The following is a 57671-nucleotide window of genomic DNA, read 5'->3' on the forward strand; positions in this document are numbered from 1 at the left end:
CTTACTTTTAGTAAGGTTACTTAGATTATGATAGCGCCCTAGTTTAAATAATAAGAAAGTTAGTGAACCTTTCGTTTTAGAAAATAAAAAAGGAATTAAAAAAAGGAGTATAAATAATCGTATTCGAGTATTTAATTTAAATTTACATTATAATTGCTTTAAAATGATATTAAACACTATGAACTTTTTTTGTAAAACATTTATGCTTATAAGTTTTACATGTTTATTTTTCGCCTGTAGTTTTGAGAAAAGAAAAAAAAACACAGAGATAACTTCAGATACTCTTAAACTTCAGAAAGTTGATGATTTTTTTTTAAATGAAAACAAATCTGTAAATGGAATAAAGTTTAAAGTAGACAATGTATTAAAGAATGACACCCTTCTTGAAACATTTCCAGCTAAAAAAGTTGTAGCAAATTTTATAAGAAAACAAATTACTTATTTCCCAGATAGTAATGATACTCAATTAAAGTTGGTTCCAATAAGTGGTAATGGGCTTATTAACACTATAAATATATGTTATGGACAGCATAGACCGTTAGTATTATCTCCAGATGTTATATGGATGACAATAGCTCAAGGGGTTTCAACACATATAAATAAAGAATTTAAACAATTAGATGTTAAATTATTTAAGAAAAATAAGCCTAAGGTTATAAAAGTTAGAAACGACTCTTTAGAGTATGGAGTAAAACATTGGAAAAGTTTAATAACTAGCTTAACAAATTCTACAAGAAAATACACAAAAGAAGATATGTTTTCTTTTTTAGCTCCCAAATTTTCTACCACAACAGAAAATATTCATATAGCTTATCAAGCTAATATTTTATATGGATATAAAAAGGCTTTTACATACTTAGGTGAAGGAGGTTGCGGCATTCCTTATATAACCCTAACGGGAACTAAATCTGATTGGATAAAAATAAAAGAAAGTTTATCAAACTTAGATGATTTAGAATTAGGTTTTTGGCGTAAAGAACTAGAACTTATTCTAGATGAGTTTATAGCAGTCTATACTAATACTATGAACGAAAAATTTTGGAGAAATATTTATAAAGAATATTTAGATTATGGTGAGTTCTCTATTTCTGGATGGATCATTAAACTTTATCCTTATATAGAAGTTTTAGGAGCAGGTGTTTACGATAAGGAATTAGGAATGATGAAGGTTGAACATAGGTTTTTAAAAAATGAATACGTAGTTGGTGATAAATACTTATACTCAAAATTAAATATTGATGTTTTTCCAAATTATAAAAGTGAAGCGAATATTATTTGGGAAAATCACCTAAAAAATGAAAGAACTAAACTATTTCTTTATTCTGGAATTATGGGAGCAAAGCAATATGTAGATGGTTCATTAATGCCATGGGTTACTTGGGCTATTTCTAAAGAAAATGAAAAAGAACCTGCCTTATTAAGGTCACAAAGTAATGAAGTCATTCATAGAGACCCTAAATGGATACCACATATATATGAGAATGATTCTACAGTTATTCAAAAAGCAATATATCCTATAAAAAAAGATTTTCAGTTTGAAGAGGGACTCACTCATTTTAGGAAACAAGTATCAAAAATAGTTTATCCTAATTATAGTCAGAAAGGTGACACATTAACTTTTTATATATTATCAAATGGAAAACCAATTATTATAACGGATAATAAAAAATTAGAGTTAAAAGTACAAACTTGGTTAAATGAAAAAGGTGTTAAGTGGAATCCGGAAAAGGTGAAGCTATCTGAGGCAGTTATGTTTAAAGAAGAAGTAGACTCAACTAAATTAGTTAGCGTAAATAGTAAAATTAAAATAGTAATAGAGAAAAATTGAAAATTTTCCAATAGTATATTAAAAATGAATTCAAAAACATCCATATTACTATCTATTTTTAAAGGTATAAATTTTTCTGTTGATGAAATAAGCACTGTTGAACGTAAATTTGAAAAAATCATTATAAAAAAGGGAGACAGACTTTTAAATTCTGGAAAAACAGTAGGTAATCAATATTATATTTATAGCGGTTGTTTAAGAGCTTATTTTATAGGTAAAGATGGTAAAGAGCATACTATACAATTCGCTATTCAAGACTGGTGGATAAGTGATTATACAGCTTTTTTTACAACTTCAAAAGCAATTATGACTATTGATTGCATCCAGGATGCAGTTGTATATAAGATATCTAAAGAGTCAATGGAAAGTTTATATACAGTTATACCAAAATTAGAAACTTTTTTTAGAAGGAAAATGGAAGGAGCTTTTTCTAGTTTTCAAAAAAGAATACTTGGTGCTTTATCTCAAACAGCAAAAGAAAGGTATATTACTTTTGTTAAAACATACCCAAATATAGAAATAAGTGTAAAAAATTACCACATAGCTTCCTATTTAGGAATAACAACAGAAAGTTTAAGTAGAATTAGAAAAGAAATTGCTGAAAAATAGTTTTCTTACCATACATCAATTATTTTAAGTCTTAAGTATTATAGTTTTGTTTAAGTATCAACTTGAGTATATATAAATATTCTCCTGCGATACAATGATCATTAAATAAAATAATTTACTCAGACAAAAAGTAGAAAAAATGAAAAAAGTATTATTTGTATTAACTAGTCATGATGAACTTGGGACTACTGGTGAAAAAACTGGATTTTGGATAGAAGAGTTTGCAGCTCCCTATTATTTTTTTAAAGATAATAATGTTGAGGTTATTTTGGCATCACCTAAAGGAGGGCAACCACCAATAGATCCAAAAAGTGAATTACCAGATTTTCAAACTGCATCCACAATTAGGTTTTATAAAGATGAAGAAACAAAAGAGATTGTATCAAAAACAATAAAATTAAACACAGTTGATCAAGCAGATTATGATGCTGTATTTTATCCAGGAGGGCATGGTCCTTTATGGGATTTAGCAGAAGACAAAGATTCAATTTTACTAATTGAATCATTCATAAAAAATAATAAACCGGTAAGTGCTGTTTGTCATGCACCAGCTATTTTTAAACATACAAAAAATGAAGAGGGAACTCTGTTAGTAAAAGGGAAAAAGGTTACTGGATTTTCTAATACTGAAGAGGAAGCTGTGCAATTAACTGATGTAGTACCTTTTTTGGTAGAAAATATGCTAAAAGGAAATGGAGCAATATTTTCTAAAGGTGATGATTGGGTACCTTATGTTTTAGAAGATGAATTATTAATTACTGGTCAAAATCCAGCATCTTCTGAATTAGTGGCTGAAATTTTATTAAAAAAACTGAAATAAAACTACATAAAACATGATAAGAGCGATTTGAATTTTTATTCAGGTCGCTTTTTTATTAGTATGCTTTTTATAAATAAAAAAGAAAAGAAGTAACCCTTCAAAATTACTCCTTCTCTCAAACTAATTTAAACTTACTAAAAATGAAATTATTTAAAACTTCTACATAAAAGTAATTTAAAGAAAGAGTTTTGTTGAATTAAATTAGTTGAATAGAATGTATCTATAGATAAACGGTATTTGAGATTTTATAGTAAACAACTAAAATAAGTTTTATAAAAAAAAGAAAGAAGTATTCTTGCGAAGACTTCTTTCCTAACTAACCAAACATTTTCCAAAAAATGAAAAATCAAATTTTAAACTACACTGTAAATATAATTTAAGAACTAAGTAAATTATCTGATTATTAGTTGAATAGGCGTTATGTTTCGATAAGTAGTATTAAAACACCATTGAATTGAAAAAAATAGAAAAAGAAACTTTAAGTTAGGATATCAAAAAATAAAGGAACTCATACTATGAGTTCCTTTTTATTTAAGTGATAGTAAATTAACCCTTCAAAAATTAAAATCTATCCTTTCAATTCTAGTATGCTTAGTCGTTAGTTAATAGCAATCATTACAAATAAAAAAAAATATTTTTTAAGCTATAAACTTTTTTTATTTTTCATTATTAAATATTTCTTTAACAGCTACTTGATATTTTTTTTGATTCCCTGCTTTTTTTATTTTCTTGTAAGTTTTTTTTGGGTCAGAAAAAGATTTAGAAAAGTATTCCCAAAAACCGAGCATTTTCATTTTAATAGGAGTAGGACCAGACAATGCCTCGTCGTATTGTTGATAAATTTCATTATGAAAAGCTTCAAAACGTTGCCATCTATCATTAGGATACTCTGTAGTGTTATCTTTTATCATTTGTGGTAAAAATGGATCAGCAATTAAACCTCGTCCAATCATAAAATGAGTAATGCTAGGAAAACGTTCTGTCATTAACTTGAATCCTTCTACAGAAGTAATATCGCCATTATAGTATAATTGATGTTTTGAAGTATCAATACATTTTTGAAAAGCGTCTAAATCAACTCCACCTTTATATAATTGCTTTCCTATTCGTGCATGAATGGCTACATTTTTAAGAGGATATTTATCTAAAGTAGGGAATGCGTGTAGAATTTCTTCGCTATTTTCATATCCCATTCGCATTTTCATAGAAACTAAAATATCAGTTTCATTATGTGCTTTAGATAAAACTTCATCAATTCTTGCGGGGTTACAAATTAAACCAGATCCCATACCAGATTTTGTGACCATTGGATAAGGGCAACCCAAATTCCAATTTAATTCTTTGTAACCAAGACTTTGTACGTATTTAGCTACAAATAAAAATTCATCAGGATCATTTGTTATTACCTGTGGTATAACCTTTAAAGTTCTGTTATTTTCAGGTTGTAAATCACGTTGATAACTTGATTTTATTTTAAATTTCCCATTTAAACGAATATAAGGGGCATAAAAAGTATCAATACCACCAAAATATTTGTTTTGTGCATTTCTAAAACGGAAATCTGTAAAACCTTGTAAAGGTGATGAAAGTAAGGTAAAACTCATAGTAAATTTAAAGCTGCAAATATAGCAGACTTATCTGTGATATTTTAACTATAAACTTTATACTTTTGATATGTATAAATTGTAAAAGAAAAGTGGTGTTAGTTTTTTTTAAAAAACATAAAATAAAAATAATTAGTAGTGCTATTTTATTAGTTCTATATTATTTCTGTTTACCCGAAAAACTATTTGAAGATCCTACTTCAACAGTTGTTATTGCAAAAAATAAAGAATTGCTAGGTGCAGTTATAGCTGATGATGGACAATGGAGGTTTCCAGAGTTAGATTCTATTCCTAAAAAATTTGAACAATGTATTTTACAATTTGAGGATGCTCATTTTTATAAACACTTTGGTTTCAATCCAGTTTCTCTTGTAAAGGCATTAAAAGAGAATATTAAAGCTAAAAGAGTTGTTAGAGGAGGAAGTACTATTACTCAACAAGTAATTCGTTTGTCGCGTAAAAATAAAAGACGATCTTATATTGAAAAATTAAAGGAATTAATTTATGCAACTCGTTTAGAGTTTAGAATTTCAAAAAAAGAAATATTAAAGTTATATGCGTCACATGCACCTTTTGGAGGAAATGTTGTAGGCTTAGAAATGGCTTCTTGGCGTTATTTTGGGTTACAACCTAACCAACTGTCTTGGGCTGAAAGTGCTACTTTAGCAGTGTTGCCTAATGCACCATCATTGATATATCCAGGTAAAAACCAATTAAAATTAAAAAAGAAACGAAACAGGCTATTAAATAAACTTTACAAAGAAAAAATAATAGATAAAACTACTTATGAATTAGCTTTAGAAGAAGAGTTACCTCAAAAACCTTTTCCTCTTCCTTCTATTGCTCCTCATTTTGTTCAAGAAGTAGGAAAGGAACTCAAAGGAAAACATATAAAAAGTACCATAGATTTTCATTTACAAAAACGTGTAAATTATTTAGTAAAACAACATTACGAACGACAAAAGCAGAATGAAGTTTTTAATATTGCTGTACTAGTATTAGACGTTGAAACTAGAAAAGTATTGAGCTACATAGGGAATTCTCCAACTAATAAAAAACATCAAAAAGATGTAAATAATGTGATTTCTCCAAGAAGTACAGGTAGTACTTTAAAGCCTTTTTTATATGCGCAAATGCTTCAATCAGGAAATTTACTTCCTACTCAATTAATACCTGATGTTCCAACAGAAATTGCAGGCTATACACCAAAAAACTTTGACCTGACTTTTGATGGTGCAGTTCCAGCCAACGAAGCATTAACTCGTTCGCTGAATATTCCTGCCGTACGTATGTTACAGTCGTATGGATTGGAAAAATTCAGAGAAGATTTAAAAGAGTATCAGATAAAGCATATTAATAAATCAGCCGATTATTATGGGTTATCTTTAATTTTAGGTGGAGCAGAGGCTAGCTTATGGGATTTGTGTAAAACCTTTGCAAGTTATTCAGGTATTGTTAATCATTATGAAAAATTGGGACATAAATATTATGAAAATGAATTTATAGAGCCTATTTTTATAGAGTTGAATGAGGTTAATTTTGGAGCTACAACTGAGAAATACAATAAAATAGATGCAGGCACCGCTTTTTTAACACTAAATACCTTAACTGAAGTAAATAGACCATTTACAGATCAAGCATGGAAATATTTTGATTCTTCTCAAAAAATAGGATGGAAAACTGGTACTAGTTTTGGTAATAAAGATGCATGGGCTATAGGAACTAATTCAAAGTATGTTGTAGGTGTTTGGGTAGGTAATTCTGATGGGGAAGGAAGGCCAGATTTAACAGGTGTAGGTAGTGCTGCTCCATTAATGTTTGATGTTTTTGATGTTTTACCAAAGTCAAATTGGTTTTTAGCCCCTTATGAAAACTTGGTTGAAGAAAGTATTTGTGAAAAAAGTGGTTATTTAGCATTACCAATATGTAATTCAATTATTAAAAGAGTCCAAAAAAATGGAGTACGAGCTAAATCATGCCCATATCATAAGCAAATAAGTATTGATCAAACTGAAAAATTTAGAGTAAATTCAAATTGCGAATCTGTTACTAATATAAAAAATAAAACATGGTTCATATTGCCTCCATTAATGGCACATTATTACCAGCAAAAAAATGCTAATTATAGAGTATTACCAAGTTATAGAAGTGATTGTGTTATTTTAGATTCCAATACAATGGACTTTGTTTTTCCAACAAAACAATATTCAAAAATCTCATTAACAAAATCTGAGGATACTAAAACAAACCCACTAATACTTAAATTAACTCACGCAAATGCAGAAGCTAAAGTTTATTGGTATTTAAATAATGTGTTCATAGGAGAAACAAAAGAATACCACGAGCAAGCTATAAACCCTAAAGAAAAAGGAGTCTATAAAATTACTGTAATAGACGATTTAGGAAATGAAAGAAAGAGAACTATAGAACTGATATAGGCTCTTCCTTATGAATAACATCTTTTAAACGAATTCCAAAATTAGCTAGTTGTTTAATTTCTTTAACACCAGCCAAACGTTCTTTACCGATAATTAGTAGTCCATTTTTACTACCTTCAATATGATAATAATTATTACTTTCAAAAAATAAAATTAATTCATCAGTGAAAAAACTTCTTATGTCAAATTGGTTTTTTCCTGATAAATAAAAACGCCTAGAAAAATCAGGGTGGTCTTCAATATCAATATCTTTAAAGCCTGCAAAATGATAGATGTATTCGAAAATTCCTTCTCTATCTAAAGTAAACTCAGGAACTTTTTCATCTATACTAATATAAAACATTGTTGCCTTAATAATTTGCTTAGCGATTAATTCTCCTTCAGAAAATTCAACATCAAATAAAGCACAATTTTCATTTGATAAAATGTTAGATACTTTATTAATTTGGCGTGTTTTAAAATATCCAAATTCTGGGATTTCAGTAACTTCTTTTGGAGTGGTTTTATAACTCCAACCTAACTCTTTACTAATTTTAGAAACTGATTTTTGGCGTTTTGTTAAAACAGTTTTTTTCGATTTATCAATTAAATTTGTTGGTATGTTTTTACGTAAAGCAAATGGATGTTCACTTCCAGTTTTGTAACCATCTAAACCAATAATTTCAAAGTATCCGCCTTTTCGTTTAAAAGTCTCAATGTAGTTGTTCATATTTTCCATAATTGAATGGTCAACAAAATCACATAAAGAGAAATCTACAATAGCATCTTCATGTTCAGGTATTTGGTTTAGCTTAGATTTTAAACGAGTATAGTTTAAAAAGCTTGAGAAATTTTCAACTGAAACGTAATATTTACCATCTTCAGTAAACATTAAAACATTTGGCTTTAATAAGTTTCTAATGAAAAACATGAAACTTTTATTAATAATTACATGAATAATAAAGGTAGAAAATATACCAACAAGGATTCCTGTAATTAAATTGGTAGTAATAGTGGTAAATAATGTAATTAAGAATATAATTAATTGCTCTTTTCCTATTTTAAATACTTTTTTAATATTTTCAGGTGAGGCTAATTTGTAACCTGTATAAACTAAAATAGCTGCAAGAGCAGGTAATGGTATTTTACGTAACTCTGAAGCAAATAGTAAAATAAAAGCAACTAAAAAAGATGCATGAAAAAAGTTAGCAGAACGATTACTCCCTTTGTTGTTAACATTTACTGAGCTACGAGCAATAACTGTAACCACATTTAAACCACCTAGAAAACCACTGATTACCGTAGCTAATCCTAAAGCTCTAATATCTTTATTTACATTTGAACGTCTTTTTAAAGGGTCTAGTTTATCAACTGCTTTTATACTTAATAAACTTTCAATACTAGCAATTAAAGTAATTGCAATAACAGCATTAATAAATTCAAAATCGTATACTTTTCCAAAATCAGGGAAAGCAAAGCTAGAAAGTACATTATCAGGTAAGTTTATTAATAAACTTTTATCTATTGGATATGTTGAAGGTGATACCATATCAAAGTAATAATACATACCAACACTTAAAACAACAATCCACATAGGAGCAGGGATTAATTGAAAGTATTTATTACGTATTTTACTATAAAATATCATTATAAGTAAACTTATAACACCAACCATTCCAGCATAAAAAACACTTTGACTATCTGTTTTTGTAAAATTAACAATGCCTTCAGGTACTTGAAGTAACAAGTCAATAATACTACCCTTAGCATCCAGGTTACCAAACATAACATGTATTTGTTTGGCGAATATTCCTATACCAATTGCAGCTAACATTCCTTGGATGGCGGACGAAGGAAAAAAGTCTCCTAAAGAACCAAGTCTAAGGAAACCAAGGATAATCATGATAACTCCAGAAACTACAATAGCAGCTAATGTATATAAGAATCCTTGCTGCATATCACCAGCACCTAATGTTGTAATAGCAGCTAAAATAACAACAACTAAACCATTACCAGGACCAGTTATAGTAACATTAGATCCACCTAAAATAGCAACTACAGATCCACCAACTATTGCGGCTATAATTCCTGACATTGGTGGAGCACCAGAAGCTAAAGCTAATCCAAACCCCAAAGGAAGGGCTATTAATGAAACAACAAAACCTGCAAATATATTTTGAGGTAACTCTCCTAAAAATGTTTTAATATTATTCTTTCTTCCCATCTATATTATTTAACTATTAAAACATCGGTTGGTAATTCTGATAAGATATATTCTATATCATGAGGGAAAATTCTATGTAAAATCCCTGTTTTTTTTGGAGCATTCATTATAAGTAAATCAGCTCTTTTAACTTTAGCATAATGCCCAATAGAATATCCTCTTCTACCGAAAATACTTTGCGTTTTTACATTTATATCTTTAATATCTATAGTTTTAAGTATGTTTTTTACACGTAAATCTTCTCTGTTTTTTAACTGTTCTTTTACTTCAGTTGCTTTAAGAAGTGTTTTATCATCACTTACTGTTACGTTTAATTCGTTTTGACTAATTTCTTCTACAATGGTAACTCTTTTACAATCTAAATTTTTTGAAATAGTAAAAGCTGTTTTAATAGTTTCTTCTGTATCTTCATCTTGTAAACCATTAACAACAATATGTTTACAAGGAACACGTTCAGTAGAAGGTTTTATTAAAAGTAAAACAGAACAAGGAGATTTTCTTGTTAGTTTTCGAGCGATAGATCCTACATAATATTTATAGATATTTTCTTTTTGTAAGGCTCCTAAAATAAGTAAATCTGCTTGCTGTTGAGTTGTGGTACTCAAAATAACATCTACTGGCTCTCCTTCTTGCCAAATAGTTGTAAATCCTTTTAGTAGCTTTGGTGCTTCAAAAAGCAATTTTTTTAATCGATTTTCTTTTTGAACTGATTTTTCACCAACATGAACACCTATCAATTCTGCTTTAAACATGTTCGCTAATCTGATAGCCTCTAGTAAATTGGCTTTTAAATTAGGAGAAAATGCAATACCTATAATAATTTTGTTAATCAAAATTGTAAATTTTAGACTTCGAATATAAAATTTTATTGTAGTTTTAGGAAACAAAACTATGAAACTTAAATTTAAACTATGATTGAATTAGCTGGGATTATAATTTTAGGGATTTTAGCACAATGGGTTGCATGGAAGTTTAAGATTCCTGCTATTTTACCTTTAATATTAATTGGATTGATTGTAGGGCCTATTGCGGCTCAGTTTTTTAATGAAGATGGTAGTAAATGGATTGAGCCAGTTTGGAATGGAGAAAAAGGATTATTTCCTGGAGATGGGCTGTATTATTTTGTTTCATTGGCTATTAGTATTATTCTTTTTGAAGGAGGATTAACGTTAAGAAGAGGGGAAATAAAGAATATTGGACCTGTTATTAGTAAGTTAATAACGCTAGGATCGGCAATTACATTTTTCGGAGCAGGGATTACTGCTCATTACATATTCAATTTAAATTGGAAACTTTCATTTTTGTTTTCAGGTTTAATTATTGTTACAGGACCAACGGTAATTACTCCTATTTTAAGAAATATACCTTTAAAGAAGGATGTTTCTGCTGTACTAAAATGGGAGGGAATATTAATTGATCCTATTGGAGCATTAGTTGCCGTATTGGTATTTGAGTTTATTAGTGTTGGAGGAGGAGCTGGATTTACTTTAACAGCTTTATTGGAGTTTTTAAAAATTTTATTATTTGGAACAACATTCGGATTTACATTTGCGCACGCTTTAATTTTCATAATTGATAAAAAATGGGTTCCACATTACTTGTTAAATGTAGTTTCATTATCAACTGTATTGTTAGTTTTTGTAGAGTCTGAATTGTTTGCGCATGAATCAGGCTTATTAGCTGTGGTAGTTATGGGAATGGTACTAGGAAATAGCAAGTTAAAAGATTTAAAAGAAATATTATATTTTAAAGAATCTCTTAGTGTATTATTAATTTCTATATTATTTATTTTATTAGCTGCGAATATGGATTATAAAGAGCTAATGCTATTGTACGAGTGGAAAACATTATTACTTTTTGCATTAATAGTTTTTATAATAAGACCTTTAGCAGTGTTTTTAAGTACGCATAAATCTAATTTAAAAACAAATGAAAAGCTTTTTATTAGTTGGGTAGGACCAAGAGGTATAGTTGCAGCAGGTATTGCTTCTTTATTTGGATCTAAGTTAATGAAGCAAGGAGTAGATGGAGCTGAGTATATAACTCCGCTTGTTTTTATGGTTGTTTTAGGTACTGTATTGTTAAATGCAACCACTGCAAGATTGTTTGCTAAATTAGTAGGTGTGTTTTTAAAACGATCAAATGCAATAATGATAATAGGAGCATCTGAAGTAGCTAGATTAATAGCAAAGTATTTGCAAGAGAATGATAGAAGGGTAGTGATTATTGATTCTAACAGAGATAATATAGAAAAGGCTAATAATGAAGGATTAGAATCCTATGAAATTAATGTATATGACAATGAGCTTACTGATAACATAGAGTTAAATGACGTAGGTTATATGATAGCAATGACAGGAAGTGACTCAATAAATGAATATGCAATGTCAAATTTCTCGTCTATTTTTGGAGAGCAAGGTTCTTACCGTTTAGCTAACTCTAAAGAAGTAAATACAAAAGAATATGAAGATGAGGAAAAGTTATTTACCAAAGAAGATGATTATTTTAGTTTACTAGAGACTATCAGAGAATTTCCTGAAGTTCATGAAACTCTTATTAAATCTAAGGAAGAGTATAAAACTGTACTAGGGAAAATCAATGAAGAACTGAAATCTATTCCTATTTTGGTAAAAAATAAATCAAATGAAATCTTATTAATTTCAGAGTTTGAAAAAAAGATTACATCTATGGAAAACTGGAGTTTAGTTTATGTAGGTAAAAAGTTAGAATTCTAATTAAAAACTGATGTTTTAAATACCAAAATACTTTTAAAAATCTATATGTTTTTTATTCATTCAAAATACTTACTTTTATCTTTCAGAAAGTTTAGAATTTGCTTACACATTTAAAAATACATAATTACGCTTTAATCAATCAATTATCGATTGATTTCACCAAAGGGCTATCTATAATAACTGGTGAAACTGGAGCGGGGAAATCGATTTTATTAGGAGCTTTAGGTTTAGTAATGGGAAATCGAGCTGATTTGTCATCACTAAAAAATGCAGAAAAAAAATGTATTATTGAAGCTCAGTTCTTATTAGATGGATACAATTTAGAATCCGTTTTTGAGGAATTAGATGTAGATTATGAAGAGGAAACAATTATAAGAAGAGAGATTTTACCATCTGGTAAATCTAGAGCTTTTGTAAATGATACTCCTGTAAATCTATCAGTTTTAACAGCTTTAAAAATAAAATTGATAGATATACACTCTCAGCATCAAACTTTACAGTTATCTGATATTAACTTTCAATTTTCAATTCTTGATGCTCTAGCTAAAAATCAGGCTAAAATAGCTTCTTATAAAAGAGGTTTACGTAAGTATAATGGATTAAAAAAAGAATTAAAAGAGTTAAAAGATCAGGCTCAAAAGTCAACTGAACAATACGAATATAATCTTCATTTATTTAATGAACTAGAAGAAGCAAACCTTAAAGTAGGAGAACAAAAAACTTTAGAAGAGAAGATTGAAAAACTTAATAATATTGAAGATATTAAGTTAAACTTATCTGAAGGTTTACAAATAACTGTTAATGAAGATTTAGGTATACAAACTCAATTACATTCTTTAGAAAGTAAGTTACAGAAAATAAGTTCTTTTTCAGCTGAATATGAAGAATTAACTTCTAGAGTTTCAAGTATAAAAATTGAATTAGATGATATTGTAACTGAATTAGAATCTGCCAATGAACAAGTAGATTTTAATCCGAATGAAATAGAAGAACTAAACGATAGACTACAACTTATATATAACTTAGAAAAGAAACATGGTGTGGCTACGATTGAAGAATTACAAAAAATTCATGAATCATTATCAGAAAAAGTAGCACAAGTTGAAGGAGCGAGTGAAAATATAACTAAGAAGGAATCTGAAATTAAAGCTGTAGCTGTTAAATTAGATGAAGTAGCTAGTTTAATTACTAAAGGAAGAAATAAAGGAATACCTAAGTTACAAAAAGAGTTAAAGTATTTATTAACTGAGTTAGGTATGCCAAATGCACAGTTTTTAATAGAAGTAAAACCAAGTGAAATTTATACAGTAAATGGTAAAGACGAATTAGTGTTTTTATTTTCAGCAAATAAAGGTGGTAATTTCGGTGAACTAAAAAAAGTAGCTTCTGGTGGTGAACTTTCCAGAATAATGCTTTCCATTAAAAAAACACTTTCAAGTAATATTCAATTGCCAACCATTATTTTTGATGAAATAGATACAGGTGTTTCTGGAGAAGTTTCAAATAAAATAGCAAAAATAATGAATGATATGGGTGAGAATATGCAAGTAATAACTATTACACATTTACCGCAAATAGCTTCACAAGGACAGCAACATTATAAAGTTTTTAAGGGAGAAGAAAAAGGGGTAACTACTTCAAATTTAAAACGCTTAAACTATGATGAAAGAGTTGCTGAAATAGCAGAAATGTTAAGCGGAAAAGATTTTTCTGAAAGTGCATTAACACATGCTAAAGAATTATTAGGATAACAATAATAAAAGTTTTTCATTGATTAGGTAAACTACTAATTTAAAGAAGAAATACTCAAATAACTAAAGAAAAGACTATAACAACACTATGTATAATTTATTAAAAGGTAAAAAAGGAATTATTTTTGGAGCTTTAAATGAACATTCAATAGCATGGAAAGTAGCAGAGAGAGCACATGAAGAAGGAGCTGAATTTGTTTTAACAAATGCTCCTATAGCAATGAGAATGGGAGAATTAAATACGTTGGCTGAAAAAACAGGATCACAAATTGTTCCAGCTGATGCAACTTCTATGGATGATTTAAATAATTTAGTAGAAAAATCTATGGAAATTTTAGGGGGTAAAATTGATTTTGTTTTACACTCTATAGGTATGTCGGTAAATGTGCGTAAAGGTCGCCATTATACTGATTCAAAATACGATTTTACAATGAAAGGGTTTGATGTTTCGGCATTATCTTTTCATAAAACAATGAATGTTTTGTACAACAAAAAAGCAATGAATGAATGGGGTAGTATTGTGGCTTTAACATATATGGCTGCTCAAAGAGTGTTCCCTGATTATAATGATATGGCTGATAATAAAGCATATTTAGAATCGATAGCTCGTAGTTTTGGGTATTTCTTTGGACGTGATCATAAAGTTAGAGTAAATACTGTATCACAATCTCCAACTCCAACTACAGCAGGAAGTGGTGTAAAAGGATTTGATGGGTTTATTTCTTATGCTGAAAAAATGTCACCATTAGGAAATGCAACAGCATTAGAATGTGCAGATTATACAATTTCATTATTTTCAGACTTAACAAAGAAAGTTACATTACAAAACTTATACCATGATGGAGGGTTTTCTAATATGGGAGTTAGTGATGCCGTAATGGATAAATTTGTTACAGAATAAAAGAATTTTTTTAAGAATTCATAAAAAAACATAAAATGCAAATCGTTAGATTTGCATTTTTTATTGAAACTAAAAGAGTATGGATTGTATTTTATTAATAGAGAAAGAGTTAGAAGGGTTAAGGTTAGAGTTAAGAGAGCATGAATTATATGCATCATTAAATACAATTGATGATGTAAAAGTATTTATGGAAGAACATGTTTTTGCTGTTTGGGATTTTATGTCATTATTGAAAGCCTTACAACAACAGCTAACTTGTACAAACTTACCTTGGATACCAGTTATTAATTCGACTGCAGCTCGTTTTATTAATGAAATAGTTTTAGAAGAGGAGACCGATTTAAATGAATTAGGAGAACCTAGAAGCCATTTTGAAATGTATATAGATGCAATGCAACAAGTAAAAGCTAATACATTGCAAATTTCAACTTTTATTTCTGAATTAATAGAAGGAAAAAGTATTGAAAATATTATAGGTAAGTTATCAATAAATGAAGAAACAAAAGAGTTTTTATTATTTACTTTTGAAGTAATTAATACAAAAGAACCTCACATAATTGCATCTAGTTTTACTTTTGGAAGAGAAGATGTAATACCAGATATGTTTATTGAGATTGTTAAAAAAACAGAAGAAAAGGAGAATACAGATTATAGTAAATTACTTTTTTATTTAAACAGACATATTGAGTTAGATGGAGGAGAACATGGCCCGTTAGCTTTGCAAATGATTGAAGAGTTATGTGGAAATGACGAACAAAAGTGGAATGATGTGCTTTATTACGCAAAAGCTTCATTAGAAAAAAGAATAGCACTTTGGAATGGAATTGCGAAAAAAAATAAGAAATTAACACTTGTTTAATGGAGTTATATTTTTCTATAATAATACCTGTGTATAATCGTCCTGATGAAGTTGATGAATTATTAGAGAGTATCACAAAACAAGATTATCAAGATGAATTTGAGGTTATTATTATTGAAGATGGTTCTGATCAGTCATCTGTTAGTATAGTAGAAAAGTATAATGCTAAATTAAATATAAAATATTTTTATAAAGAAAATACTGGAGCAGGTTTAAGTAGGAACTATGGAATGAAAAAGGCCTCAGGAAATTATTTTATTATACTAGATTCAGATGTAATTGTACCCCAAAAATATTTGTCAATAGTTAAAAACGAATTAACTAAAAATTTCACGGATGCTTTTGGAGGGCCTGATGCGGCTCATCATAGTTTTACTGCCATTCAAAAAGCAATTAACTATTCTATGACTTCTACTATAACTACAGGAGGCATTAGAGGAAAAAAGAAAAGTGTAGGTAAATTTCAACCAAGAAGTTTTAATTTCGGGTTATCTAAAAAAGCTTTTGAAAAAACAAAAGGCTTTTCTAAATTAAAGGCTGGAGAGGATATTGATTTAAGTTTCCGTTTATTAGAAAGTGGGTTTAATACTCAATTACTGGAAAAAGCATTTGTGTACCATAAGCGGAGAACTACTATTAAACAGTTTTTTAAACAAACTTTTGCTTTTGGTACTGCAAGACCTAAATTAAATAGAAAATACCCTGAAACAGCTAAAATTACTTATTGGTTTCCAAGTTTATTTATTATTGGAATAGATATCACTATCATTTTATTATTATTTGGTAGTTGGATACCTATTCTTTTTTATGCATTTTATTTTGTAATACTTTTTTTAAATTCATTATTTGAAAACAAAAGCTTTAAAGTTGCTTTTTTGAGTATAATTACAACATTAACTCAATTCTATGGGTATGGATTAGGGTTCTTACAATCTAAGTTTATAGAAAAATAAAAGTCCTCAATTAAATTGAGGACTTTGTATATTATTAATTTATTGAGTGTCTTATTTTTCAGGGTTTAAAACTCCTAAAATATAGCCATTAGTTAAATATTTTTTAGCTACGTTTTGAATATCTTTTTTAGTTAAAGCATTAATTCTATTTTCAAAATCACTTGGATCAGAAGCCTCGTTCTTTTGATAATCAATGTTTTTAATAGTTCTTAACCAAAAACGATTCTTTTTAAGGTCATCTCTATAATCTGAAATCATTCCCTTTTTGGCCTTCATTACGTCTTCTTCAGTTGGTCCATCTTTAATAACAGAAGCAACATGGTTAACAGAAATGTTTTTAAGTTTCTCAACATTTTCAGGTGCACAAGGGTAAGAAATACTAAAGTTAAACCAACCGTAAGGCATTTTTGATATTCTACCACGTGTTCTTGATGAATATACACCACCTTCTTGTTCACGAAGTTTTTCAGTTAACTTAATAGCAACTACATCTCCTAAAATAGAAAAAGCTAAAGCTTCTTTTTTATTGTATTTAGCTTTCCCTTGATATGTTATTCTAACATTACTTTTTGGTGCTTTTCCTTTCTGAATTGTTTTTGTATGGTTTCCAGATTTTGGACGAAAGTTATGTACTTTATAGTTTTCCTTCGAATTCTTGTTAGGTAAACCAGCAATATATTTCATTGCATATTCAGCTAATTTTTTTTCATCAATATTACCAACAAAATAAAAATTAAAATCACCAGCATCAGCAAAACGTTCTTGATATTTTTTGTAAGCTAAGTTATAGTCAGCTTTATCATATGCCTCTGGAGATGGGAATCCTGAATAACGAGGATTACCAGCATTCATAAAATCACCCATTTCTTTTTGAAAGAAAAAGTTTGGACTAGCTAATAAATTACCTAAGAAACTCTTTTGTTTATTTACAAATGATTTAAAAGCCTTTTCATCTTTATTTAAAGAGGTGAAATATAAATGAACCATTTGAAACATATCTTCTAAGTTTTTAGGAGAAGCAGAACCTCTAAAGCCTTCACTATATGTACCTATATATGGAGTTACACGAGCAATTTTACCCGACATCATTTTTGATAAATCAGTTTTTGAATATCCATTAACTCCAGCTTGAGATAATGCTCCGTTGGCAAAAGTAGTAGCTTTTAAATCACTATCACTATATAATGAGGTACCACCAAAACTGAAAGCATCAAATAAAATTTCATCATTTTTAAAATCAGTTTTTTTGTAAGTAATTTTAGCACCATTACTTAAAACTAAAGTAACTGTTCCTAATTTATCATTTTTAGAAGTACTAATAATTGTACCAGACTTAGGAGCTTTTGTAATTAATGAAGTAGCAACTACTTTATCTTCATATGGTTTTAATTCTTTTGTTTTAACTTCTTTTAAAGCTTGGGTAACTTGCGATTCTGTAACTACTTTTTTAGGGCCAGTTATAACAACCACTCGATTATCATCATGTAAAAAGTTTTTAATAATACTGTTTACTTCTTCTAATTTAATAGAAGGTAATAATCCCATATGAGCTTTATACTCCCAACTAATTCCAGGAATAGCTTCTTGTTCTAAAAAGTTATTTACGTACTGCCCAACTATTCTTCTAGACTCTCTTTTGTCTTTATCTTTAAAAGCTTTTTCAATACGAGCAATTACATTTTTCTTAGCTCTATCAAGCTCACCGGCTTGGAAACCATATCGTTTAACTCTTTCATTTTCATTTAATAAAGCCTTTAACCCATTTAATTGGCCATCAGCACTTGTTCCTGCTGTTGATTGGTATGCATTTTTACCTCTAGCCCAAGTTCCTCCATGATAACTAAAACCATAAACAAATGGAGGTTTTTCACTTTCTCTTAATTCACTTAATCTGTTATTTAACATTTGAGAAAATAATGACTTAACTAAAGAATTTCTGTAATCATTGATAGTTACATCTGCTTTAGCTTCATCATAGTCTTTATACATTAATTGTACTCTTGAAAAAGCAGCTTCTTTATCAGCTTCAATTGCGATAAATGTTTCTTTGTGGTTTTTTAAAGTTGAAACTTTTCTTTTTCTTGGGTTTTTTACTGCTGGAATCCTTTCGAAATGAGCTTTTATTTTTTGTTCTAAAGTAGCAACATCAACATCACCAACAGCAATAACAGCCATTAAGTCTGGACGGTACCAGTCTTTATGAAAACGACGAATACTTTCATGTTTAAAAGTTTCAATACTTTCTTTGGTTCCTATAGGTAATCTTTTAGCATATTTAGAGCCATGCATAACTTTAGGTAAGTATTTTTCTAGCATACGGCTATCTGCACCTCTTCTAGAGCGATATTCTTCTAAAACAACACCACGCTCTTCATCTATATCTTTACCATTTAAAAGAGCTCCATGCGCCCAATCTTCAATAATTTGAAAACCTTTTTCAAGTTTTTTATCATCATCACTTGGTATAGGTAAAATATAAACAGTTTGATCAAAACCAGTATAAGCATTTAAATGAGCTCCAAACTTAACACCAATAGATTGTAAATAATCAATTAGCTCGTTTTTCTTAAAGTTTTTGGTTCCATTAAAATTCATGTGCTCCATAAAATGAGCAACTCCTAATTGATCATCATCTTCTAAAATAGAACCTGCATTGATTGCTAAACGCAATTCTACTTTATTAGCTGGTTTAGGGTTTTGTTTAATATAATAGGTAATACCATTTGAAAGTTTTCCAATTTTAACAGAAGGGTCGGTTGGAATTGGCATTGACTTAATACTTTCTTTTCCTTTTGGTGCTTTTTTTAAAGCCTGACTATACCCGGGTAGTGTCATCAGTAAAGCGAAAGAAATTGAATAAAGAATTTTTTTCATAGTGAATAAGTATTTGATTAAGTAGCTAATATACATCAATTACTTTACAAACTAAGTTTTTAGTTGTTAATTAGTGTTAAAAAGAAAGCTCCCAATTACTTGAGAGCTTTATATTATAAAATTGTAGTGATATTTTCTGGTGGGCGACCTATAACCGCTTTTGAGCCATTTATTACAATAGGGCGTTCTATTAACTTTGGGTAATGAATCATTGCTTCAATTATTTGATCGTCTGTTAATTCTTTTCCTTTAAAATTCTCTTTCCAAATCTTTTCGTTTTTACGAACTAATTGCAAAGGTTCTATGCCTAATAATGTAATAATTTCTTTTAACTCTTCTTTTGAAGGAACCGTATCTAAATACTTAACTATTTCAAATTCTTTTCCAGAATTTTCAAGTATCTCCAAACCGCAACGAGATTTACTACATCTATTATTATGGTATATTTTTATCATTTTATGTTTTTGTATTAAAAAGTTTTATCTGTTTCTTTTTGCCCCATCATCATTAAATAAGACTTTAAAAAAGGATTTATGTTTCCATCCATAACAGCATCTACATTTCCAGTTTCATGAGCTGTTCTAACATCTTTTACTAATTTATAAGGGTGCATTACATAATTACGAATTTGGCTACCCCATTCAGTCTTTAACTTTCCAGCTTCAATATTCTCTCTAGTTGCTAATCGTTTTTGTAATTCAATTTCATACAATTGAGATTTTAACATTTTTAAAGCTGTAGCTCTATTATCATGTTGTGACCTAGAATTTGAACATTGAATTTGTATACCAGTTGGTTTATGAGTTAATTGAACTTTAGTTTCAACCTTATTTACATTTTGACCTCCAGCACCGCTAGAACGAGCAGTAGTTATTTCAATATCTGCTGGGTTTATTTCTATTTCAATTGTATCATCTGCTACAGGAAAAATATATACAGAACCAAAAGTAGTATGCCTTTTATTATTACTATCAAATGGTGAAATTCTAACTAAACGATGTACACCATTTTCTCCTTTTAACCATCCAAAGGCATAATCACCATCAATTTCGATGGTTACTGTTTTTACACCAGCGATATCACCTGCTTGATAGTTAAGTGTCTTTAGTTTGTATCCTTGTTTTTCTGCCCACATGGTATACATACGCATTAACATTTCTACCCAGTCGCAACTTTCTGTTCCTCCTGCACCAGCTGTAATTTGTATGGTAGCACTTAAACTATCACCTTCTTCAGATAGCATATTTTTAAACTCAATATCTTCTAAAAGAGTACTTGTTTTTTCATATTGTTCAATAACTTCAGATTCTTCAACATCACCTTCTTTATAAAAATCGTATAAAACAATAAGATCTTCACTTAAAGTAACAATAGAGTTATAATCATTAACCCATTTTTTCTTAAAACGAAGTTCTTTCATTAAAGCTTCAGCTTCTTTTGGGTTATTCCAAAAATCAGGATTGGCAGTTTTTTCTTCTTCGTTATTTATTTCAATTAATTTTTTATCAATATCTAAATACGATTTTAGTTTAACTACTCGCTCTGAGATATTTTTTAACTGTTCTTGTGTTATCATAATCATCACAAAAATAAGTTAAAATTTAAGATTGACAGAAGTGTTTTTAAATAACCAATAGTATTTTTCTATTTTTATAGAAATATTTAACATAATGAAAAAACTAACTACATTTATTTTATTTTTTTGTGTAACATTTTCTGGATTTTCACAATTTTTTGAAGGAAATAAAGAAGTTACTAAGTATAAAGGATATTTTACTTTTTATTATGATGAAAGTAATGATAAAATATTTTTAGAAGTAACTAAATTAAATAATGAGTTTTTATATGTTAATTCATTATCAGAAGGACTTGGATCAAATGATATTGGTTTAGATAGAGGGCAATTAGGAAATAGTGTTGTGGTTAAGTTTTTAAAAGCAGGAAATAAATTATTATTAATTCAACCTAATCAAGACTACAGAGCTATAACTAGTAATAAAGAAGAAAAAGAATCTGTAAAAGAAGCTTTTGCTAAATCAGTTTTATACGGATTTAAGATTAAAGAATCTAAAAAGAATAAATATTTGGTTGATGCAACAGGTTTTTTTATGAGAGATGCTCATGGTGTAACTAATACACTCGCTAGAAATAAGGAAGGAAGTTATCGATTAGATAAGAGTAAGAGTGCATTTAATTTGGGAAGAACTAAAGCATTTCCTAAAAATGTAGAATTTGATATTATGCTTACTTTTTCTGGAAAACCAAAAGGCTATAATGTTAGAAGTGTAGCCCCTAATGCTTCCTTAATAACAGTGCATCAACATCATTCTTTTGTGGAGTTACCAGATAATAATTATACTCCTAGAAAGTATGATCCTAGATGTGGTTCTTGGCAAATGACTTATATGGATTATGCTACCCCTGTTAATGAACCAATAAAGAAAAGATTTATTACAAGACATCGTTTAGAAAAGAAAAATCCATCAGCGGCAATTAGTGAAGCAAAAGAACCAATTATTTATTATTTAGACAGAGGAACACCTGAACCAGTTCGCTCAGCTTTATTAGAAGGAGGAAGTTGGTGGAATCAAGCTTTTGAAGCAGCAGGTTATAAAAATGCATTTCAAATAAAAATGTTGCCTGAAGGAGTAGATCCATTAGATGTTCGTTATAATATGGTTCAGTGGGTCCATAGATCAACTAGAGGTTGGAGTTATGGAGGAAGTATTACAGATCCAAGAACTGGAGAAATAATAAAAGGTCATGTTAGTTTGGGATCTTTACGTATACGTCAAGATTTTTTAATTGCCCAAGCTTTACAAGCTCCTTATAAAAATAATACTGCAAATGATTCTTTTGCTTTAGATATGGCTTTAGCAAGAATTCGTCAACTATCAGCCCATGAAATTGGTCATACTTTAGGTTTTGCTCATAATTTTGCAGCAAGTACAAATGGAAGGTCTTCAGTAATGGATTATCCACACCCTAAATTATCATTAAAAAATGGTGCAATAGATTTTTCAGAAGCATATGATACTAAAATAGGTATATGGGATAAAGTTACCGTAGCTTATGCTTATCAAGATTTTGAAAGTAATGAAGAAAGTAACTTAAATAAAATTTTAGAGAATGCTTTTGCACAAGGATTACGATTTATAACTGATTCAGATTCTCGTTCTAAAGGGAGTGCACATGCGTATGCACATTTATGGGATAATGGAGAAAGCGCAAGTGATGAATTAGATACTATTTTAGAAATAAGAGCACATGCCATCCAAAGTTTTTCTATTGACAATATTAAAAGTAAACAACCATACTCTGTGTTGGAAGATGTATTTGTACCTCTTTACTATTTTCATAGATACCAAGTTGATGCGACTTCAAAAACTATAGGAGGTTTAGATTATACCTATGCAGTTAAAGGACAAAAAGAAAAAGTTGTTGAAAGAGTTAGTGGTAAAGCAGAGCGTAAAGCGTTAAAAAGTTTATTAAAAACAATTGATGTAGAAAAAATAGGAATTCCTAAAAAAATATTAACTTTATTTCCTCCACGTGCATATGGATATTATAGAACTAGAGAAAGCTTTAAAAGTAAAACAGGAGTTGCTTTTGATCCATATGGAGCAATGCAAACTGCTACTGAATTTACATTAAGCTTTTTACTGCACCCAGAAAGGATAAATAGGTTAATTCAACATAAAAATTTAGATGAAAGTCAACTAGGGTTAAGCGAAGTTTTAGACAAGTTAATAACTAAAACGTTTAAAAGATCGTTTAATGATAGTTATTATAAGGGATTAAATGAAATGGTTAAAGAAGAAGTGTTGAAAGGAATGTTTTCAATAATTGTAGATAAGAATATATATTCTCAAGCTAAGGCAATAACAAATAATGAAATAAATAAGTTAGTAAATTATCTTACAAAGAAGAATAAGAATTTAATGGATATTCAATATTTGGAAATGATTCAAGATTTTAAAAAGAATCCTTTAAAGTACAAAAAACAAAGAGCACCTAAAATGCCTGATGGTTCACCGATAGGAACGAGATATTAATATTAAAAGAAGAATAAAAGTATTTATGGAAATCAATTTAATAAGTGATACAGTTACCAAACCAACAAAAAAAATGTTAGAGGTAATGATGAATGCTGAAGTAGGAGATGATGTATTTAAAGCTGATCCAACAGTAAATAAGTTACAAGAAAAAGTAGCCGCTATGTTTGGTATGGAAGATGCATTATTTTTTCCATCTGGAACAATGGCAAATCAAACAGCTATAAAAATTCATACTCAACCAGGAGATAGAATGTTTTGTGATAAATGGGCACATGTGTACAATTATGAAGGTGGAGGAGCAGCATTTAATGCAGGAGTAACTTCTTGTTTAATAGATGGAGATAGAGGTATGTTTACTGCTGAACAACTAGAAGGGTTAGTAGCTGGAAGAAATGATATTCATACGCCATATAATAGATTAATTTGTGTGGAAAACACAACAAATAAAGGTGGAGGAGCTTGTTGGGATTTTGAAGAATTAAAAAAAATACAAAGAGTAGCTAAATCTAATGATTTAGCATATCATTTAGATGGAGCAAGATTGTTTAATGCATTAGTAGCAAAGAATGAAAGCCCAAAGCAATACGGTGAATTGTTCGATACAATCTCTATTTGTTTGTCTAAAGGATTAGGAGCACCAGTTGGATCTGTTTTAATAGGAACTAAAAAACAGATGGAAGAAGCTCTAAGGGTTCGAAAATTATTTGGAGGAGGTATGCGACAAGCTGGTTTTTTAGCTGAAGCAGCTATTTATGCATTAGATAATCATGTAGATAGATTAAAGGAAGACCATCAAAAGGCGAAACAAATTGGAGATGTACTAACATCTTGTAGTTATGTGAAAAAAGTAGAACCAATTGAAACGAATATTATTATTTTTTATGTGAATGACTCTATAAACCCTGATGAATTTATGGAAAGAATGAAAGAAAAAGGAATTTTACTAATTTCGATGGGGGAAGGAAAAATAAGAATAGTAACGCATTTGGATTTTACAGACAATATGCTATCAATTTTATTAAAAGAATTAAAAGAATATTAAAATAAAAAAGAGAAGCTTTTAAGCTTCTCTTTTTTTAGTTTGGACTATCTAATTTAGCCAGTTCTTTATAATTTTTATTCAATTTTCGTAATAAGATACCGTATAATAGTTGGTATATTAACCAGATACAGCCTATTAAAAGTATACCAAATGCTATAGATACTAAGGATGTTATAATTATTTCTTTAGTGCCTAAATTGTTAAATTGAGTTTTTATAGTTGCGAACACTACTACAATTAAAGTGATAAAAGCATACCCTAAGTTTAAAAATATATAATTACGTACAGTTTTTCTGGTTTTTAGTATTTTTTGCATTAACTCTTTAGTGGTATCAGTTGTATAAATGTTTTTATAGTTTTTATAAAACAAAAACAAGAAAACAAGAACAACAGGATATAATATAATTTGAGAATAAAATGCATAATTAGCTAAACCAAGTTTAGCATAGGTATCATCTAATTTGTCTAAATCAAAAAATAGATACATGGATAGTGGTATAATAAGTTCCAATAATCCGATAATAAATATCCATTTAACAATAGACGATGATTTTGATTGTGCCATTTTGTATATATCAACCTTAGAAACCTTATTGGTTTCTTTAGGTTGATTATCCCAAGCTTTTTTGTATTTATCTAATGCATCCATATAATACGTTAGGGTGTCAGTATTTTTTTTAATTTATCTTTTGCTCTATTCATTTTCACTCTAGCATTTACTTCACTTATACCTAATGTAGCAGCAATTTCTTTATAGGCTTTATCTTCGAGGTATAAAAAAATAAGAGCCTTATCTATATCATTTAATTTATGAACAGCTTTGTATAGAGATTTTAACTGTTGCTCTTCTGTATCATCATATTCATTAGACTGTATTTTATAAGTAAAGTCACTAATATCTTGTGTCTTTATCGTTCTAGTTGATTTTCTATATAATGAAATGGCTGTATTTAAAGCAACTCTATACATCCACGTACTAAATTTTGCATCACCTCGAAATTTGCTGTAATTTTTCCAAAGTTGAATAGTTATTTCTTGGAACAAATCATTATGAGCATCTTGGTTAGTAGTATAAATTCTACATACTTTATGCACTATATTTTGATTAGTTTCAAAATCGGATAAAAATTTATTTTCGAGTTCTGTTTGCACTAAGTTTAGTAACTGTTGATATTGAATAAGTAGATCAAAAATAAGAAACGTTACACTATTATTTCAATTTTTTTATAATTTATAATATTCAAGTGACAATTCAGCCTAAAAAAAATACAGTTGAGTAGTTTTTAATTTAAAAAACACAACTATGATTAGATATTTGTAGTGTAATTAAACTTAAAACATACACAGATGAGATTTTTAACAAGTATTTTAGTATTAATAATAGTATTTACAATAGAAACGGTTTCGGCTCAAAAGCAAACAATTACTGCAACAGTTGTAAATGTAACATCTAACAAAGGAAAAGTAAGTTATGCTTTATATAATAAAGATAATTTTATGAAAGAGCCTGTAAAAGCAAAGTCTTCAAAAATTGTTAATGGAAAAAGTACAGTAGTTTTTAATGATGTTCCTGCTGGTGAATATGCAATTGTTTGTTATCATGATAAAAATGATAATAATAAAATGGATTTTCAACCTAATGGTATGCCGATAGAAAACTATGGTGCATCAAATAATGTGATGAATTTTGGACCACCGCAATATGAAGATGCAAAGTTTACTATTATTGATAATAACGTATCTTTAGAAATTAGATTTTAACATACAAATAGAATGAATACAGAAAATAAAAACGTAATAGATAAACTAAAACAAGATTTTTGGGTTTGCTTAAAAATGACTTTAATTTTCGGCGTGTTTTTTATTATAGTTAACAGGCAGTTTAGTATTAAAGGAGCAGGTATTATTTTTCTCTTTTCAGCAATGTATTCGTTCGTTTTAGGTATGGGAAATGGCTATATAAATGATTATTTAAGTTCTAAATGGAGTTGGGTTGAAGAAACAAACCAACGAGTTTGGGCAGGAGTTATAACAACAGTTATTTTTAATGTTATTGCCGTATTATTAATTCATTATATACAATACATTATAATTTTTGATAGAGGTATTAATAACTTTTTTAAAGGAGAATTATTTTGGACACATTTATTTGCTGTAATGTTAGCTTTAGGAATGGCTGCTTTCTTTCATGCGAGAGGCTTTATGAAAAACTGGAAAGAATCAGTAAAAAAAGAAAGTACGCAACAACAAATAGTAGCCAAAACAGAAACGGCAAAGTTTGAAACATTAAAAAGTCAGATAGATCCACACTTCTTATTCAATAGCTTAAATGTATTAACCTCTTTAATAGGTGAAAACCCATATCAAGCTGAAAAGTTTACAACTAAACTATCTAAAGTTTATAGGTATGTATTAGAACAAAGAAATAAAGAGTTAGTACCAATTCAAGAAGAGTTGTTGTTTGCAAAAACATATATGGAGTTGTTACAAATGCGTTTTGAAGATGCTGTAAAGTTTACGATTCCAACAACATTAAATAATCCTGAATTGAAAATAGTACCGTTGTCTTTACAGTTATTACTTGAAAATGCTGTAAAACATAATGTAGTTTCTTCAAATAAACCTTTAGAAATAAAAATTTATGAAGAAGAAGGTTTCTTACAAGTACAGAATAATATAAATCCTAAAGAAGCGATTGGGAAGAGTACAAAAGTAGGATTAAGAAATATTGCAGATAGATATGGTTTAATAACCAAAAGAAATGTGCAAATAACAAAAAATAATAAAACATTTACAGTGAGCTTACCACTGTTAACAAAAGTAAAAGATATGAGAATTGATACAAATGATTTAGAGAATAATAAATATGTAAAAGCGGTAGAGAGTGTAGAGAAACTTAAAGAATTTTACCAAAATTTAATTTCATATTGTTTAGTAATACCTTTTTTAATATTTATAAATCTTAGAGTATCACCACAATTTCATTGGTTCTGGTTTCCAATGATAGGATGGGGGATAGGTGTAATATTTCATTTCTTAGAAGTAAATAATTACAGAATGTTTTTAGGAAGAAATTGGGAAGAGCGTAAAATAAAAGAACTAATGGAAGAAGAGGATAAGTACCAATAATAAGAATTAGTTAATTGAAAATATAGAAAAAATGGAAAAAAATTATACATATGAGTACAAATATGCTAAAGCGAAGAAGCGAATAGAAAAAATTAAAGGATTTTATATTCATTTATTAGTAACAATAGTATTAATACCTTTTTTAATTTTCATTAACCTAAGATTTGTTCCTCAATTTCATTGGTTTTGGTTTCCTATTATGGGAATGTCAATTGGGCTTTTTTTTCATTGGTTTGGAGCTTTCGGTTTTGATAAATTAGGATTTGGTAAAGACTGGGAAGAGAAAAAAATTAAAGAATATTTAGATAACAACTAATAATTATGGATACTAATTATACTCAAGAAAAAAAATATATTGAAGCGAAAAAAAAGATAAAAAAAGTAAAAGCTTTTTATATACATGTTGTAGTAAACATAGTTTCAATTGTTATAATAGTTTCAGTGAACTTAACATTTGTACCTTATTTTCATTGGTTTTGGTTTCCTGTCATGGGAATAATATTGGTAACCTTTATTCATTGGATGATAGTTTTCGGATCAGATGTAATAGGGTATGGTAAAGATTGGGAAGAACGTAAAATAGATGAGTATATAAAAAAGAATAAATAAAGATGGAGAAAGATTATAAAAAAGAGCATAAATATTTACTTGCAAAGAAAAAAGTAGAGAAAATAAAAGGATTTTATTGGCATTTAATATCATATGTAGTAGTAAATGTTTTTATTTCATCAATGGTAATTTTTGGGTTAATGTCTGATGATGGAGATTCTTTAATAGAAGTGTTACAAAATTTCGGGGTATACTCAACCTGGATATTTTGGGGAATAGGTTTGTTTTTTCATTGGCTAGGAGTATACGGAGATTCTTTATTTTTTAATAAAGATTGGGAAAAACGTAAGATAGATGAGTATATGAAAAATGATGAATAATAAATAAAAACTTAATCAAAATGAAAACAGATAATTATACAAAGGAGCAAAAATATTTTAGAGCGCAAAAGAAAGTTGAAGAATTAAAAAAGTATTATATTCATCTATCTGTATATATAGTAGTTAATATATTTATAAGTGTAAAAAAGATAGTAAGAAATGTTGGTAATGGAGAAACTTTTCAAGAAGCTTTTTTCGATTTTGGAACTTTTGCAATTTGGTTTTTTTGGGGAATAGGTTTAGTATTTCATACATTTAAAGTTTTTGGTTTTGATTTCTTTTTAGGTAAAAACTGGGAAGAGAAAAAAATTAAAGAACATATGGATAATCAAACTAGGTATGATGGAAACAGATAATAAAAGAATTAAAGCAGAACAAAGAGTAAAAGAGTTAAAAGAATTTTACAAGCATTTATCAGCATATTTAATTGTTAATTTAGCATTTACGTTTATATCGAATTATTTTGATGTTGTAGTTAGAGTTTTTGATGGACTAAGAGTTAGTAATAAGTTTACTGAAAATGGTTTTGAACATTATCCATTGTGGGGTATATGGGGAGTTATTTTAATAATAGATGCTTTTAGAGTGTTTGGTTTTAGAAAGTTATTTGGAAAAAACTGGGAAGAAGAAAAAATAAAAGAGTTTATAAATAAATAGTTAAAAGTTAAGTAAAATTAAATTATAAAGAAGACTGTAAGTAATGAATATTATAATCATTGAAGATGAAAAACCAGCTGCAAGAAGACTGCAAAGAATGTTAGCTGTTTTAAATTTAGAAGCTCAACAAATGTTACATTCAGTAGAAGAAGCAATTAATTGGTTTCAAAAAAACGAACATCCTGATTTAATTTTTTTAGATATTCAACTATCTGATGGATTGTCTTTTGAGATATTTGAAGAAGTACCAGTGAAGTCATCTATTATTTTTACTACTGCTTATGATGAATATGCTTTAAAGGCATTTAAATTAAATTCTATAGATTATTTATTAAAGCCATTAGATGAAGATGAATTAAAAGTAGCGGTAGATAAATTTATTAATAATAAACCTAAAGAAACCGACATACAGGTTAATATTGATGATATAAGGAAGTTACTTATCAACCCTATCGATAGAAAATATAAAAAACGTTTTACAATAAAAGTAGGACAGCATATAAAAATTATACATACAGATGAAATTGAGTGTTTTTATTCAGAGAATAAGGCTACTTATATTCATACAAATTCTAATAGAAATTATTTAATAGATCACTCTTTAGAATATTGGCAAGAACAATTAGACCCAGAACAATTTTATAGGGTTAACAGAACTTATATAGTTCATATTAATGCAATAAAAGATATAATATCATATACTAACTCACGACTACAATTGAAATTACATACTTATAATGAAGCAGAAATTATTGTAAGTAGAGAGCGTGTTAAAGATTTTAAAAATTGGATAGAATAATTTAAAATTATTTTGTTTAAAGTTTAAAATAAAAAGCCTCTTTATAATTAATTATAAAGAGGCTTTTAAATATGATAGTGAGTCTTATTTTATTAATTCATAAGAACGTTTGATAAAGTTTGTTAATTCTTCACCATGTAATAAGTTTTGAGATAGTTTAGCTAAATCAAAAGCTTGTGTTATTAGTTCTTTTTTCTTGCCCTCTTCAGCAGTTAAAATTTCAGAAACTAATGGGTGATTTGTATTTACAACTAAGTTATACATTTCAGGTAAATTACCCATTCCCATCATTCCACCTCCACCACCAGAAGCTTGCATTTCTTTCATACGGCGCATAAATTCTGGCACAGTAATTAAGAAAGGTGAAGAAGAAGAGTCCATAGCTTCTAATTGAACAGTATAGCTCTTGTTGTTAACAGCTCCTTCAATAACTGGTTTTAAAGTTTCTTTCTCTTCATCAGTTAATTTAGATATAACTGTATCATCCTTTTTAATTAAATTATCAATAAAATCAGAATCAACACGGGTAAACTGAACTTTAGATTCACCAGAAGTTTCTAGTTTTTGCATTAAATGTGATACAATTGGAGAATCTAATATAACAACCTCATATCCTTTTGCTGTAGCATCTTGAATATAGCTGTGTTGTGCTTCTTTGTTAGATGCGTACAAAATGATGTGATTTCCATCTTTATCAGTTTGAGCATCTTTTGTTTTTTCAATTAACTCATCAAAAGTGAAAAATGAATCGCTTACTGTAGGGTATAAAGCAAACTTTTTAGCTTTATCAAAGAACTTATCTTCAGATAACATTCCGTACTCAATAATAACTTTAATGTCATTCCATTTTTGTTCAAAATCGGCACGATCTTTTTTAAATAATGAACTTAATTTATCAGCTACCTTTTTAGTTATATATCCAGAAATCTTTTTTACAGCTCCATCAGCTTGTAAGTAAGAACGAGAAACATTTAAAGGAATATCTGGAGAATCGATAACTCCTTTTAACATTTGTAAAAAGTCAGGAACAATACCTTCAACATTATCTGTTACAAAAACTTGGTTTTGATACAGTTGAATCTTATCCTTTTGCATGTCTAAGTTTTGAGATAACTTAGGGAAAAATAATATACCTGTTAAGTTAAAAGGATAATCAACATTTAGATGAATATGAAATAAAGACTCTTCAAATTGCATAGGATACAATTCACGATAGAAGTTAGTATAGTCTTCTGCTTCTAAGTCAGCTGGCTTTTTAGTCCAAGCAGGGTTTGTGTTGTTGATAATGTTATCAACATCAATTTGCTTATGTGGCTCAGTAGTTTCTTTACCGTCTTTATCAGTCGTTGTTTGAGGTGTAAAATCAGGATCGTTTACTTGTTTAGTTCCAAATTTAATTGGTACTTGATTAAAACGATTATATTTATTTAATAAACCTGAAATTTTAGCTTCTTCTAAAAATTCAGTAGAGTCATCAGCAATATGTAAAATAATTTCAGTTCCTCTGTCAGATTTGTCGTGCTCTACTAAGGTATATTCAGGAGAACCATCACATGTCCAGTGAGCTGCTGGTTCATCTTTAAATGACTTTGTAATTAAATCAACTTTATCTGCTACCATAAAAGCAGAGTAAAAACCTAAACCAAAGTGACCAATTACACCTGTTTCATTTTTATCGTCTTTATATTTTTCTAAAAACTCTTCAGCTCCTGAAAATGCAATTTGATTAATGTACTTTTCTACTTCGTCAGCAGTCATACCTAAACCTTGATCTTTAATAGTCAATGTTTTTGCATCTTTATCAATGCTAATTTCAATTTTAGCATCTCCTAATTCAGTTTTAGCTTCACCAATAGATATCAAATGCTTTAACTTAGTAGTAGCATCAGTTCCATTAGAAATTAATTCACGTAAAAAAATCTCGTGATCAGAATATAAAAACTTTTTAATCAGTGGAAATATATTTTCTACCGATACATTAATGTTTCCTTTACTCATAATTTATATATTTTATTTGATATTATTTTCTGGTTAATTTTATTGTCAAAAAAAATACCAAAAATAGATATGTGCCAAGATGACATATAAAATGACTATAGTGATTGTTTTTGTGTGAAAAGTTAAAAATTACTACTTTTACAAGCTACGCATTTGCATAAAAGTAAAAAATAACATAAAAAATTATGTATAGTTCAAAAATTACAGGATTAGGGTATTACGTGCCTGACAACGTGGTAACTAATGATGATTTAACCCAGTGGATGGATACGAATGATGAATGGATTCAAGAGAGAACTGGTATTAAAGAACGTCGTTGGATTGACCCAAAAACAGGAGATAATACATCTTCAATGGGAGCTAAGGCTGCTAAAATAGCTATAGAAAGAGCAGGTTTAACCAAAGATGATATAGATTTTATTGTATTTGCAACTTTAAGTCCAGATATGTATTTCCCAGGAGGAGGAGTTCGTGTTCAAGATATGTTAGATATGCCTACTATTGGTGCTCTTGATGTTCGTAATCAATGTTCTGGTTTTATTTATTCTCTTTCAGTTGCTGATCAGTTTATAAAAACTGGGATGTATAAAAATATATTAGTTATTGGATCAGAGAATCATTCAGGTGGTTTAGAAAGATCAACTAGAGGAAGAGGTGTTACTGTTATTTTTGGAGATGGAGCGGGAGCTGCAGTTTTGTCACGTTGTGAAGAAGAAGGAAAAGGTATCTTATCTTCTCATTTACATTCTGAAGGAAAACATGCAAAAGAGTTAGCATTAGAAGGACCATCAACTGGACGTTGGGTACCTGAAATATTAGAAGCTAATGATCCTGAAGATGTTTCGTATTTTCCATATATGAACGGACAATTTGTTTTTAAACACGCTGTTGTTCGCTTTTCTGAAGCAATAGTAGAAGGTTTACAAGCTAATAATTTACAAAAAGAAGATATTGATATGTTAATTCCTCATCAAGCGAATTTACGTATTGCTCAATTTATTCAGAAAAAGTTTCAATTAGCTGATGATAAGGTGTATAATAATATCCAAAAATATGGAAATACTACAGCTGCATCAGTAATTATTGCGTTAACTGAAGCTTGGGAAAAAGGAAAAATAAATGATGGAGACTTGGTAGTATTAGCTGCTTTTGGTAGCGGATTTACTTGGGGGTCTGTAGTTATTCGTTGGTAAGACGTTTGATAAAATAAAAGTAAAACCGTGTGAAAATTCACACGGTTTTTTTATGACAAATAAATTATTTATTTAATAATTACTTTTTTAGAATAACTTTTTGAGTTATTAAAAAGTGTTAAGAAGTAAATACCAGTACTAAGTTTTGTAGTGTTTACAAAAGTTGATTTATCTTTTAACTTTAGTTCTTTTAATATATTTCCTCTTATGTCAAAAAGAAGAACAGTTCCAGCTTTCCAAAGTTCATTATTAACTGTTATAGTTATGTTTTTTTGACTTGATGGGTTAGGGTAAATATTTAGTAAAGAATTATCATTTGCTAAAATTAAATTATTTTCAATATTATTTCTTTCTGAAGTTATACAGTTTCCAATACGATTCCATCCATCAGTTGTTCTTTCATATAACGATCCAGCATAAGAAACAAGATCTTTTTCATTATAGTTTATAGAGCTATCATATGATTTTGCTTTAGAACATAAATCAGATTTACTGTTAATGTTTATTGATGAATTAACAATATTAACAGTATAATCTTCTACCTCACCATCAGGAAATGTTTCACATGCTGTAGATGCTCCATTGTATTTCATAGAAACACGCATTCTTGTTTGGCCTAAAGTAGCAGTTGAAGGTATTGAGATATTTGCTGTTCTGTTTCCAGCTATGTTAGATAATCCTATAGCAGTTTTTTCACTACTTTCAAAAGTACCGTTTCTATTATAGTCAATCCAAATAGTGAAGTATTCATTATATGCTGTATTGCTAAAACCAGCACTTACAATGATTTGATTAGTAGTTCCTTGCGTAACAGTAGCTATTTTTGATGTGAAATCACCATAACCTCCATTAGCTGTTGTTGTATTTGTCATACCTCCAAATGAAACATAGTCTATCCATTCATAAGTAATTCTTTCCCCTTTTGAGTTACAATAAGAAGGGAGGTTATCTAATGTTGTTACATTAAGGTCATTACTTTTAGGAGAAATATTTCCTGCGGCATCTTTTGCTTTTATAGAAAAGGTATATGCAGTACTTGCTGTTAATCCTGTTACATTATATGAAGTTGTAGTAACAGTTTCTAGTTTCGTAGTACCTTGATAAACATCATAGCCTGTTACCGCTAAATTATCTGTAGAAGCGGTCCAGTTTAAAGTTAAAGTTGTTTGTGCAACATTAGAAGAGACTAAATTACTAGGAGTAGTCGGAGGTTGAGTATCTGCTTGAGCTGATGTAATATTAACAGAATAATCTTCTGTTTCTCCATAATTATAAGATCCACAAGAACTAGGAATGGTATTATACCTTAAAATAACACGCATTCTTTTTTTTCCTTCTGAAACTGTTGAAGGAACAGTAAATGTTCCAGAAACAGGAGTTTCTTTTGAAGGAGATTTTGTCCATACAGTTTCTCCTGAGTCAGAAAAGTCTCCATCATTATTATAATCTATAAACACAGCATATCCTTCATTATATTTAGTACTTGCCCATTTAGGAGTTATTAAAATTGTTTGTGATTTACCTTTTTCTAAATCTGTTGAAATTGATGTGTGATTAGAATACCCATTGGTACCTTGATTTGAATTATTATTTATAGAACCGATATTCACATTACTAATATATTCATCAGATGTACTTTGTCCGTTAGAACTACAATATGTTGGTTCACCGCCACCACCTCCAGATCCAATGTTTGAAATTTCAATAAGATATTCTAAGGCAAGTTTAGCAAATTTAGCAGCGTGTGTAGCATTTGCTGTTGGAAACCTTGAAGAAGTATCTTTAGCGGTATGAATATATGGGTTTGATTCACTTAATGTAGCTTCTATAGGAAAAGCAGTTTCGTATCCTTGTTGAGCAAAACTATGATGATCAGAACAACCATAATTACAACGAGAAGTACCATAGGTAATTTTATGAGTACCTGAAGCATTATAATGATCCATCAATTGAGTTAAATAGTTGTTTAAAGAAGTACTATTATAAGAGTCTGTTGTAATGTAAATATCATTTGTAGAACCTTTATAATTTGTCATATCTAATTGTAAATAACTAATGATATTCACATTCCTATTTTTATAATCTCTAGCTATTTCTTTAGATCCTACAAGACCAATTTCTTCAGCAGCGAAAGCCATAAATTCAACTGTACGTTTAGGTTTGTAATTCATGCTCAATAGTACACGAGCAACTTCAGTTATAGTTGCTATTCCTGATGCGTTATCATCTGCGCCAGGAGCGTTGGCATTTCCTTCTCTAGAAGTAGAGTCTAAATGTCCACCTAAAATAACATATTCATCAGGTTTTTCAGAACCAGTAATTGTCATTACTACAGAAGACATTGGTGTGTTTGTATGACTTACTAGTTTTACAGAAATATCACTTCTAGTGCTACTCATGTTTTCCCATTTAGCTTTTAAATCTACAGCAGATTGTTGTGCAGAAGAAAATGTATGGAATCTAGTTCCATAGCTTTCTAATTGGGTGATTTGGTTTTTGATATTCGTGTTATTTACAAGGTTTAAACTTTGGTTAACTAGTACATCTTGTGTTATGGAAAGGGGTATAGCTCTTTTAGAGCTTGTTAGTTTTCTTTTTTTGATTACCTGAATTTTTTCTATGGCTTTTATAGCCTCTTCTTTAGAGTTTTCTAAGAAATAACCAGGTCCGTGTCTTAAACCAGTATGATGAAGTTCTTCTGCTGAGGTATGGTTAAGCATTACAACACTGTAATCGGTGTAAGATTTTATGATTTTCACATCTTTAGGATGGTTCTTTTTTAAGTTTACAGCATCATTGGTTCCCATGGTTGCATAAAACATTTTTTGCTTTTGAGCAAAAATGTTAAATGACACTAGTGTTATAAGTGTCATTGTTAGGGTAAAATTGATAAGTTTTTTCATTGTTTAAAATAATTAGAGGGTTAATTAATTTAAAAACAGTTATTTATGATTTTTATTGTGTATTTTTTATTTATTTATGTTAATTTTATTTTTATAGATATTTTTTTAACAAATTAACGAATGTTTTGTGTAAAAATGACAATATGATATTGTTTAAAATAAACCTCCATCAGTTTCATTGTTATCCCTATATTTTCTATTTCTTGATTTATTTTTGGTTCCACCAAAATTATATCTAAAGCCTAAATAAAATGAGTTGTATTCTAGATTGTAGTTTCCTTTCTCTAAAAAAGGGTTTTCAGAGAAATAATCGTAATTAAGTCCGTTAAAAATATCTGTTCCTCTAAGAGTTATAGTTCCTTTCTTTTTTAAAACACTTAAACTAGCTCCAATATTAACCATAGTATAGGGTTTTACTTCAAATTGTATATTTTTACTTTTACCTCTATAAATAGCTGTTAATTGTAATCGTATTCTTTTATTTATTTTAAAGCTGTTGTTTAAAGTAGATTTAAAAAGAGTGTTTTTAACTTGTTCGTTTTTAGTATTAATTATTCCTTGTGAATCTTGAATATATGTTTCTATTTGAGGCCTAATTTTCCACCAAGAAAATGCTTTATAACTCCCAAATATTTCTACACCGTAACTGTTAGCTGTATTGTAGTTTCCATAAGAAAAAATCTGTTTATTTGGGGCTGAAGTATCTTTTTGTATGGTTCTACCAATTTTATTTGAAATTTTACGATAAAATGTTCCAAAAGTAACTGTTCCTTTAGAAAAAGATTTTGAATAATTTAATTCAATAGAATTAGTAAATTGAGGAATTAAATTTTGATTACCTTCTGAGGTAGTAAATGGGCTAACCCATTCTTGTATAGGAGTCACTTGATATATTGAAGGTCTATCTACACGTCTACTATAAGCTATTTGAATATCTTCTTTGTTAGTAATATGGTAGGTTAAAAAAGCTGATGGGTATATACTAAAAATTTTATCAGAATAAATGGAAGGATTACTCTGTTGAGTATTTGAAAATAATCCATTAACAATGAATTGTTCTAGTCTGATACCAGCTTGAATTGACCATTTTTTAAAATTGTTATTTATGTTGAAATATCCAGAATACATACTTCTATCATAGTTGAAATCAGTATTTCCCTTAGGTTGTTGAGAAACTGGAGTTCCAATTTCAATAACCTGATCTGTTTTAATTGAGCTTACTACTTTTTGATTTCGGTATTCAATACCTAATTCTAGTTTTGCTGTTTCAAAAAGAGGAGTTTCATAATCTAGATTTACTAACCAAGATTTTTTAGTGTCTGAAATTGAGTTGGTATAATTAAATAATTTGTTATTTGTATCTTGAAGAAGTTTGTTAATTGATTCTTCAGGGTTTTTATGAATACTATAATTAACTTCTAGCTCAATATTTTCGCCTTTATTATTAGTTGTTAATTTATAATCGACATTATAGTTTTGTTCTGATTCATTGTATTTTGAATGGTTAGGAGCTTCTAATATGTTGTTATTTATACGTGAAAAAGAATTGGTGTATAAAGTTGAATTACTAAAATTCTGATATGTATAAAGTGATAATGTATTGTTTTTATCAAGATAAATATCTGAGCCAATTTTAAAAGCATGATCAGAGTAGTCGTGCAAAAAATTAAATTTTTGTTCTAAATTATTAGTAGTTCTTACTAATTGTTGTATAGTAGAGTTTTTCCCCCAGTTACTACTATAATTACCAAATAAGTTTATTTTTCCAGTATTATAATTTAAATTTAAAGAAACATCTGGTCTTGTGTTTTTGCTGTGTTCATAGCCTACAGAAATTGTTCCGTTAAAACCAGATTTCATATTTTTCTTTAAAATAAAATTAATAATACCACTCATACCTTCTGGATTGTATTTTGCTGAAGGCGTGGTAATAATTTCAATTTGTTTTATTAAAGAAGAAGGAGTTTGTTTTAATAGTTGAGAAGTGTCCATGTTAGAGGGTTTTCCATTAATTAAAACACGAATATTTTCATTACCTCTTAAGCTAATAGAACCAGTTTGAATATTAACATTTACTGAGGGTATGTTTTGTAACATTTGTAATGAATTAGTTCCAGTAGCAATTAAATCTTTGCCTACATTTATAACTCTTCTATCAACTTTTTGAACAACACTAGTCTCTTCCGCATGTATTTCAATATCTTTTAACTTGGTATTTTTATCTTTTAAATAGAGTTTTTTTAAGTTAATTATAGGAGTAGCTTTACTTAACACAATTTCTTTACTCAAAGTTGAAAAACCTATAAACTGTATTTGAATTATATATCTTTTTAAAGGTAATTGTTTAATAGTAAAAATGCCTTTTTCATTTGCTATTCCTCCAGAAATTATTTTATTATCCAAGTTTTTGCAAACTATTGTAGCATAAGGTATAGCGGTTTCATTTTTTTGATTTATAACTAACCCAGAGATTTCTCCTAGATTCTTTTTTTGTGAGAATATTAAAAGTGTGTTTATATATAAAATTATAAATAATAATTTTTTCATTTTAAATAGTAGTACTAAAATAAAATATGGAGGTAACGATAATTGATATAATATCAATTAACTAATAAGGAATAAGAGGTAATTATATATAGCCAGTAAGTATATTTTATACATATAAAATACCAAGTGCAATTATATGAAAAAAACTTCAGATAAATTAATATCTGAAGTTTTTATATATTTATAGCAAAAGTTGTTGTTAAATGAACCCTCCGCTACCTTGTTTTTCATTACTATCTCTTCTTCTTCGAGATTTAGCTTTATTTTTTCCTCCACCAAAGCGGTAGTTAAAGCCTATATAAGCTGATTGACTTTCCCAATTGAATTGTCCGTTTTGAGTAAATGGTGTTTCAGCATCAAAGGCAAATCTCATTCCTTTGAAGATATCATTAACTCTAAGTGTTAAATTACCTTTACCTTTTAATACTCTTAAACTAGCACCGGTATTGATCATCCACATAGATTTACTATTAAATTGTATACCATCCTGACCACCACGATACATTGCAAATAATTGAAAACGTAAATTCTTAGTTGCTGTAAAACTGTTACTAATTCTTGAATTGAAAACATTTGTTTTTACATCTGTAGTTCTTTCATTAGCTTCTTTGTAGTTTACAATACCTTTTTGAGATTGAGAATAGAAATCTAAACTTGCATTTGCTCTCCACCATTTTGCAATTCTATAATTTGCTGAAAACTCTAAACCATAAGCATCATTATCTGGGAAGTTAATGAAAGATAAAATTTGTTTTACCTTAGGTACATTTGTGTCTAAAGGATCTTTGTAGGTTAATCTAGATATGTTATCATTTATTTTTCTGTAAAAAGTTCCAAAAGTTAAAGAACCTCCTTTAATTCTACGTGTATAATTAACTTCAAAAGAATTAGTAAACTGCGGACGTAATGTTGGTTCTCCAATCGATGTTATTAAAGGAGTACTCCATTCTCTAATTGGATTTAATTGACCTATACCAGGACGATCAACTCTTCGGCTATAGCTTAACTGAAACTGATTCTTATCAGACGGATTATAGGTAAAAAAGGCTGAAGGGTAAACAGTGAAAATATCATCAGTAATCTTAGCAGTTGAAGTTCCATTAACAAAATCACCTTCTATTTCATACTGCTCTAAACGAGCTCCTATTTGCATAGTTATTTTATTAAACTTATGACTGTAAGTTATGTATGAAGAAAATATATTTCTATCATAATTAAATGAAGAGTTGTTTAGGTTTTCTTGATTGGTAATAATACTATTAGAAGTTTTGTTTATTCTAACTTCTGCACCTAATTCAAGTTTACCATTTTTTGATACAGGATTTGTATAATCTAAATTAAGCAACGTATTATCTCTATTGTTAGTAACACTATTATTATAGTTTAAAGATTTATCACTAGGATTAATTAGTTCGTTAAATACCGCTACTTCAGGGGATTTTGAATTAGAAAAGTTAGCTTCAAATTCAATATTATGACCTTTTTTATCAAAATCTAATTTATAGTTAAAGTTATAAGCACTTGAATTACTTTCAGAATTTGAAATAGTAGGAGCATTAGTAAGTAAAACACCATTATTTCTAACCATTGTTGATCCAGTTGCTAAACCATCAAACCAATTTTGAGTAGTATAAACTGATAAAGTATTTTTATCATTTATATAGATATCAGCTCCAACTTTTAATAAATGAGATGTATTGTCGTTATCAAAAACAAAGTTTTGATTAATAGTTTGTGGTGAAGTACGATTAACATATCCATAATTATGTCTTTTTCCTAAACGTGTACCATAATTTGCAAAAAAGTTAACATTACCTGTTTTATAATTCATGTCTAATGAACCATTATAACGAACATAATGCCCAGCTTCAACACCAGTATTAATTGAACCATTAAAGCCCATGTTTGCTTTTTTATTTAAAATGATATTGATAATACCACTCATACCTTCAGGGTTATATTTAGCAGAAGGGTTGGTTATTAATTCAATACTTTTAATTGAACTTGAAGGGATTTGTTGCAATAATTGAGCAGCACTAATATTTGTAGGTTTTCCGTCCACTAATACACGTACATTGTCATTTCCACGTAAACTTATGTTTCCTGTTTGACTATCAACACTTACTGATTGTACGTTATTTAATAGCTCTGAAGCTGTTGCTCCTGCAGATGTTAAATCTTTACCTACATTTATTACTTTTCTATCCACTTTCTGTGTTACAGTTGATGTTTCAGCACGAACTTCAACTTCATCTAACGTAGTAGCGTCTTCTAGTAATGAAATAGTTCCTAAATTAATTTTTTTACGACTCCCTTTTATAGCAATTGGTTTGTTAATAGTTTTGTATCCTATAAACTGTATTTCAACAATACTATTTCCTTCAGGAATATTTTTCACTGTAAATATTCCGTTTTCATTAGTAATTCCTCCAGTTATTATTTTTTTGGCAACATCTTTGATTATAATGTTAACGTATGGTAAAGGTTCTTTTGTAGTTTGATCAATTACCTTTCCGTAAACTGATCCTGGTTTAGATAAATTACTTTTAGGCATTTGGGCATATGTGTTTATGCTTAATATAGTTAAAAGTAATAATAGTATTTTTTTCATTTTGTTAATTTTATGTAATTTTGAATTGTCTTAATAACTAATAGACTATAGGTGTTATATTTTTGTTACCTTAATTAACTCTATTTAACGTATTATTAACAGGTATGAAAAACACAACTTTAGTTTTAGGAGCTTCTTTAAAAGAGAATAGATATTCAAATAGAGCTGTTAAGTTACTTGATAGCAAGGGGTTTAGTGTAAGGGCAATTGGTAACAAAGAAGGTAGCATTAATGCTATTAAAATTGTTACAGAAAAATTAATGTTAAAAGATATTGATACTGTTACATTATATTTAAGTGCTAAAAACCAAGTAACTTATTATGATTATATTCTTAGTTTAAATGTGAATAGAGTAATTTTTAATCCAGGAACAGAAAACAGTGAATTTAAAAATTTGCTTGAAGAGAATGGTGTTAAAACAGAGGTAGCATGTACTCTAGTATTACTTTCAACAGGGCAATATTAGTTTAAAACTTGAATAGGGAAGGAGTCTATAGAATAACGTTTACCAGCTTCTGCTAATTCAACATTTTCAAAAACAGTTTGAGCTTCGTTTTTAAAATCATTGATGTTATTGTACCTGCTTGAATAATGCCCAATAATTAATTTTCCAACATTAGCTTGACTGGCAATTGAAGCAGCTTGTTCAGCAGTAGAATGTTTAGTTTTATCACATAAATCTTCTCTATCTTTTAAAAAAGTAGCTTCATGGTACAAAACATCTACATCTTTTATGATAGGTACTATATCTGGTTTGTACTCAGTATCACTACAAAAAGCAAAACTCTTTGGTTTTGAAGGCTCAATGGTTAATTTTAAATTAGGAATTACTTCTCCCGAAGATAAAATAAAATCTTTTCCAGCTTTTAAGTTATGATAGTCACAGGTGTCAATTTCATCATATTGTTTTATATTTTCAATATGTAGTTTTTTTAATTTTGGTTTTTCTGTAAATAAATAACCGTTTGTATATACTCTGTGGCTAAGAGGGATTGTATGTACAGAAACTTTATCGTCTTCAAAAATTAATTCACTTTTATTAGATGATAACTCATGAAATACAATGTTGTATTTTGTCCAAGATTTAGAAAGTTTTAATTGTAGCACTGTAACTTCTTTTATTCCTTTTGGACCATAGATATGTAAATCTTTTTCTCTGTTTAAAATACCAAAAGTAGATATTAAGCCAATTAAGCCAAAAAAATGATCACCATGTAAATGGGAAATAAAAATATGGTTAATTTTAGAAAAACCTATTTTGTATTTGCGCATTTGGCGTTGGGTACCTTCGCCACAATCAATTAAGAAATGTCTATTATTTATTTCTAAATATTGTGAGGTAGGATGCGCATTTACACGAGGGGTAGCAGAGTGGCACCCAAGAATGGTAAGGTTTAAGCTCATTATTATTTAATAACAAAGCGTTTAGAAATTACTTCTTTATTCGTTTGTATTGCGTAAATATACATACCAGCTTTTAAATCGTTGCGCCTAAAAGGGAATGAATTTCTTCCTTTTTTAACTTTTAATTTTTCAGTAAAAACAGTTTTTCCTAAAACATTTTTAACAGTTAATAATACAGGTTGATCATTATTTACATTAAAAAAAATAGTTGTATTATTTGTAAAAGGATTAGGAGATGCTACTAATTTACTAATGCCTTTCTGTTGAGAAAAGATAGAAAAAGAAACAAAGAAAAATATAATTAATAGTAATTTTTTCGTCATAAATAATTCATTAAGGGGTTATGAATAGTTATAAGGTTAAAAACCTAAATCACGCTGTATATCTTCCATTTCAATAATATCTTCAGCTTCAACTAGTGTTGGCACTATATTAAAGAATTCAGGAAAATTATCAACATTAACCTCATTACATATAACAACAAAAGATGTGCCACTTTGTTGTTGTAAATCAGCGTATTTCAAAAATACTAAAATATTCTTTTCGGTGAAATTATTTTTAGGAGAAATTTCAACAATTAAATGTTTTCCTTTCAAATTAGTATAATTTTCATCAAAATTTTCAATGAATATTTCAAAAGAAGATTCATTGGACGAAATTAAGTTATAATTATTTTTCTGTATTATATTCATACTTTATCTTTTTATTTGCTGAGCTAACAAATAAATAACAGCCATTCTAACAGCTACACCGTTTTCTACTTGATTTAAAATAATAGATTGGTCACTATCAGCTACATCACTTGTTAGTTCTACACCTCTGTTAATAGGACCAGGATGCATAATAACAATTTTCTTGCCAAGGTTATCTAGAATTTGTTTATTGATTCCAAATAGCTGTGTGTATTCTCTTGTTGAAGGAAAGTATTTAATATCCATTCTTTCATGTTGCACACGTAAAACATTAGCAACATCACACCATTCAAGAGCTTTCTTTAAATTTGTTTCAACTTCAACTCCTAAGCTAGATATGTAGCGTGGAATTAATGTTGTTGGTCCACATACTTTTACTTCAGCTCCTTGTAATTGTAAAGCAAAGATATTTGATAAAGCTACACGTGAATGTAAAACATCACCAACAATTACTATTTTCTTACCTTTTAAATTACTATTTAAGGCTTCACGCATAGAAAAACTATCTAATAAAGCTTGAGTTGGATGTTCATGCGTACCATCACCAGCATTTATTATTTTAGCATCTACGTGATTTGATAAGAATATACCAGCTCCGACACTTGAATGTCGCATAACAACAATATCAACTTTCATAGATAAAATGTTGTTTACTGTATCTATAAGTGTTTCTCCTTTTTTAACAGATGATTGACCGGCAGAAAAATTAATTACATCAGCAGATAATCTTTTCTCAGCTAATTCAAATGATAACTTTGTACGTGTACTGTTTTCAAAAAATAAATTAGCAATAGTTATATCTCTTAATGAAGGTACTTTTTTTATAGGTCTGTTTATAACTTCTTTAAAATGAGAGGCAGTTTCAAAAATGATATCTAAATCATTTTTATTAAGGTACTTTATGCCTAATAAATGTTCAACACTTAATTGCTTCATTCTAGTGTAATTTTTTTATCATAACTATATCAAGCATTATTGCTTGTTCTCTAGGTAAATGGTGTCTTTTTTGTGAGTTTCTTTCCAATGAACAACTACTTTTTCTTCATTAATAGCATCTACTTGCCTACCTCTATAATTAGGTTGAATTGGTAAATGACGGCTAAATCTACGGTCTATTAATACTAGTAATTCAATGTTTTCAGGCCTTCCATACGATTGAATAGCTGTTAAAGCTGATCTAACGCTTCTTCCTGAATACAAAACATCGTCAATAAAAACAACATTTTTACCTTCTATAAGAAAGTTTATTTCAGTTGTAGTTGCTTCTAGGGGTTCGTCTCTTCTTCGGAAATCATCACGGTAAAAAGTTATATCTAATAAACCCAATTGTAAATCGCTTATACCATAATCATTCTTTAATAATTTTGCTAAACGTTGCGCTAAATAAGTTCCTCTCGGTTGAATACCTATTAATACTGTATTAGAAAAATCGTTATGATTTTCGATTAACTGACAGGCTAATCGATGCAGAATGATTTCAATTTCTTTTGAAGTAAGTAGTGTTTTTCTGCTCATTGTTGCTACCAATTTTTGTTTGATAGTTTCAATATTCAAAATTAAGACAAAAAAATACGTTGGCAAAATTAAAGTTAATGAAACATAAAAGTAAATCAATAAAATTATCTTTACATTTGCCAACTTTTAGAATAGCCTCGTAATATTATGATGAAATACATTAAAAATAAGAAGATTAAGATAAAAGATGATACGTTAGCTGGTATTACTGTTTCCTTAGCAATGATACCAGAGGTTGTTGCTTTTGCCTTTGTAGCTCAAATAAGCCCTATTGTAGCATTGTTTGGTGCGTTTGTGGTAGGTATAATTTCTGCGATTTTTGGAGGTAGGCCTGGTCTAATTTCGGGAGCAGCTGGAGCAGTAGCAGTTATTTTTGTTCATATGATTCAAGAAGGGCATGCCAAAGGTCTTTTATTTGATTCTCCAGTAGAGAATATGGGGTATTTCTATCTTTTGGCTGCAGTAGTTTTAATGGGAGTTATACAAGTTTTGGCTGGTTTTTTTAAATTAGGAAAGTTTGTTAGATTAATACCTCATCCAGTAATGATGGGGTTTGTAAATGGACTTGCTATCGTTATTTTTATGGCTCAGCTAGGGATGTTCAAAGAAAACTCAAAAGATTTATTTGGGCAGAACAAACGTAAAACTGATTCTAAGGAACTTGTATATAATGTCGCTAATAATGAAGTTAAAGATGTAATGTCTGGTACAATTTTATATGCTATTAAAGAAAACTCTGTAATAAATTTAAAAACAAACAAAGAAGCTTTTGTAATATCTGATGGTCAGGTGTTCAATCCTGAAACTAAAAAAGTTGTATTTAATGTAAAAGATGATGGCTTTTATTCTATAAAAGATAGTGGAGTAGTAAAATCTACTATGCAAGGAGAAAAGTTATATACCATGATAGGTTTAGTATTATTAACAATGCTTATTGTATGGGGGCTACCTAAATTGACTACAAAAATACCAGCAGCTTTAACTGCTATATTAATAGTTTCTTTTGTAGTTATTTTTGGAGGTATTAATTCTATTAATGTAGGTGATTTTATTAGAGATGGGGGAGGAGCCGGATTAAATGGTTTTGATGAATTATCTAAAAAATTAAATCTATTTGAGTTATGGAGTAACCTTCCTTTTAATTTGGATACATTGAAATTTATAGCGCCTTATTCATTTTTAGCGGCCTCAGTTGGTTTAATTGAAACGCTTATGACAATGAATTTAGTAGATGAATTAACTGATTCTAGAGGAAATGGAAATAAAGAGTGTGTTGCTCAAGGTGCTGGAAATATGGTTAGTGGATTGTTTGGAGGAACTGGTGGTTGTGGAATGATTGGCCAAACAGTTATTAATATTAATGCTGGAGGTAGAGGTAGATTATCTGGAGTAATGATGGCTTTAACTTTATTAACTTTTATTTTATTTGCTGATAAATATATTGAACAAGTGCCTATTGCCGCATTAGTAGGTGTGATGTTTATGATGGTTATAGAAACTTTTGCGTGGTCTAGTTTTAGAATCATGAATAAAATACCTAAAACAGATGCATTTGTTTTAATTATAGTATCTGCTGTAACAGTATTCTTTGATTTAGCAATAGCTGTATTTGTAGGCGTTATAATCTCTGCATTAGTTTTTGCATGGGAAAATGCAAGAAAAATTAGAGCAAGAAAACGTACAAAAGATGACGGTACTAAAGTTTATGAAATTTGGGGCCCTTTATTTTTTGGAAGTATAACTGCTTTTAATGAGAAATTTGATATTAAAAATGATCCAGATAAAGTTGAAATTGATTTTGTAGAGTCACGTGTATCTGATCATTCAGCTATAGAGGCTATTTTTAATTTAGTAGAAAAATATCAAGCAGCTGGGAAAAAAATAATATTAAAGCATTTAAGTGAAGATTGTAAAGTATTAATGTATAAAGCTAGTGATACTTTTCATGATATTATTATAGAAGATATTGATGACCCTCGTTATCACTTAGCTGAAAATCCTGAAAAGTTTCCGAAGCCATTATCTGAATATAAATTTTAAAAAAATAACATAAAAAAAACATTTTAATTTTAAAATGGTTTTTTTATGTTATTTAAATGCTTAGTTATTTCTTTTGTAATGGACTGATTATTTCTACATCACTAAAGGCTATTGCGCCTCTAACAACACTATCTATAGTGCTTTTTAAAGCTTCAATAAGTTGCATTTTTAACTGTGATTTGTGATACAATAAACTTACCTCACGCGCAGGAGGGGGTGTTTCAAACTCACGTAAATGCTTTTTATCTTCCTCATGTAAATCTAATGTATTTAGATAAGGTAAAAGAGTCATACCTAACCCATCTTTTGAAAGCTTAATTAAGGTATCAAAACTCCCACTTTCAAGTTGAAACTGTAAATTTCTATTCTTTTTATTTGTTCTACATAAATTAATAACACTGTCTTTAAAGCAATGTCCATCTTCTAATAATAATATATCATCTACTTCAAGTTCATCTACTTTAATTTTATTTTGACTAAAAAGTTTATGCTCTTCAGGAACCAAACCAACAAATGGTTCATAATATAATACACGTTCTTTTATAGCTTCATTTTCAAGAGGGGTTGCAGCTAAGGCAGCGTCAATATGACCGTCTGTTAATTTACGTACAATCTCTTCAGTTGTAAGTTCCTCGATAATTAATTGAACTTTTGGATAGTTTCTATTAAAAGTTTTTAGGAACATAGGTAATAATGTTGGCATTATTGTAGGTATAATTCCTAATTTAAATTCTCCGCCAACATATCCTTTTTGTTGATGTACAATATCAATAATTCTATTACTTTCATCGACAATAACTTTTGCTTGTTCAATAATTTTTTTTCCTACTTCAGTTAATTCAATAGGCTTTTTTGATCTATTAAAGATTTTAGCATCTAATTCATCTTCTAGTTTCTGAATTTGCATACTTAAAGTTGGTTGTGTAACAAAACAATGCTCAGCAGCGACAGTAAAATTTTTATATTCAGCTACAGCTAATGTATATTTTAGTTGAGTGATAGTCATTCTATAATATTTTTTGATAAAGATATTAAAACAATCAATTGAATTTATAGTTTTACTCGTTAAAATTGCAATAATTTTGAATCAGTTTAAAACGCAACACAAAATCAATAAGATATGGAAACTACAATATTAGGATTAGATAAAAAGAAGACAGAAAACTTAGTAGAAGAATTAAATGTTCTATTAGCTAATTTTCAAATATACTATCAGAATGTAAGAGGACTTCACTGGAATATTAAAGGAAAAAACTTTTTTGAATTGCATGTTAAATTTGAAGAGTTTTATACAGATGCACAAGAAAAAGTAGATTTAATTGCTGAACGTATTTTAACTCTACAAGGAGTACCTTTACATACTTTTAACGATTACAGTAGTTTGGCTAAAGTTCCTGTAGGGAAAAATATTTATGAAGATGTTAAAGCTGTAGAATTAGTAGTTGAGTCTTTATCAGAACTGTTAAAAATTGAAAGAAGTATTTTAGAATTATCTGATGATGCAGATGACGAAGGAACAAATTCTATGATGAGTGATTTCATATCAGAACAAGAAAAAACATTATGGATGATGAATGCTTGGTTAGGCTAAATCATCTTTTTTTTAAGGGGAGAAAAAGACAACATTAATTTGTTGTCTTTTTTATTTTAAGTATATAGTTTTCTTTTTATGTAATAGTATTCATTAATAATTGTAATGCTAGCATCTTTATTTAATGATAGTAATAATAAAATCTCTTTATTTCCTAATCCATTTAACTGAATTTTTACTCAGATTGTATCTTTTGAAAAAATAGAAATCTTACAAGTTCTTAAGAAAAATTAAATATTTTTTTTAGCTCAAAATCACTTTTTCATTATGTTGAAAAAGTGATTTTTTTAAATGTTTTAATTTCAATGTCATATTAGTTAAGTTGATTAAATATTACTTTAAGTGTTAAAAAATGATAAATAATTTATTTTTTAAGTTAAAAAACTGTTAATTAGGTAGTATAGTATTCGGATGAATTAAAATAGTATAGAGTAAAAAGAAAAAGTTAAAATAAATTTACCAAAAATACTTATTAAAACCTTTCTATCATGAAAAATCAAATATCATTACTCTTAGGAGTATTCGTTTTTGGTTGTGGATTCTCACAAACTAACAACTTCTGGAAAAAAAACACTCAACCAATTCAAAATAAGACTATTACTTTAGTTGAGAAGAAGGTAGTTACGCCAAATAACACTTATGACCTTAGTGTTGAAAAACTAAAAAAAGTATTGTCTTACTGCCCTAAAAGGTACGAGTCGTTTGGTAAATCAAATGTTATTATCACGCTTCCTAGTGAAGACGGAAAATTTAAAAAATACCGTATAAAGGAGACTAATGTTTTACATCCAGATTTAGCTAAAAAATTCCCAAATATTAAATCTTATGTGGGTACATCTGTAAGTAGAGAAAATGAATTAGTACATTTTAGTTTGGGGAATAATGACTTTAGGGCTATGATTATGAAGTCAGATGCTACAATAATTAATATCAAGCATCCTACTATCAATAGTAAAATGTATATGATTACTTCAAAAAAGGAAAAATCAGAACCTATAAGTTGCCAAACTACAGATAATTATTTCGAAAATTTTTTAGAAAAAAAGACAACAGGATCTAAAGAGCTACCAAAAAGAGCCAGAAGAGATGCTAATGATAGTCGTCTTAGAGTTTATCGAATGGCCATAGCAGTAACGGGAGAATTGTCTAAAATATATACAGATAAAGCAAGTGTTACAAATGGTTCAGTTCAACAAAGGAAAGCTGCTGTACTTGCTGAGTTAAATGCACTCATGACAAGGGTGAATGCGGTTTATGAACGAGATTTAGGAACTACATTTGAATTAGTACCTAACATTTTAAATTCCATTTTCCTTGATCCAGTAACAGATGGTATTACACATGGTAATACGGGAATATCTATAAATGAATCTCAAGGTATTCTTGATGCTCAAATAGGTAATGCTAACTATGATATAGGTCATGTTTTAGATTCAGATGGAACCGGACGTGGAGCTTTAAACTCTGTATGTGTTGATGATAAAAAAGCGCAAGGATCTACAGGTGCGCATCCTTTCACATCTGTAAATGATTATTTCTTCCGTACATTCGTTCATGAAATTGGTCATCAATTTGGTGCTAATCACTCGTTTAATAATGCATGTGGTGGTAATCGTTTGGATGAAGGAGCTGTTGAACCAGGAGGAGGTAATAGTATCATGGCATATCAAGGTTGTGCACCAAATTACGATTTACAAACTTCACATGTTTTCTTTCATGCTAAACAGATAGATGAAATGTGGAATCATATTGTAAACACAGCAGGTTGTGGTATAACAAAGTCAGTAGGTAATAGTGCACCAGTAGCTAGTATAGGAGGTAACTATACGATTCCAAGATCTACTCCATTTATATTAGAAGGATCTGCTACTGATGCTAATACACCAGTCAACCAACTAACATATACTTGGGATCAAATGGATAAAGAAATAGCTCCTATGCCCCCTCTTGCTACATCAACAGGTGGCCCTTTATTTCGTTTTAAACCACCTACAACATCTCCTATCCGATATATGCCTGATCTTGGTACAGTAAAAGCTGGAAATTCTTCTTCTGAATGGGAGGTAACACCTTCTGTTGCTAGAACGATTAATTTTAGATTTACCGTAAGAGATAACCACGCTGGAGGGGGGAATACAGATTCTAGAGATGCTGTTATTACGGTAGCTGGAAATGCCGGCCCTTTTGTAATAACTTCCCAAAACAGTAGATTTGATGCACCAGTTGGCTCTACGCAAACAGTAACCTGGAATGTAGCAGGAACTACAGGAAATGGAGTTAATGCAGCAAACGTAGATATTTTATTATCTACAGACGGAGGAAATACATATCCAATAACTTTAGCGTCGGCGGTACCTAATGATGGTTCTCATCAAATTACAATACCAGATGAACAAGGAGGTGTAAATAGAATTATGGTAAGAGGTACCAACAATATTTTTTTTGATATTACAAACGCTAACTTTAGCATAACGGATGGTAACTCTGATCCTATGCCTACAAATTATTGTGCTGCTGGTTATCAAGGTAATAATTATATAGATGAAGTCATCTTTGGAGATATCAATAATAAAAGTGAAAATAGTGGATATTCTGATTTTACCAATCTAGGGACAAATGTTATCAAAGGCCAACCTGTTACTTTAACGGTTAATCCAGGAATTGATACCTGGGATCCTAATTATTTTGGAGCTTGGATTGATTGGAATAAGGATGGAGATTTTGAGGATACAGGTGAAGAAGTTTTATTAACAACCAATGGGCAAGGTGGAGTAACAACAACTATTGTAGTTCCAAATACTGCAAAAAATGGTGCAACCAGATTAAGAGTGCGTTATAAATTACATACTGCTCCTGAGCCTTGTGGAATAGCATCATCGAAAGGTGACGAAGTAGAAGATTATTTTGTGTTTATTAAAGGTAATTCAACTCCAGATTCAGAGGCTCCAAGTACACCAACTAATTTAACTGCTTCTAATATTGAAAGTACTTCTTTAACATTAAATTGGACAGGTTCTATCGATAATATAGGAGTATCTGGTTATGATGTATTTAGAAATAATGAAGTGACTCCGATAGGAAGTCCTTCAGGAACTATATTTAATGTTACAGGGTTAACTAAAAATACTTCTTATTCTTTTTATGTAAAAGCTAAGGATTTTTCTAATAATACTTCTGGAAATAGTAATACTATTAATATAGTAACTAAAGACGGTCCAAGCCCTGGAACTGATCCTTGTGCTGCATCTACAACACAAAATAGTACTTTACATATCACGAATGTAAGCTTTGGTTCTATAAATAATAGCTCCACAAATGCAGCATATAATGATTTTTCAACTATTTCAACTAATCTTTCAGTGGGGCAGTCGGAAACAATTACTATTGACGTAAATAATAGTAGTTGGACATTTAATGACGTAGGAGTTTGGATCGATTGGAATAATAATGGTCAATTTGAAACTTCAGAAGAAGTATATGCTCGATATGGAGCTGGCCCTTATTCAGGTAGTGTTACGCCACCTAATACAGCTGTTTCGAATACCTTATTACGTATGCGAGTACGATTAGGTTATGGAAGTAGTGAGAGAGCTCAACCATGTGGTACGGATACTTCTTTTGGGGAAGTTGAGGATTATTCAGTAGTAGTAAGTGGTGGAGTAACTGGTGATACGCAACCCCCAACTGCTCCAAGTGGGTTAGTAGCTTCTAGCATTACAAGTACTTCACTAACATTAATATGGACGGATTCTACTGATAATGTAGGAGTAACTGGATATGATGTGTATCAAGGAAACATTAATTTGGGTACAGTTACAGGAACTTCGTATAATGTGATTGGTTTAACTGGAAATACTTCTTATAGTTTTACCGTTAGGGCTAAAGATGCAGCAAGTAATCAATCTACTGAAAGTAATATAGCAAATGTAACAACTACAGGAGGTACAAATCCTGATCCAACATTACCAACAGGTTATTGTAATGCAGGAAGTCAAGGAACCAATTATATAGGTGGAGTTACATTTGGAAGTATTAATAATACGAGTCAAAATAGTAATTATACAAATTTTACAGCTCAAAGCACAAACGTTTCTATTGGACAAACCTTAACATTAACTGTAACTCCAGGAATCACAGCTTCTAATTGGTCGGCTAATGTAGTTGGTGCCTGGATTGATTGGAATAGAGATGGTGATTTTACAGATGCTAATGAAGAAGTTTTAATGAAAACTCCTGGTACTGGTGGTGAAACAACTTCAGTTACTGTACCCAATAATGCTCAATCTGGAGCCACTAAGTTACGTGTACGTTACAGATGGGCAAGTAATCCTAATCCTTGTGGAACTAGTGCTAATGATGGTGATGAAGTAGAAGATTATGTAGTTGTAATTGGTGGTAGTACTGGTGATACACAAGCACCAAGTACGCCAACAAATTTACTAGCTTCTAATGTAAATGAAACAACCTTAACATTAAACTGGACTGCTTCTACAGATAATGTAGGGATAACAGGATACGATATATTTCGTGGAGGAACTTATATAGGTACAGCTACAGGTACAACTTACAGTGTAACTGGTTTAACTGCTAATACAGCGTATACTTTCTCTGTTAGAGCTAAGGATGCAGCGGGTAATCAATCAGCTTCGAGTAATACCGTTAATGTTATCACCCAACAAACGAATCCAAATCCTACCTATTGTTTTGCTACAGGGAATGATGGACCAGAGGGGATATCAAATGTTGTTTTTGCTGGAATTAATAATTCTTCTGTAAGAAATGTTTCTGGATATGATGACTTTACTTCTATTTCTACTAATGTAAATGTAGGGACAAGTCATAACCTTACAGTTACAATACTGGGTTATCAAGGAGGTAGTAATGATGAAATCTATGCATTCTTTGATTGGAACCGTGATGGTGATTTTTCGGATGCAGGAGAGGAATTTAATTTGATTAAGACAAATGGCCTTACAGGTGCAATATCAGTAACGGTACCACAAACGGCAATAACAGGTTCAACAAGAATGCGTTTACTAGTCTCATATTATGATACAGAAAAGAATTCATGTGATACTGGTACCAATGATGTACGATATGGAGAGTATGAAGATTATACAATTAATGTAACGAACTCTAGTGCTAATGCTAGTCCTAGTTTATTTAGTAACGGCGGTAATAAGTTTTCTTTATTTCCAAATCCATTTAATAAAAGTTTTACTTTGAATGTAACTTCTTTTAAAAGTACTAACTTTAATGTAAGTATTTATGATATCGTTGGAAGACAGATTTACTCTCAAGAATACAATGGAAATCAAACTAAAATAGAAAATTTAGGTGAACGTATTACCGCTCCTGGTAACTATTTTATTAGAATTCAATCTAATGATAAAACAGAAGTCTTAAGGGTTCTTAAAAAATAAATAACCCTAAATATTTTGTTAATAATAAAACACCTTTTCAACTTAATGAAAAAGGTGTTTTTTTTAATCCCATTTTAAGAGAAAAAGAGATAATATGAATTTATAGTCTTTTTTATTTTACGCATATAGTTTTTCTTTTACATTATAGTATTCATTAAAAACAGCATTGATTGTTTCTTGATATTTATTAAAAGAAGTTCCATCGTTCTTAGTAATTAAATCATTAATACTTTCACTTGCTTTTAAAGAACAAAATATAGCGTTAGAAATACCATGTGATGAAATAGGATCAAAAGCCATGGCTGCATCGCCGATAGATAACCAATTATCACCTACAATTTTTTGTGGGATAGATGAGTTTGCTAGTCTTCCAGTAACTTTAAAATTACCAGTAGGTAAATGTTTTTTTAATATTTTGGTATTGGTTAATATTTCACACCAATTAGAAAAAGTTTTTAATTTTTTATGGAGAGCATCATTTTTTGAAGAGTATAGAGTCATAATTCTTGTTGTTTCATTTAAATCAGAAACGGTTCCCCATCCACTTTCATATGTCTCAGTAAAAAAACCATATTTAAGCGATTCTTTAGTTTTTGGTAAATAACATATAAAAGCAATGTTATTATCATATGAAATTATAGGTACTTTAAAGAAATTTAAAATAACTCGATTTCGTCCAGTAGCGTCAATAATTAATTCACTATCAATATTGTATTTAGTATTGTTTAATTGAACAGATGTAGTTGTTGATGTTATGTTCTTTAGTAAATTATAGTTTATTATTCTTGATTTTACTTTTTTTTCTAATTCTGAAATGACCTTTCTTTTGTTTAGTTTTAATCCATATTTAAACGGATTATGTTTGAAAAAATCTTCACTATGAAAAATATTGTTCCATATTGATTGATAGCCATATGTTTTGGAAGCACATTCTTCAAATAGAGTAAGTAAGTCAATGTTTTTTAATAGGCTAAGTGTAGAAGGAGGTATAGTTTCTGCAAGAATAGTAGCAGATGTATTTACTTCTTTGTTAAGTAGTATACATTCAATTCCTTTTTTTTCTAATAAATAACATAAAATGAGTCCTGAGACTCCTTTCCCAACAATAAGTACTTTTGTTTTTAAGTGTGTCTCAGGATTCATAATTATTTAATAATTAAGTACATATTTGTAGCTGATTCGTATCCACCACATTTATCAATATAACTAACCTCAATAGTAACAAAATTATTACTATAAGGTTTTAAATTTTCTGTAATGTCCATTGGAGGAAGCGGAGTTATTTTTCCACTACAACCATTACTGAAATCTTGATTTAATACAACGTTTCCATTTATTTTAAGTTCTAAAACATCGTCTACAGAAACATCACCTGTACCATCTTTTGTAGATGATAAAAATATTTCCTTACCAGAAGGAAGCCATACCATTTCTCTTACATTTGAATAGAAAATACTTGGAGGGTTTAGTTTTACAGGTCTAGAGGTTATTTCTTTACCTAAAAATATAACTAGTTTGTCTTTAACATTTTTGCTATCAGAAGCTACATACACTATTTCAGGAACTCCATTTACATTAGCATTACGACCTGCAACTACACCTACATCTTTCCATTTGTAAACCATATTAATTAAGCCATTTAAATAGCCACCTTCAGCGTGATAACCAACATATCCTGTATCACTTGTCATTAACCATGGAACTCGATTAGCATAAATATATTGTTTAGTTTCATCTCCTAAAGTAGTGTCTTGCATTTTAACTAAACTTTCTTCAGTTAATACATCAACTGGTAAATTTGCAGCCCACCATGCAGGTATTGGGTATTGACTGTCTAGAAAAACTTTTTGACAGCTCCCAGCATCAGATTGCCATGGAATTCCCATCCATTTAGTTAAATCTCCTGGTGTTGTTTTCCATAACCAATTTTCTTTATTTGATGGATTTAATGAAGCTTTTACATCATCTGAATTCATTTGAAATCCAAAATCATTATAAAAAATTTCAGATTGTTCATTTTTTGTAGCTGAAGCAATACGTATTTCACGTAGTCCAAAGAAAGAAGCTCCTTCAGTAACATTTTTAAATGTTAAATTATTTGCTGAATACATTTGTTCATGACGCATTGGCCAAGTAAGTTCTACTCCTGGGTGGAAACCACCTCCATATAAAGTTTCTAAAACAGCTCGTGTCATTAATAAAGCACTTTTTGTTTCATCTTTTGAAGCTTGAATGTATATGTTTTGATAATAATGACCTATTTCATCCATAGTTGTGAATTCAAAATCTAAGCTTTCAAAATCTCCATCTCTCCAACTTTCAAGTTGCTGATATAAAATAGGAGGGATAGCAAACCATTGTGCAGGACTTCCAGGATAATTAATTCCATCACCTGGATAAAAAGGATATTTTAATTCTTCTGTTCCACTACCAATATTTGTAATATCAGTTGTACTCTTACTAGGTATAACTGGTTCGTTGGTATAAGCATAAGCTGGATTTCTAAATAAGCTAAATATTTTTTCCCTTAAGGGTTGAGCTTCATCAGAGCTATTATATAAAAATTTAAATTCTTCAGTAGTTAATTGATCAATAACTTCTCTAAATGATGGAGCAAGGAAATCACTTGCATTTACCCATTGCATTCTAAATAACCTATATAATACTGGGAAAACTAAACTGAAATCTGTAGAATACGTATCATTTGAAGCGCCACAAATAAGATCGTACATTGTAGCTAATGGTTGTATTTGTGGAGCATAATCTGGTGGAGCAGTAGCTATCCAAGCTGCCGATTTAGGATCGTTTACTTCGTACGTTTTTCCATCTATTGTTACTTTAGCAGTAATTCTTCCGTCACAAATATCATCATACCAATTAGAATTATCAGCAAAATCAGTATTTAAATCTGAGGGGTTTAAAGCTGCGGAAACCCCATCTCCAGGATAAAAAATTAAAGTTCCATTATCATGTTCAACTGTTCCTAAATTTACACTTTTACTTTCCATGTGCATTGCTTTTGCAATTTTACTCTTTCCTTCAGGGTTTAAAGGAAAAGGAAATTGTCCTCCAATTTTTTGCTTTTGATTACTTGAGGATACACTAACAGGTGCGGGGCAGTTAACTAACTCTTTTCTATAATTTTGATCATCAGAGTTTATTAGTTTTTGATCTAATACATTAGGATTTCTTCTTGAAGTACTAATTCCAGGAGCTATTTTTTCGGTAAAAAAAGTTGAGCTTAAATTTTCATTATTTGTATTTACAGAAAGATCTAAACTATTATTAAAATCATACCAAAATGGTTTTTTATTAGCTACCTCTACAGTCCATTCAACTTGACTAATATTGGCGTCTAATTTACGAATAGGGTTACCCTGATCGTCACATTCATAAATATAAAAACGTTGAGCTTGTTTTTTTAATGCACCATCAGCAGTGTGATACTCTTCTCCAGTTTCATATAAATTAGCCCATGGAACTTCAGGGCTAAAAACGACATCTTCTTTTGTTGCAGGACCATTACCCATTCGAGCAATTCCTATTGATGGATAAATTTTAAAA

General features: G+C 29.4%; 44 protein-coding genes (1 of these 44 only partly in view). 24 read left to right on the plus strand and 20 right to left on the minus strand.

Annotated features, from left to right (window positions below; genetic code table 11):
• Positions 1 to 178 precede the first annotated feature (178 nt).
• The 3 genes from DS884_RS00495 (at position 179) to DS884_RS00505 (ending at position 3257) form a co-directional block, all read left to right on the plus strand.
• Complete coding sequence (locus DS884_RS00495) at positions 179 to 1828, plus strand: DUF4419 domain-containing protein (RefSeq protein WP_158530803.1); 1650 nt, start codon at positions 179 to 181, stop codon at positions 1826 to 1828.
• Between the two features lie 24 nt (positions 1829 to 1852).
• Positions 1853 to 2437: a Crp/Fnr family transcriptional regulator gene (locus tag DS884_RS00500; RefSeq protein WP_113785366.1), complete on the plus strand. Its 585-nt coding sequence runs from the start codon at positions 1853 to 1855 to the stop codon at positions 2435 to 2437.
• Positions 2438 to 2576: 139 nt separating this feature from the next.
• Positions 2577 to 3257, plus strand: coding sequence for a type 1 glutamine amidotransferase domain-containing protein (locus DS884_RS00505; protein ID WP_113785367.1), 681 nt, complete (start codon positions 2577 to 2579; stop codon positions 3255 to 3257).
• A 656-nt stretch (positions 3258 to 3913) separates the two neighbouring features.
• On the opposite strand, the gene DS884_RS00510 is transcribed toward DS884_RS00505, so the two are convergent.
• Entirely contained in the window at positions 3914 to 4861 is a 948-nt protein-coding gene (locus DS884_RS00510; RefSeq protein ID WP_113785368.1) for a tRNA dihydrouridine synthase, read from the minus strand.
• Between the two features lie 95 nt (positions 4862 to 4956).
• On the opposite strand from DS884_RS00510, the gene pbpC reads away from it, so the two are divergent.
• Positions 4957 to 7299 (plus strand): penicillin-binding protein 1C, encoded by a 2343-nt coding sequence (gene pbpC / locus DS884_RS00515; RefSeq protein WP_233487083.1) that lies wholly within the window; start codon positions 4957 to 4959, stop codon positions 7297 to 7299.
• On the opposite strand, the gene DS884_RS00520 is transcribed toward pbpC, so the two are convergent.
• The gene (locus DS884_RS00520; RefSeq protein ID WP_113785370.1) at positions 7283 to 9502 is read right to left on the minus strand and encodes a SulP family inorganic anion transporter; all 2220 of its coding nucleotides are present in this window, start codon (positions 9500 to 9502) and stop codon (positions 7283 to 7285) included. The genes pbpC and DS884_RS00520 overlap by 17 nt on opposite strands.
• Before the next feature lie 5 nt (positions 9503 to 9507).
• Positions 9508 to 10335 (minus strand): universal stress protein, encoded by an 828-nt coding sequence (locus tag DS884_RS00525; RefSeq protein ID WP_233487084.1) that lies wholly within the window; start codon positions 10333 to 10335, stop codon positions 9508 to 9510.
• 78 nt (positions 10336 to 10413) lie between these two features.
• On the opposite strand from DS884_RS00525, the gene DS884_RS00530 reads away from it, so the two are divergent.
• From DS884_RS00530 to DS884_RS00550, 5 genes are all read left to right on the plus strand, one after another.
• Positions 10414 to 12237, plus strand: coding sequence for a cation:proton antiporter (locus tag DS884_RS00530; RefSeq protein ID WP_113785371.1), 1824 nt, complete (start codon positions 10414 to 10416; stop codon positions 12235 to 12237).
• A gap of 98 nt (positions 12238 to 12335) precedes the next feature.
• Positions 12336 to 13988, plus strand: a complete 1653-nt coding sequence (gene recN / locus DS884_RS00535; protein ID WP_113785372.1) for a DNA repair protein RecN — start codon at positions 12336 to 12338, stop codon at positions 13986 to 13988.
• 88 nt (positions 13989 to 14076) lie between these two features.
• A complete protein-coding gene (locus tag DS884_RS00540) occupies positions 14077 to 14889 on the plus strand; it encodes an enoyl-ACP reductase (protein WP_093870915.1) in 813 nt (270 codons plus the stop codon).
• 79 nt (positions 14890 to 14968) lie between these two features.
• Complete coding sequence (locus DS884_RS00545; RefSeq protein WP_113785373.1) at positions 14969 to 15748, plus strand: DUF3050 domain-containing protein; 780 nt, start codon at positions 14969 to 14971, stop codon at positions 15746 to 15748.
• Positions 15748 to 16701, plus strand: coding sequence for a glycosyltransferase (locus DS884_RS00550; RefSeq protein WP_093870917.1), 954 nt, complete (start codon positions 15748 to 15750; stop codon positions 16699 to 16701). Before DS884_RS00545 ends, DS884_RS00550 begins: the two co-directional genes overlap by 1 nt.
• Positions 16702 to 16752: 51 nt before the next feature.
• Here DS884_RS00550 and DS884_RS00555 read toward each other — a convergent pair whose 3' ends face one another.
• The 3 genes from DS884_RS00555 to prfB form a co-directional block, all read right to left on the minus strand.
• Positions 16753 to 19575, minus strand: a complete 2823-nt coding sequence (locus DS884_RS00555; RefSeq protein WP_233487085.1) for a M16 family metallopeptidase — start codon at positions 19573 to 19575, stop codon at positions 16753 to 16755.
• A 113-nt stretch (positions 19576 to 19688) separates the two neighbouring features.
• Complete coding sequence (gene arsC / locus DS884_RS00560) at positions 19689 to 20030, minus strand: arsenate reductase (glutaredoxin) (RefSeq protein ID WP_113785374.1); 342 nt, start codon at positions 20028 to 20030, stop codon at positions 19689 to 19691.
• Between the two features lie 14 nt (positions 20031 to 20044).
• Entirely contained in the window at positions 20045 to 21151 is a 1107-nt protein-coding gene (gene prfB / locus DS884_RS00565; protein WP_093872027.1) for a peptide chain release factor 2, read from the minus strand.
• 94 nt (positions 21152 to 21245) lie between these two features.
• On the opposite strand from prfB, the gene DS884_RS00570 reads away from it, so the two are divergent.
• Positions 21246 to 23630: a zinc-dependent metalloprotease gene (locus DS884_RS00570; RefSeq protein ID WP_113785375.1), complete on the plus strand. Its 2385-nt coding sequence runs from the start codon at positions 21246 to 21248 to the stop codon at positions 23628 to 23630.
• Between the two features lie 25 nt (positions 23631 to 23655).
• On the plus strand, positions 23656 to 24675 hold the full coding sequence (locus tag DS884_RS00575; protein WP_113785376.1) for a threonine aldolase family protein: 1020 nt from the start codon (positions 23656 to 23658) through the stop codon (positions 24673 to 24675).
• Between the two features lie 34 nt (positions 24676 to 24709).
• Here DS884_RS00575 and DS884_RS00580 read toward each other — a convergent pair whose 3' ends face one another.
• Positions 24710 to 25324: a hypothetical protein gene (locus DS884_RS00580; protein WP_093870922.1), complete on the minus strand. Its 615-nt coding sequence runs from the start codon at positions 25322 to 25324 to the stop codon at positions 24710 to 24712.
• 8 nt (positions 25325 to 25332) lie between these two features.
• A complete protein-coding gene (locus DS884_RS00585) occupies positions 25333 to 25827 on the minus strand; it encodes an RNA polymerase sigma factor (protein WP_093870923.1) in 495 nt (164 codons plus the stop codon).
• Between the two features lie 195 nt (positions 25828 to 26022).
• On the opposite strand from DS884_RS00585, the gene DS884_RS00590 reads away from it, so the two are divergent.
• Genes DS884_RS00590 through DS884_RS00625 form a run of 8 tightly spaced genes read left to right on the plus strand, consistent with a single transcriptional unit; the run spans position 26023 to position 30189 of the window.
• Positions 26023 to 26436 (plus strand): DUF2141 domain-containing protein, encoded by a 414-nt coding sequence (locus DS884_RS00590; RefSeq protein ID WP_113785377.1) that lies wholly within the window; start codon positions 26023 to 26025, stop codon positions 26434 to 26436.
• A gap of 12 nt (positions 26437 to 26448) precedes the next feature.
• Positions 26449 to 27804, plus strand: a complete 1356-nt coding sequence (locus DS884_RS00595) for a 2TM domain-containing protein (RefSeq protein ID WP_113785378.1) — start codon at positions 26449 to 26451, stop codon at positions 27802 to 27804.
• A gap of 31 nt (positions 27805 to 27835) precedes the next feature.
• On the plus strand, positions 27836 to 28120 hold the full coding sequence (locus tag DS884_RS00600; RefSeq protein ID WP_093870926.1) for a 2TM domain-containing protein: 285 nt from the start codon (positions 27836 to 27838) through the stop codon (positions 28118 to 28120).
• A 5-nt stretch (positions 28121 to 28125) separates the two neighbouring features.
• Positions 28126 to 28413: a 2TM domain-containing protein gene (locus DS884_RS00605; protein ID WP_093870927.1), complete on the plus strand. Its 288-nt coding sequence runs from the start codon at positions 28126 to 28128 to the stop codon at positions 28411 to 28413.
• 2 nt (positions 28414 to 28415) lie between these two features.
• Positions 28416 to 28733 (plus strand): 2TM domain-containing protein, encoded by a 318-nt coding sequence (locus DS884_RS00610; RefSeq protein WP_093870928.1) that lies wholly within the window; start codon positions 28416 to 28418, stop codon positions 28731 to 28733.
• 20 nt (positions 28734 to 28753) lie between these two features.
• The gene (locus DS884_RS00615; protein WP_113785379.1) at positions 28754 to 29089 is read left to right on the plus strand and encodes a 2TM domain-containing protein; all 336 of its coding nucleotides are present in this window, start codon (positions 28754 to 28756) and stop codon (positions 29087 to 29089) included.
• Positions 29073 to 29390, plus strand: coding sequence for a 2TM domain-containing protein (locus tag DS884_RS00620; protein ID WP_113785380.1), 318 nt, complete (start codon positions 29073 to 29075; stop codon positions 29388 to 29390). Before DS884_RS00615 ends, DS884_RS00620 begins: the two co-directional genes overlap by 17 nt.
• A 43-nt stretch (positions 29391 to 29433) precedes the next feature.
• Entirely contained in the window at positions 29434 to 30189 is a 756-nt protein-coding gene (locus tag DS884_RS00625) for a LytR/AlgR family response regulator transcription factor (RefSeq protein WP_113785381.1), read from the plus strand.
• Between the two features lie 84 nt (positions 30190 to 30273).
• Here DS884_RS00625 and htpG read toward each other — a convergent pair whose 3' ends face one another.
• Positions 30274 to 32187 (minus strand): molecular chaperone HtpG, encoded by a 1914-nt coding sequence (htpG, locus tag DS884_RS00630; protein WP_113785382.1) that lies wholly within the window; start codon positions 32185 to 32187, stop codon positions 30274 to 30276.
• Positions 32188 to 32372: 185 nt separating this feature from the next.
• On the opposite strand from htpG, the gene DS884_RS00635 reads away from it, so the two are divergent.
• Complete coding sequence (locus DS884_RS00635; protein ID WP_093870933.1) at positions 32373 to 33380, plus strand: 3-oxoacyl-ACP synthase III family protein; 1008 nt, start codon at positions 32373 to 32375, stop codon at positions 33378 to 33380.
• Between the two features lie 68 nt (positions 33381 to 33448).
• Here DS884_RS00635 and DS884_RS00640 read toward each other — a convergent pair whose 3' ends face one another.
• The 3 genes from DS884_RS00640 to DS884_RS00650 form a co-directional block, all read right to left on the minus strand.
• Positions 33449 to 36283 carry a M20/M25/M40 family metallo-hydrolase gene (locus DS884_RS00640; protein WP_113785383.1) on the minus strand — a complete coding sequence of 945 codons (2835 nt, stop codon included), beginning with the start codon at positions 36281 to 36283 and terminating at the stop codon, positions 33449 to 33451.
• Between the two features lie 153 nt (positions 36284 to 36436).
• Entirely contained in the window at positions 36437 to 38830 is a 2394-nt protein-coding gene (locus DS884_RS00645) for an outer membrane beta-barrel family protein (RefSeq protein ID WP_113785384.1), read from the minus strand.
• 199 nt (positions 38831 to 39029) lie between these two features.
• A complete protein-coding gene (locus DS884_RS00650; RefSeq protein WP_113785385.1) occupies positions 39030 to 41441 on the minus strand; it encodes a TonB-dependent receptor domain-containing protein in 2412 nt (803 codons plus the stop codon).
• A gap of 104 nt (positions 41442 to 41545) precedes the next feature.
• Between DS884_RS00650 and DS884_RS00655 the strand changes: the two genes are divergently transcribed.
• Positions 41546 to 41908, plus strand: a complete 363-nt coding sequence (locus tag DS884_RS00655) for a CoA-binding protein (protein WP_113785386.1) — start codon at positions 41546 to 41548, stop codon at positions 41906 to 41908.
• Here the strand turns inward: DS884_RS00655 and DS884_RS00660 are convergent.
• From DS884_RS00660 to pyrR, 5 genes are read right to left on the minus strand one after another with little or no spacing between them, the layout of a single operon-like run.
• Positions 41905 to 42846: a ribonuclease Z gene (locus DS884_RS00660; protein WP_113785387.1), complete on the minus strand. Its 942-nt coding sequence runs from the start codon at positions 42844 to 42846 to the stop codon at positions 41905 to 41907. The two genes, DS884_RS00655 and DS884_RS00660, sit on opposite strands and share 4 nt — an antisense overlap.
• Before the next feature lie 2 nt (positions 42847 to 42848).
• On the minus strand, positions 42849 to 43169 hold the full coding sequence (locus DS884_RS00665; RefSeq protein WP_093870939.1) for a T9SS type A sorting domain-containing protein: 321 nt from the start codon (positions 43167 to 43169) through the stop codon (positions 42849 to 42851).
• Positions 43170 to 43205: 36 nt separating this feature from the next.
• On the minus strand, positions 43206 to 43538 hold the full coding sequence (locus DS884_RS00670; protein ID WP_113785388.1) for a hypothetical protein: 333 nt from the start codon (positions 43536 to 43538) through the stop codon (positions 43206 to 43208).
• 3 nt (positions 43539 to 43541) lie between these two features.
• Positions 43542 to 44474, minus strand: a complete 933-nt coding sequence (locus tag DS884_RS00675) for an aspartate carbamoyltransferase catalytic subunit (RefSeq protein ID WP_093870941.1) — start codon at positions 44472 to 44474, stop codon at positions 43542 to 43544.
• A 36-nt stretch (positions 44475 to 44510) separates the two neighbouring features.
• Positions 44511 to 45053, minus strand: a complete 543-nt coding sequence (pyrR, locus tag DS884_RS00680) for a bifunctional pyr operon transcriptional regulator/uracil phosphoribosyltransferase PyrR (protein ID WP_113785407.1) — start codon at positions 45051 to 45053, stop codon at positions 44511 to 44513.
• Positions 45054 to 45200: 147 nt separating this feature from the next.
• Here pyrR and DS884_RS00685 point away from each other — a divergent pair, with 147 nt between their 5' ends.
• On the plus strand, positions 45201 to 47093 hold the full coding sequence (locus DS884_RS00685; protein ID WP_113785389.1) for a SulP family inorganic anion transporter: 1893 nt from the start codon (positions 45201 to 45203) through the stop codon (positions 47091 to 47093).
• A 64-nt stretch (positions 47094 to 47157) separates the two neighbouring features.
• Here the strand turns inward: DS884_RS00685 and DS884_RS00690 are convergent, their stop codons facing one another.
• The gene (locus DS884_RS00690; protein ID WP_093870943.1) at positions 47158 to 48099 is read right to left on the minus strand and encodes a hydrogen peroxide-inducible genes activator; all 942 of its coding nucleotides are present in this window, start codon (positions 48097 to 48099) and stop codon (positions 47158 to 47160) included.
• A gap of 114 nt (positions 48100 to 48213) precedes the next feature.
• Between DS884_RS00690 and DS884_RS00695 the strand changes: the two genes are divergently transcribed.
• A complete protein-coding gene (locus DS884_RS00695; protein WP_093870944.1) occupies positions 48214 to 48684 on the plus strand; it encodes a Dps family protein in 471 nt (156 codons plus the stop codon).
• A gap of 488 nt (positions 48685 to 49172) precedes the next feature.
• Positions 49173 to 54107 carry a GEVED domain-containing protein gene (locus DS884_RS00700; RefSeq protein WP_113785390.1) on the plus strand — a complete coding sequence of 1645 codons (4935 nt, stop codon included), beginning with the start codon at positions 49173 to 49175 and terminating at the stop codon, positions 54105 to 54107.
• 117 nt (positions 54108 to 54224) lie between these two features.
• Here DS884_RS00700 and DS884_RS00705 read toward each other — a convergent pair whose 3' ends face one another.
• Together DS884_RS00705 and DS884_RS00710 are read right to left on the minus strand one after the other, a co-directional pair.
• A complete protein-coding gene (locus tag DS884_RS00705; RefSeq protein WP_093870946.1) occupies positions 54225 to 55250 on the minus strand; it encodes an NAD(P)/FAD-dependent oxidoreductase in 1026 nt (341 codons plus the stop codon).
• 2 nt (positions 55251 to 55252) lie between these two features.
• Positions 55253 to 57671: the 3' portion of a LodA/GoxA family CTQ-dependent oxidase gene (locus DS884_RS00710; protein WP_113785391.1), read on the minus strand. It continues 5 nt past the right edge of the window; 2419 of the gene's 2424 nt are visible here — the last part of the coding sequence; its start codon lies off the right edge, out of view — the gene reads right to left on this strand; its stop codon occupies positions 55253 to 55255.

The organism is Tenacibaculum sp. E3R01 (genome assembly GCF_003318185.1).
Classification (GTDB): domain Bacteria; phylum Bacteroidota; class Bacteroidia; order Flavobacteriales; family Flavobacteriaceae; genus Polaribacter; species Polaribacter halocynthiae.

What these genes read in the sequence shown, in the direction of transcription:
- DS884_RS00495 (WP_158530803.1), top strand. Translation starts at nt 179, where the DNA reads ATGAACTTTTTTTGTAAAACATTTATGCTTATAAGTTTTACATGTTTA.
- DS884_RS00500 (WP_113785366.1), top strand. Translation starts at nt 1,853, where the DNA reads ATGAATTCAAAAACATCCATATTACTATCTATTTTTAAAGGTATAAAT.
- DS884_RS00505 (WP_113785367.1), top strand. Translation starts at nt 2,577, where the DNA reads ATGAAAAAAGTATTATTTGTATTAACTAGTCATGATGAACTTGGGACT.
- DS884_RS00510 (WP_113785368.1), bottom strand. Translation starts at nt 4,861, where the DNA reads ATGAGTTTTACCTTACTTTCATCACCTTTACAAGGTTTTACAGATTTC.
- DS884_RS00520 (WP_113785370.1), bottom strand. Translation starts at nt 9,502, where the DNA reads ATGGGAAGAAAGAATAATATTAAAACATTTTTAGGAGAGTTACCTCAA.
- DS884_RS00530 (WP_113785371.1), top strand. Translation starts at nt 10,414, where the DNA reads ATGATTGAATTAGCTGGGATTATAATTTTAGGGATTTTAGCACAATGG.
- DS884_RS00540 (WP_093870915.1), top strand. Translation starts at nt 14,077, where the DNA reads ATGTATAATTTATTAAAAGGTAAAAAAGGAATTATTTTTGGAGCTTTA.
- DS884_RS00545 (WP_113785373.1), top strand. Translation starts at nt 14,969, where the DNA reads ATGGATTGTATTTTATTAATAGAGAAAGAGTTAGAAGGGTTAAGGTTA.
- DS884_RS00550 (WP_093870917.1), top strand. Translation starts at nt 15,748, where the DNA reads ATGGAGTTATATTTTTCTATAATAATACCTGTGTATAATCGTCCTGAT.
- DS884_RS00555 (WP_233487085.1), bottom strand. Translation starts at nt 19,575, where the DNA reads ATGAAAAAAATTCTTTATTCAATTTCTTTCGCTTTACTGATGACACTA.
- arsC (WP_113785374.1), bottom strand. Translation starts at nt 20,030, where the DNA reads ATGATAAAAATATACCATAATAATAGATGTAGTAAATCTCGTTGCGGT.
- prfB (WP_093872027.1), bottom strand. Translation starts at nt 21,151, where the DNA reads ATGATAACACAAGAACAGTTAAAAAATATCTCAGAGCGAGTAGTTAAA.
- DS884_RS00570 (WP_113785375.1), top strand. Translation starts at nt 21,246, where the DNA reads ATGAAAAAACTAACTACATTTATTTTATTTTTTTGTGTAACATTTTCT.
- DS884_RS00575 (WP_113785376.1), top strand. Translation starts at nt 23,656, where the DNA reads ATGGAAATCAATTTAATAAGTGATACAGTTACCAAACCAACAAAAAAA.
- DS884_RS00580 (WP_093870922.1), bottom strand. Translation starts at nt 25,324, where the DNA reads ATGGATGCATTAGATAAATACAAAAAAGCTTGGGATAATCAACCTAAA.
- DS884_RS00590 (WP_113785377.1), top strand. Translation starts at nt 26,023, where the DNA reads ATGAGATTTTTAACAAGTATTTTAGTATTAATAATAGTATTTACAATA.
- DS884_RS00595 (WP_113785378.1), top strand. Translation starts at nt 26,449, where the DNA reads ATGAATACAGAAAATAAAAACGTAATAGATAAACTAAAACAAGATTTT.
- DS884_RS00600 (WP_093870926.1), top strand. Translation starts at nt 27,836, where the DNA reads ATGGAAAAAAATTATACATATGAGTACAAATATGCTAAAGCGAAGAAG.
- DS884_RS00605 (WP_093870927.1), top strand. Translation starts at nt 28,126, where the DNA reads ATGGATACTAATTATACTCAAGAAAAAAAATATATTGAAGCGAAAAAA.
- DS884_RS00610 (WP_093870928.1), top strand. Translation starts at nt 28,416, where the DNA reads ATGGAGAAAGATTATAAAAAAGAGCATAAATATTTACTTGCAAAGAAA.
- DS884_RS00615 (WP_113785379.1), top strand. Translation starts at nt 28,754, where the DNA reads ATGAAAACAGATAATTATACAAAGGAGCAAAAATATTTTAGAGCGCAA.
- DS884_RS00620 (WP_113785380.1), top strand. Translation starts at nt 29,073, where the DNA reads ATGATGGAAACAGATAATAAAAGAATTAAAGCAGAACAAAGAGTAAAA.
- DS884_RS00625 (WP_113785381.1), top strand. Translation starts at nt 29,434, where the DNA reads ATGAATATTATAATCATTGAAGATGAAAAACCAGCTGCAAGAAGACTG.
- htpG (WP_113785382.1), bottom strand. Translation starts at nt 32,187, where the DNA reads ATGAGTAAAGGAAACATTAATGTATCGGTAGAAAATATATTTCCACTG.
- DS884_RS00635 (WP_093870933.1), top strand. Translation starts at nt 32,373, where the DNA reads ATGTATAGTTCAAAAATTACAGGATTAGGGTATTACGTGCCTGACAAC.
- DS884_RS00640 (WP_113785383.1), bottom strand. Translation starts at nt 36,283, where the DNA reads ATGAAAAAACTTATCAATTTTACCCTAACAATGACACTTATAACACTA.
- DS884_RS00645 (WP_113785384.1), bottom strand. Translation starts at nt 38,830, where the DNA reads ATGAAAAAATTATTATTTATAATTTTATATATAAACACACTTTTAATA.
- DS884_RS00650 (WP_113785385.1), bottom strand. Translation starts at nt 41,441, where the DNA reads ATGAAAAAAATACTATTATTACTTTTAACTATATTAAGCATAAACACA.
- DS884_RS00655 (WP_113785386.1), top strand. Translation starts at nt 41,546, where the DNA reads ATGAAAAACACAACTTTAGTTTTAGGAGCTTCTTTAAAAGAGAATAGA.
- DS884_RS00660 (WP_113785387.1), bottom strand. Translation starts at nt 42,846, where the DNA reads ATGAGCTTAAACCTTACCATTCTTGGGTGCCACTCTGCTACCCCTCGT.
- DS884_RS00665 (WP_093870939.1), bottom strand. Translation starts at nt 43,169, where the DNA reads ATGACGAAAAAATTACTATTAATTATATTTTTCTTTGTTTCTTTTTCT.
- DS884_RS00670 (WP_113785388.1), bottom strand. Translation starts at nt 43,538, where the DNA reads ATGAATATAATACAGAAAAATAATTATAACTTAATTTCGTCCAATGAA.
- DS884_RS00675 (WP_093870941.1), bottom strand. Translation starts at nt 44,474, where the DNA reads ATGAAGCAATTAAGTGTTGAACATTTATTAGGCATAAAGTACCTTAAT.
- pyrR (WP_113785407.1), bottom strand. Translation starts at nt 45,053, where the DNA reads ATGAGCAGAAAAACACTACTTACTTCAAAAGAAATTGAAATCATTCTG.
- DS884_RS00685 (WP_113785389.1), top strand. Translation starts at nt 45,201, where the DNA reads ATGATGAAATACATTAAAAATAAGAAGATTAAGATAAAAGATGATACG.
- DS884_RS00690 (WP_093870943.1), bottom strand. Translation starts at nt 48,099, where the DNA reads ATGACTATCACTCAACTAAAATATACATTAGCTGTAGCTGAATATAAA.
- DS884_RS00695 (WP_093870944.1), top strand. Translation starts at nt 48,214, where the DNA reads ATGGAAACTACAATATTAGGATTAGATAAAAAGAAGACAGAAAACTTA.
- DS884_RS00700 (WP_113785390.1), top strand. Translation starts at nt 49,173, where the DNA reads ATGAAAAATCAAATATCATTACTCTTAGGAGTATTCGTTTTTGGTTGT.
- DS884_RS00705 (WP_093870946.1), bottom strand. Translation starts at nt 55,250, where the DNA reads ATGAATCCTGAGACACACTTAAAAACAAAAGTACTTATTGTTGGGAAA.